The following is a 57,467-nucleotide window of genomic DNA, read 5'->3' on the forward strand; positions in this document are numbered from 1 at the left end:
TCTGTCAGCGCATGCCGAGAAGTTTCCAGCTCAACTCTCCGGGGGCCAGCAACAGCGTGTCGCCATCGCTCGGGCGCTGTGCATGGATCCTATCGCTATGCTGTTTGACGAACCGACGTCAGCGCTCGACCCAGAAATGATCAACGAAGTACTGGACGTCATGGTTGAACTGGCCAATGAAGGGATGACCATGATGGTGGTTACCCACGAAATGGGCTTTGCGCGTAAAGTGGCTAACCGGGTGATCTTCATGGATGAAGGGAAGATTGTTGAAGACTCACCGAAAGAAGAGTTCTTCGCTAATCCAAAATCTGACCGTGCCAAAGACTTCCTCGCGAAAATCCTGCACTAATCTTGCTGGCGCGCACCTCCATGTGCGCGCCACCTCACGATTTATCTCTTCACTTCTCGAAACAGGCACAACCCAGCGTTAACCTTGTCACAAAGTCCCACTTACAAGGAGCAACAATGGCACTTCCTATCCTGTTTGATTGCGATCCAGGTCATGACGACGCTATCGCAATTGTTCTCGCCCTCGCTTCACCTGAACTGGATGTGAAAGCGATAACCTCCTCTGCCGGTAACCAGACCCCCGACAAAACGCTGCGTAACGTATTGCGTATGTTAACGTTGCTCAACCGCACGGATATCCCAGTGGCCGGTGGCGCAGTCAAACCGCTGATGCGCGACCTGATAATTGCCGATAACGTCCACGGTGAGAGCGGGCTTGATGGCCCGGCGCTGCCTGAACCTGCTTTTGCTCCACAGGACTGCACCGCCGTGGAATTGATGGCGAAAATCCTGCGTAACAGTCAGGAACCGGTGACGATTGTCTCCACCGGGCCGCAAACTAACGTGGCATTGCTACTGAATAGCCATCCTGGACTGCACACCAAAATTGCCCGTATCGTGATCATGGGTGGTGCAATGGGCCTCGGAAACTGGACGCCCGCCGCCGAGTTCAACATCTTCGTGGATCCAGAAGCCGCTGAGATCGTGTTCCAGTCGGGCATTCCGGTGGTGATGGCTGGACTGGATGTCACGCATAAAGCGCAAATACATCGTGAAGATACCGAACGGTTCCGCGCTATCGGCAATCCCATTTCGACAATCGTTGCTGAACTACTCGACTTCTTCTTTGAATATCACAAAGATGAAAAATGGGGATTCATTGGCGCGCCGCTGCACGATCCATGCACCATTGCCTGGCTGCTGAAACCTGAATTGTTTACCACCGTTGAACGCTGGGTTGGTGTGGAAACTCAGGGCAAATACACCCAAGGAATGACCGTGGTTGACTACTACTTCCTGAACGGCAATAAGCCAAACGCCGCCGTAATGGTGGACGTGGATCGCCAGGGGTTTGTCGATCTGCTGGCAGAACGGTTGAAGTTTTACGCCTAATGCGTAGGCCGGATAAGACGCAGCGCGTCGCATCCGGCAACATTATCACGGCTCAAACGGTCGACGCTGGAACTGATCGTGTCCGCATTTCGGGCATAGCGGCAGCACATCAGGAGTGTACACCGCTAAATGGAAATGGCACTTCTCGCAGACCAGATTGCCCAACCCGACCACCTCGCCACTGTGATAAACCCCGTGATGGCTGAGGTCCTGGAACACTTCGCGCCATTCGAGCTGCGTTTTATCGGTAATATCGGCCAGTTCCTGCCAGATACTCTCTTTGATAACCCGCATAAAGACGCTGTCGGTCTCCTCATCGAGGCTTTCTTCATAGCTCAGAGCAAACTCTTCCAGGTCGCGTCTGACGGCCCGGGCGAGCTCTTCCACCTCGGTGCGCGTTAACTCCCCGGTCTGCATAACGCGCTGACGCGCCTGTTCCACCAACGCATCAATATCGCGTTCGCCATTACGCAGGCGTTCACTCAGTGAAGCCACCAGTTCACGGTAATATTGAGCAACCTTGTTCATCGCTTCGCCTCCTGGGTCGTTAACTGTCTATAATAATAGACGTTATTTACGCTACGCTTTGCAAGACTGTCCACAGAGTGTGTAAATTCGTGCAAGAATTATCCTTACGGGAATTCAACGTTGAATGCGCGAAAGGCTGTTTTGGCGCGGGCGTTTGGGCTATGCTATGCGGATCTAAAACACCACATCTAGAGCTACGTTTGTAGCTGTATTGAAAACAGGACCACTGGCTGCCATGCAAGAGCAATACCGCCCGGAAGAGATAGAATCCAAAGTACAGCTTCACTGGGATGAGAAGCGCACATTTGAAGTTACCGAAGACGAGAGCAAAGAGAAGTATTACTGCCTGTCTATGCTTCCCTATCCTTCTGGTCGACTACACATGGGCCACGTACGTAACTACACCATCGGTGACGTGATCGCTCGCTATCAGCGTATGCTGGGCAAAAACGTACTTCAGCCAATTGGCTGGGATGCGTTCGGCCTGCCTGCCGAAGGCGCTGCGGTTAAAAACAACACCGCCCCGGCACCGTGGACGTATGACAACATTGCATACATGAAAAACCAGCTCAAAATGCTGGGTTTCGGTTACGACTGGAGCCGTGAGCTGGCGACCTGCACCCCGGAATACTACCGCTGGGAACAGAAGTTCTTCACCGAGCTGTACAAAAAAGGGTTGGTGTACAAGAAAACGTCTGCCGTTAACTGGTGCCCGAACGACCAGACCGTACTGGCGAACGAACAGGTTATCGACGGCTGCTGCTGGCGTTGCGATACCAAAGTTGAGCGTAAAGAGATCCCGCAGTGGTTCATCAAAATCACCGCTTACGCTGACGAACTGCTGCGCGACCTGGATAATCTGGATCACTGGCCTGACACCGTGAAAACGATGCAGCGCAACTGGATTGGCCGCTCTGAAGGCGTGGAAATCACCTTCGATGTGAACGATTACGACAACACGCTGACCGTCTACACCACACGCCCGGACACCTTTATGGGTGCGACCTACCTGGCCGTTGCTGCAGGTCATCCGCTGGCGCAGAAAGCCGCTGAAAATAACCCAGAACTGGCTGTCTTCATTGACGAATGCCGCAACACCAAGGTTGCTGAAGCCGAAATGGCGACCATGGAGAAGAAAGGCGTCGACACTGGTTTCAAAGCCGTTCACCCGCTGACTGGCGAAGAGATCCCGGTTTGGGCGGCAAACTTCGTGCTGATGGAATACGGTACAGGCGCAGTTATGGCCGTTCCGGGTCACGATCAGCGCGATTACGAATTTGCGACCAAATATGGCCTGACCATCAAGCCGGTAATTCTGACCGCTGAAGGCGCAGAGCCGGATCTGTCTGAACAAGCGCTGACCGAAAAAGGCGTGCTGTTTAACTCCGGTGAGTTTGACGGCCTCGACTTCGAAGCGGCCTTCAACGCTATTGCTGACAAGCTGGTAGCTAAAGGCGAGGGTGAGCGTAAAGTTAACTATCGTCTGCGTGACTGGGGTGTTTCCCGTCAGCGTTACTGGGGCGCGCCGATTCCGATGGTGACGCTGGAAGACGGTACCGTCCTGCCAACGCCAGAAGACCAACTGCCGGTTATTTTGCCGGAAGACGTAGTCATGGACGGCATTACCAGCCCAATCAAAGCCGATCCAGAGTGGGCGAAAACCACCGTTAACGGTATGCCTGCGCTGCGTGAAACTGACACCTTCGATACCTTTATGGAGTCGTCATGGTACTACGCGCGCTACACCTGCCCGCAGTATCAGGAAGGTATGCTGGATTCCGACGCGGCGAACTACTGGCTGCCAGTTGATATCTACATTGGCGGTATTGAACACGCCATCATGCACCTGCTCTACTTCCGCTTCTTCCACAAACTGATGCGCGACGCAGGCATGGTCAACTCTGATGAACCAGCTAAACAGCTGCTGTGTCAGGGGATGGTTCTGGCCGATGCGTTCTACTACGTTGGCACCAACGGCGAACGTAACTGGGTTTCTCCGGTTGATGCCATCGTTGAGCGTGACGAAAAAGGTCGTATCGTCAAGGCTAAGGACGCAGAAGGCCATGAACTGGTGTATACCGGCATGAGCAAGATGTCCAAGTCAAAAAATAACGGTATCGACCCGCAGGTCATGGTTGAACGCTACGGCGCCGACACCGTACGTCTGTTCATGATGTTCGCTTCTCCGGCTGATATGACGCTGGAATGGCAGGAGTCCGGCGTTGAAGGGGCGAACCGCTTCCTGAAACGTGTCTGGAAACTGGTTTACGAACATACGTCCCAGGGAGATGTTGCTGCCCTGAACGTTGATGTGTTGAGCGAAGATCAAAAAGCGCTGCGTCGCGACGTGCATAAAACCATTGCTAAAGTCACCGATGATATCGGTCGTCGTCAGACCTTTAACACCGCGATTGCGGCGATTATGGAGCTGATGAACAAGCTGGCGAAAGCACCGCAGGCAGACGAGCAGGACAGAGCCCTGATGCAGGAAGCGTTGCTGGCTGTTGTACGCATGCTTAACCCGTTCACCCCACACGTTTGCTTCACCCTGTGGCAGGCGCTGAAAGGCGAAGGCGATATCGACAACGCGCCGTGGCCGGTGGCGGACGAAGCAGCAATGGTTGAAGACTCAACGCTGGTTGTGGTTCAGGTAAACGGCAAAGTACGTGGCAAAATCACCGTTCCGGTAAACGCCACTGAAGAGCAGGTTCGTGAACGTGCTGGCCAGGAGCATCTGGTGGCAAAATATCTTGATGGCGTTACCGTACGTAAAGTGATTTATGTACCGGGTAAACTCCTCAATCTGGTCGTTGGCTAAGCGCGGGAGGAAGCGTGCGACTTCTGACAACATTGTTGTTATCGCTGGCGGTGCTTGTCACCGCCGGGTGTGGCTGGCATCTGCGTAGTACTACGCAGGTTCCACCCTCAATGAAAACCATGATCCTGAACTCTGGCGATCCGAACGGCCCGTTAAGCCGCGCGGTGCGTAATCAACTGCGTCTGAACGGCGTTACGCTGCTTGAAGACGGTACCATGCGTAAAGATGTGACGTCCTTACGTCTGGGTGCGGTCAGCCTTTCGCAAGATACGGCATCGGTATTCCAGAACGGTCAAACGGCTGAATACCAGATGGTGATGTCCGTGAGTGCTACTGTGCTGATTCCAGGTCATGATATTTACCCAATCAGCGCCAAAGTTTATCGTTCGTTCTTTGACAACCCACAGGCTGCGCTGGCGAAGGATAACGAGCAGGACATGATCATAAAAGAGATGTATGACAAAGCGGCTGAACAGTTGATTCGTAAGCTGCCAAGCGTACATCTGGCCGATACTCAGTCATCCAATGCTGATGCTGAGCCTGCGGTGAATAAAACCGCAGCGCCTGCGTCATCTCCGGCGCGTGTCTCCACCACGCTGGGTAACTGATGCTCAAGTTGTACCCTGAACAACTCCGCGCACAGCTCAATGAAGGGCTGCGCGCGGCGTATTTACTCTTGGGCAACGATCCCCTCTTATTGCAGGAAAGCCAGGATGCCATCCGTCAGGCTGCCGCAACGCAAGGATTCGAAGAACACCACGCCTTCACTCTGGACAACAGCACCGACTGGGGAGAGATTTTTTCACTCTGCCAGGCGATGAGCCTGTTTGCCAGCCGTCAAACCCTGCTTCTGCAGTTGCCTGAAAATGGCCCTAATGCCGCCATTAATGAACAGCTCGCGTCACTCGTCACTCTGTTACATGACGATCTGCTGCTGATAGTTCGCGGCAACAAACTCACCAGGGCACAGGAAAACGCCGCATGGTATACGGGGCTTGCAAATAACGCGGTTCAGGTAAGCTGCCAGACGCCGGAACAAGCACAGCTTCCTCGCTGGGTTGCCGCCAGGGCGAAACTTAACAACCTGCAACTGGATGACGCAGCCAATCAGCTTTTGTGCTATTGCTATGAAGGTAATTTGTTAGCACTGGCGCAAGCGCTGGAACGATTAGCGTTGCTTTGGCCTGACGGCAAGCTAACGCTGCCTCGCGTGGAGAAAGCGGTTAACGATGCCGCGCACTTTACCCCATTCCACTGGGTAGACGCGCTGCTAATGGGCAAAAGCAAACGCGCGCTGCACATTCTGCAGCAGCTACGCCTGGAAGGTAGCGAGCCGGTTATTTTGCTGCGTACGATCCAGCGTGAGTTACTGTTGCTGGTTAACTTAAAACGGCAGTCGACCCATACGCCTTTGCGCACGTTGTTTGATAAACACCGGGTGTGGCAAAATCGCCGGGGCATGATGGGAGATGCGCTAAACCGGCTGAACCCGGCGCAACTGCGTCAGGCTGTGACGCTTTTAACGCGTACGGAAATTACGCTTAAACAAGACTATGGTCAGTCAGTGTGGGCGGAACTTGAGGGGCTTTCCCTTTTGCTCTGTCATAAATCGCTGGCCGATGTTTTTATTGATGGTTGATATGAAATCATTGCAGGCTTTGTTCGGTGGCACCTTTGATCCGGTGCATTACGGTCATCTTAAACCGGTTGAAATTCTGGCGAATCTGATTGGCCTTTCCCGGGTCATCATCATGCCCAATAACGTGCCGCCACATCGTGCGCAGCCCGAAGCGTCCGGTGAACAACGTAAGCGTATGGTTGAACTGGCCATTGCTGATAAACCGCTGTTTTCCCTGGATGAACGCGAGCTGAAACGCGATACCGCCTCCTACACCGCGCAAACGCTAAAAGAGTGGCGCGAGGAGCAAGGCCCGAACGTGCCGTTAGCGTTTATCATTGGTCAGGATTCGCTGCTTACCTTCCCTTCCTGGCATGACTACCACACGATTCTGGGTAATACCCACCTCATCGTGTGCCGACGTCCGGGCTATCCACTCGAAATGGCGCAGGAAAAACACCAGCAATGGCTGGAGGATCATCTGACCCATTCAGCAGATGACCTGCACAACCTGCCTTGCGGGAAGATTTACCTGGCCGAAACGCCGTGGTTTAACATCTCCGCCACGCTCATCCGTGAGCGCCTGGAAAAGGGCGAGCCGTGCGACGACCTGATGCCAGACGCGGTGCTTGACTATATCAATCAACAGGGACTGTACCGCTAAGCGCCTTGCGTAAGGCCGTCAGCAGGCGGTTATTCTCTTCCTGGCTGCGAACGGCTACCCGATAATAGCGCGCATCCAGCCCCGGATAATTGGCGCAACTGCGAATCAAGACATGCTGTTTCAGCAACGCAAGTTGCAGATCAATATCCGCACGATCGCAGCGTAATAAACGATAATTTGCCCGGCCGGGATACGCCGTCAGGCCGGGCAGATCTTGCAGTTGTTGATCAAACCGCTCCCCCTCTTGTTCCAGCCATTTCCACGTCGCCCGCTGATACGCGCTATCGCGTAAGATAATCTCGCCTGCCAGGGCAGCAAACGCATTAATTGACCACGGCATTTGTTGGCTGCGCATCTGTGCAACCGCCTGTTCGTTACTGTTGACCAGATACCCCAGGCGCAGTCCCGGGATCGCATAAAACTTGGTGAGCGAACGCAGCACCCAAATATGCGGGTTCTCGTGCAGTAACGGGATAAACCCCGACTCCCCGGCAATAAAATCGATAAACGCTTCATCAAGGATCAGGGCGATCCCCAGCGACTCACAACGCGTGGCAATTTCACGCAGCAGGCGGGTTTCGGGCAACAACCCGGTGGGATTATTGGGCGTACAGAGAAACAGGCAGTCCAGCTCAGGCGTTAACGCATCGAGGATCGCATCGGTAAGCTGCCAGCCATCGTCTTCGCACAGCGCAAACTCATGGATCGTACAATCTCCCCATTGCAGCGCCCGACGATATTCCGCAAACCCGGGCGTCACGATCATCGCGTGGCGTGGCTTCAGGCCATGCACCAGGGTAAAAATGGATTCGGTTTCACCGTTCCCGGCCAGGATCCACGAGGACGGAATTTGATGATGCTCCGCCAGCGCGGCATGCAGTTGCGCGTAATCGACATCCGGGTAACGCTCCGTGCAGTCCAGATTGTCGATAATCGCCCGCTTTAAACTTACCGGCATACCCAGCGGGTTAATATTCGCGCTAAAATCCAGCAACTGTTCAGGCAAGATGCCCAACAATTCGGCGGCTTCTCGGGTGTTACCGCCATGTGCGCTCTTCAATAAAGACATCGTGCCGCTCCACGTAAAAAAGGGTATTTTAGTGAAAAATCACTGCGCAATCAGGGCAAACATCATATTTTGTGCGAATAGCCTCACGAGGAAAACATGAGACTCTGGTTAGTACGTCATGGCGAAACCGAAGCCAATGTCGCTGGTTTATATAGCGGCCACGCCCCCACACCGCTAACGGAACGGGGGATCGCTCAGGCGCAAACGCTGGGTACGCTGTTACGCAATGTCCCTGTCGACAACGTTCTGTGCAGCGAACTGGAACGCGCCCGCCATACAACGCAGTTGATTCTGGCAGAACGTGAAGTTCCTGTGCGCAACATGCCTGAGCTTAATGAGATGTTTTTTGGTGACTGGGAAATGCGTCACCATCGCGATCTGGCGCGCGAAGACGCCGAAAATTACGCCGTGTGGTGTAACGACTGGCAGAATGCGACGCCCACCAATGGCGAAGGTTTTCAGGCGTTTTCCCAGCGAGTGGAACGTTTCATTGCCCAGCTTGCTGATTATAAAGCGTGCCAAAATCTGCTGGTGGTGAGTCATCAAGGCGTGCTGAGCGTGTTGATCGCCCGTCTGCTGTCCATGCCCGCAGCGGCAATGTGGCATTTCCGCGTCGAACAAGGCTGCTGGAGCGCAATTGATTTTTGTGACGATTTTGCGGTTCTGAAAGTGCTTAACAGCCGGGCCGTATGGCGCGACGGGGAGTGAAAGCGCTGTTTTTTATGCCGAAGGGCCTCTCTCCCATTGACACCCCATGACAGGCTGTTATTCTCCGCAGCCTGACTTTTCCCGCCCTTCAGAGCTTTGCAGAAATTGTTTTACAAAAATGGCGATGCATTCTGTGGCGTGGGGTGGGATGATAGCGCACTTCACAAGCGCATTCGGAGACATTTGTCCCGATATCGCCTCTGGTTCAGGTATACTAACAGACGTTTTTAACTCTTTTCACCCAGGGGGAACACTTGCAGGGTAAAGCACTCCAGGATTTTGTAATCGACAAAATTGATGACCTGAAAGGTCAAGACATCATCGCCTTAGACGTTCAGGGCAAATCCAGCATCACTGATTGCATGATTATCTGCACCGGTACATCCAGCCGTCACGTTATGTCTATTGCAGACCACGTGGTCCAGGAGTCCCGCACTGCTGGCCTGCTGCCGCTCGGCGTGGAAGGCGAGAATGTCGCTGACTGGATCGTCGTTGACCTCGGCGATGTGATTGTCCACGTGATGCAGGAAGAGAGTCGTCGCCTGTATGAACTGGAAAAACTCTGGAGTTAATGCGTGAAGCTGCAACTTGTCGCTGTGGGTACGAAAATGCCTGACTGGGTACAAACCGGATTTACCGAGTATCTCCGTCGGTTTCCGAAAGATATGCCCTTTGAGCTGATCGAAATCCCGGCAGGAAAGCGCGGCAAGAACGCGGACATTAAACGCATTCTCGACAAAGAGGGTGAGCAGATGCTGGCTGCCGCAGGCAAAAACCGCATCGTCACCCTTGATATCCCGGGTAAACCCTGGGACACGCCGCAGCTGGCGACCGAACTGGAGCGCTGGAAACTGGACGGTCGTGACGTCAGCCTGTTAATTGGCGGGCCGGAAGGTCTCTCTCCTGCCTGTAAAGCGGCAGCGGAACAAAGCTGGTCACTCTCTGCATTAACCCTTCCACACCCTCTTGTTCGGGTTCTGGTTGCGGAGAGTCTTTACAGGGCGTGGAGCATTACCACCAACCATCCTTATCACCGTGAGTGATCATTGATTCTTGAGTAGATTAAGCAGCGGATGAAACTACAGAATTCTTTTCGCGACTATTCGGCTGAGTCCGCGCTGTTTGTGCGCCGGGCGCTGGTCGCTTTTTTGGGGATTTTGCTGCTAACCGGCGTGCTGATCGCCAACCTTTATAATCTGCAAATCGTTCGCTTCACTGATTATCAGACCCGTTCGAACGAAAACCGCATCAAACTGGTGCCTATCGCGCCGAGTCGCGGCATCATTTATGACCGCAACGGAATTCCTCTCGCCCTTAACCGCACCATTTATCAGATAGAAATGATGCCGGAAAAGGTAGACAACATTCAGGATACCCTCGACGCGCTGCGTAACGTCGTAGACCTGACGGACGACGATATTGCTGCCTTTAAAAAAGAGCGCGCCCGTTCACACCGTTTCACCTCAATTCCGGTAAAAACCAACCTGACTGAAGTTCAGGTCGCACGCTTTGCCGTGAATCAATATCGCTTTCCTGGGGTCGAAGTTAAAGGCTATAAACGCCGCTATTACCCATACGGCTCTGCGCTGACCCACGTAATTGGCTACGTATCGAAGATCAACGATAAAGACGTAGACCGCCTGGACAAAGACGGCAAACTGGCTAACTACGCGGCAACGCATGACATCGGCAAGCTGGGTATTGAACGTTATTATGAGGACGTGCTTCACGGCCAAACCGGGTATGAAGAAGTTGAAGTGAACAACCGCGGCCGCGTCATTCGCCAGCTGAAAGAAGTGGCGCCGCAGGCCGGGCACGATATCTATCTCACCCTTGATTTGAAACTCCAGCAGTATATTGAAACGCTGCTGGCGGGCAGTCGTGCCGCCGTGGTGGTTACCGACCCGCGTACCGGTGGCGTTCTGGCGCTGGTATCTATGCCGAGCTACGACCCGAATCTGTTCGTGGATGGTATCTCCAGTAAAGATTACTCCGGGTTGCTCAATGACCCGAACACCCCCTTGGTTAACCGCGCCACACAGGGTGTTTACCCCCCTGCTTCGACGGTTAAACCTTACGTTGCGGTTTCTGCGTTAAGCGCAGGCGTCATCACCCGCAATACCGGCCTGTTCGATCCGGGCTGGTGGCAGCTACCGGGCTCTGAAAAACGTTACCGCGACTGGAAAAAGTGGGGGCACGGCCATCTGAACATCACCCGCTCACTGGAAGAATCCGCGGATACGTTTTTCTATCAAATCGCCTATGATATGGGGATTGACCGGCTTTCAGAGTGGATGAGCAAATTTGGCTACGGCAAATATACGGGCATCGATCTTGCCGAAGAACGCTCTGGCAATATGCCAACCCGCGAGTGGAAGCAAAAACGGTTTAAAAAGCCATGGTATCAGGGTGATACCATTCCCGTCGGCATCGGCCAGGGTTACTGGACAGCAACCCCAATCCAGATGAGTAAAGCGCTGATGATCCTTATCAACGACGGTTTGATAAAAGTCCCGCATCTGTTGATGAGCACGGCAGAAAACGGCAAGCAGGTGCCGTGGGTACAGCCGCACGAACCACCCGTTGGCGATATTCATTCTGGTTACTGGGAAATCGCGAAAGACGGTATGTACGGTGTTGCGAACCGCCCTAACGGAACTGCACATAAGTATTTTGCTGGCGCGCCTTACAAAATTGCGGCGAAATCCGGTACCGCGCAGGTCTTTGGCCTGAAAGCTAATGAAACCTATAACGCACATAAGATCGCCGAGCGTTTACGTGACCACAAGCTGATGACGGCCTTCGCCCCCTATGATAAACCCCAGGTCGCTGTCGCCATGATCCTTGAAAACGGCGGTGCGGGTCCGGCGGTGGGTACCATTATGCGCCAGATTCTTGACCATATTATGTTGGGCGACAACAACACCAATCTGCCTGCGGAAAACCCAGCGGTTGCAGCAGCGGAGGACCAATAATCGTGACGGATAATCCGAACAAAAAAACATTCTGGGACAAAATCCACATCGATCCCACAATGTTGCTTATTTTGCTGGCTCTGCTGGTTTACAGCTCACTGGTCATCTGGAGCGCCAGCGGCCAGGATATTGGCATGATGGAGCGCAAAGTCGGCCAGATCGCAATGGGCCTGGTCATCATGGTAGTGATGGCGCAAATTCCCCCCCGGGTGTATGAGGGCTGGGCGCCCTATCTCTATATCTTTTGCATCATTCTGTTGGTAGCAGTAGACGCCTTCGGCGCCATTTCCAAAGGTGCGCAGCGCTGGCTGGATTTGGGTATCGTGCGTTTTCAGCCTTCTGAAATTGCCAAAATCGCCGTGCCGCTGATGGTTGCGCGCTTTATTAACCGTGACGTTTGCCCACCATCGCTAAAAAATACCGCCATTGCGCTGGTGCTGATTTTTATGCCCACGCTGCTGGTCGCCGCCCAACCTGACCTCGGCACCTCAATTCTGGTCGCCCTTTCCGGTCTGTTTGTCTTGTTCCTTTCTGGTTTGAGCTGGCGCTTAATCGGCGTTGCGGTGGTTCTGGTCGCGGCGTTTATCCCGATACTGTGGTTCTTCCTGATGCATGATTACCAGCGTCAGCGCGTCATGATGCTGCTCGACCCGGAAACCGATCCGCTGGGCGCGGGTTATCACATAATTCAGTCTAAAATTGCTATTGGCTCCGGCGGGTTACGCGGTAAAGGCTGGCTGCATGGTACACAGTCGCAGCTTGAGTTTTTACCCGAACGCCACACCGACTTTATCTTTGCAGTCTTAGCGGAAGAGCTGGGTCTGGTGGGGATCTTGATTCTGTTGACGCTCTACATTTTGCTGATTATGCGCGGATTATGGATCGCTGCCCGCGCGCAAACCACCTTTGGTCGCGTCATGGCGGGTGGCTTAATGTTGATATTATTCGTTTATGTCTTCGTAAATATTGGTATGGTGAGCGGTATTCTGCCCGTGGTTGGGGTTCCACTCCCACTGGTCAGTTACGGAGGCTCGGCACTTATCGTGCTGATGGCGGGGTTCGGGATTGTTATGTCGATCCACACCCATAGAAAAATGTTGTCGAAAAGCGTGTAAGGGGTACGCAATGCGTAAGCAGTGGCTTGGTATCTGCATCGCAGCAGGAATGCTCGCGGCGTGTTCGAGTGATGATGGTCAGCAACAGGTTGCTGTCGCACCGCAGCCTGCGGTGTGTAATGGTCCGATTGTTGAAATCAGCGGGGCCGATCCGCGCTTTGAACCTCTGAACCCAACGGCGAATCAGGACTACCAGCGTGATGGTAAAAGCTACAAAATCGTGCAGGATCCCTCCCGCTTTAGCCAGGCCGGACTTGCCGCTATCTATGATGCGGAACCAGGAAGTAACTTAACCGCGTCTGGCGAAGCGTTCGATCCGATGCAGCTGACCGCTGCGCATCCGACGCTGCCAGTCCCCAGCTATGCCAGAATTACCAATCTGGCAAACGGCAGGATGATCGTCGTGCGCATTAACGATCGCGGGCCTTATGGCAACGATCGCGTGATTTCACTTTCGCGCGCCGCAGCCGATCGTCTGAACACCTCCAACAACACTAAAGTGCGTATCGACCCAATCATCGTCGCCCAGGATGGTTCATTGTCCGGACCGGGTATGGCTTGTACCACGGTCGCGAAACAAACTTATGCCTTGCCTGCGCGTCCTGATTTAAGCGGTGGCGGCAATATGGGAAGCATGCCTTCGCCATCGGATGCAGGTCAGCCGCAAGGCGATATTCGTCCGATCAGCAATTCCACGCTGAAAAGCGATGATCCAACCGGTGCGCCAGTAAACAGCAGTGGATTCCTCGGTGCGCCAACCACGCTCGCATCAGGCGTGCTGGAAAGCAGCGAGCCGACTCCGGTGCCGCAATCGACAACCACCGCACCGGTCACGTCAACCGCGCCGGCAACAACACCAGCAGCCGTCACAGCCCCTGCGCCTGCGGCAACTGCCAACGGACGCTATGTGGTTCAGGTTGGCGCAGTCAGCGAGCAGTCGCGCGCGCAGCAGTATCAAAAGCGCTTAAGCCAGCAGTTTGGCGTTCCTGGCCGGGTGGTACAAAACGGCGCAGTCTGGCGTATCCAGATGGGGCCGTTTGCCAGCAAAGCTGAAGCCTCCACATTGCAGCAGCGTCTTCAATCCGAGGCGCAATTACAGTCCTTCATCACCGGCGTGTAATAACGTAAATCAGGTATCTGAACTGTCAGTTTCTGTAAATGACATTAACAAAGTCACGCGGAAAGTCAGATGCCTGCCAGTTATGCATTTGCTATAGTAGGGCACTTTTTTTAATTTCATCACGGACGTCGTAGTTCAGACCATGAAGACCACTTTTTCCGCTCGTTTCGTGCAGCGTATGGCGCTCACCGCGGCTCTCTGCGCAGCCTCTCTCTCTGCTGCCCATGCCGATGACCTGAATATTAAAACCATGATCCCGGGTGTTCCGCAGATCGATGCGGAGTCGTATATCCTGATTGATTACAATTCAGGTAAAGTTCTGGCAGAACAGAACGCAGACACTCGCCGCGACCCCGCCAGTCTGACCAAAATGATGACCAGCTACGTCATCGGTCAGGCGATGAAAGCCGGGAAATTCAAAGAAACCGATCTGGTCACCGTCGGCAATGACGCATGGGCTACGGGCAACCCGGTCTTCAAAGGTTCATCGCTGATGTTCCTCAAGCCAGGCATGCAGGTTCCTGTTTCTCAGCTGATCCGTGGTATTAACCTGCAATCCGGAAACGACGCGTGCGTGGCGATGGCAGACTTCGCAGCCGGTAGCCAGGATGCTTTCGTCGGCCTGATGAACAGCTATGTGAATGCGCTGGGCCTGAAAAACACCCACTTCCAGACCGTTCATGGTCTCGATGCTGACGGTCAGTACAGCTCGGCTCGCGACATGGCGATGATTGGTCAGGCTCTGATTCGCGACGTGCCTAACGAATACTCTATCTATAAAGAAAAAGAGTTCACCTTTAACGGTATTCGTCAGTTAAACCGCAACGGCCTGCTGTGGGATAACAGCCTGAATGTCGACGGTATCAAAACCGGTCACACCGATAAGGCTGGCTATAACCTCGTTGCATCCGCAACCGAAGGCCAGATGCGTCTGATCTCCGCCGTTATGGGTGGTCGCACCTATAAAGGCCGAGAAACCGAAAGTAAAAAACTGCTGACCTGGGGCTTCCGTTTCTTCGAAACCGTGAACCCGTTGAAAGTGGGTAAAGAATTTGCCTCAGAACCTGCCTGGTTTGGTAACACCGATCGTGCGTCGTTAGGCGTTGATAAAGACGTCTACCTGACCATTCCGCGCGGCCGCATGAAAGACCTGAAAGCCAGCTATGTGTTGAACACCACTGAACTGCACGCCCCGCTGCAGAAAAACCAGGTTGTCGGCACTATCAACTTCCAGTTAGATGGCAAAACCATTGAACAGCGTCCGCTGGTGGTGCTGCAGGAAATCCCTGAAGGCAACTTCTTTGGGAAAATCATTGATTACATTAAATTAATGTTCCATCACTGGTTTGGCTAAAAATCGAACACTTGAAAGTGTGATTTACGTCCCCATATACTAGGTATCCAGATAACTCCCACGCGCAGTGGGAGTTATTATTTTTTGATGTAACGCCGGAGCTGACATGAAAACCAAACTTAACGAACTGCTTGAATTCCCTACTCCATTTACTTACAAAGTAATGGGGCAGGCGTTGCCTGAGCTGGTTGATCAGGTGGTTGAAGTGGTACAGCGCCATGCGCCAGGTGATTACTCTCCGACGGTAAAACCGAGCAGCAAAGGCAACTACCACTCGGTCTCAATCACCATCACTGCTACACACATTGAGCAGGTTGAAACGCTGTACGAAGAATTAGGCAATATCGATATCGTACGCATGGTGCTGTAAAAACCTGTCGGTTACCCGCTGCATCCCCGCTCGGGTAACCCCTCCCCCCTGTGATATACTTTTCCCCTCTTTAACATTCTCTACGGAGATGCCGTTTTGTATCAGGATAAAATTCTGGTCCGCCAGCTCGGTCTTCAACCTTACGAGCCAGTCTCTCTGGCCATGCATGAATTTACCGATACCCGTGATGAAAACAGTCATGATGAAATCTGGCTGGTAGAGCATTATCCTGTCTTCACCCAGGGTCAGGCAGGTAAAGCTGAGCACGTATTGATGCCGGGAGATATTCCGGTGATCCAGAGCGATCGTGGCGGTCAGGTGACCTACCACGGGCCAGGCCAACAGGTCATGTATGTGCTGTTGAACCTGAAGCGTCGTAAACTTGGCGTTCGCGAACTGGTCACGCTGCTGGAGCAAACCGTCGTGAATACCCTTGCCGAAATCGGCATTGACGCCCACCCGCGAGCCGATGCGCCTGGAGTATACGTGGGTGAGAAGAAAATCTGCTCTTTGGGATTACGCATCCGTAAAGGATGTTCATTTCACGGCTTAGCGCTCAACGTGGATATGGACTTGTCGCCTTTCCTGCGTATCAATCCTTGTGGTTATGCCGGGATGGAGATGGCGAAAGTATCGCAGTGGGATAGCACAGCCACGACCGAAAGCATTCGCCCCCGCCTGCTGGCCAACATCCTCGCGCTGTTGGGTAACCCCCCGCACGAGTACATTACGGACTGAAAATACGGTCATACTTTGCCACGGCATATGTTGTGGCAAATGGCACAAAACAACAACTATTTTACATTTTGCCAGCCTGTCAGGCTGCTTTCTGGCCCGTTTCAATGATATACTGCGTATCACTAATTCAAAAATAGTTGATAAATGCAACATTCCCTTGAATTGAAACGCTTTCCTTCGTAATTCGCAACTGGAACACGCAAGCTATGAGTAAACCCATTGTGATGGAACGCGGTGTTAAATACCGCGATGCCGATAAGATGGCTCTTATCCCGGTAAAAAATGTGGCAACAGAGCGTGAAGCCCTGCTGCGTAAACCGGAATGGATGAAAATAAAACTGCCAGCGGACTCCACTCGCATCCAGGGCATCAAAGCGGCAATGCGCAAAAATGGCCTGCACTCTGTCTGCGAAGAAGCTTCCTGCCCTAACCTGGCTGAATGTTTCAATCACGGAACAGCAACCTTTATGATCCTCGGCGCAATCTGTACTCGCCGTTGCCCATTCTGTGACGTTGCCCATGGCCGTCCGGTTGCTCCTGACGCCAACGAGCCGTTAAAACTGGCTCAGACGATTGCGGACATGGCGCTGCGCTATGTCGTGATTACCTCCGTTGACCGCGACGATCTGCGTGACGGCGGCGCTCAGCACTTTGCTGACTGCATCACCGCGATTCGTGAGAAAAGCCCGTCGATTAAAATCGAAACGCTGGTGCCTGACTTCCGTGGCCGTATGGATCGCGCGCTGGATATCCTCACAGCCACGCCGCCGGACGTGTTTAACCACAACCTCGAAAACGTACCGCGTATTTATCGTAATGTACGCCCTGGGGCTGACTACAACTGGTCGCTGAAGCTTCTGGAACGCTTCAAGGAAGCGCACCCGGAGATTCCGACAAAATCAGGTCTGATGGTGGGTCTGGGTGAAACTAATGCTGAAATCATTGAGGTCATGCGCGACCTGCGCAGCCATGGCGTGACCATGCTGACGCTGGGGCAGTATTTACAGCCAAGCCGCCATCACCTCCCGGTTCAACGCTATGTAAGCCCGGATGAGTTCGATGAGATGAAAGCAGAAGCCATGGCTATGGGCTTTACCCACGCTGCTTGCGGTCCATTCGTGCGCTCTTCATACCATGCTGACATGCAGGCCAAAGGGCTGGAAGTGAAGTAATCGTGTAATACTCACTTACATATCAGCAATAAAAAACCGGCAAATCGCCGGTTTTTTTTCATGCAGAGTTTGCAGTATTACTCTTTATGAGAAAGCTTCTCAGCCTGAACGCTACCATCAGCCTCTTTCTTGGCATCGGCATTATCGTCGTTCATTGCTTTCTTGAAGCCCTTGATTGCCGTCCCCAGGTCTCCACCCAGAGTACGTAACTTCTTGGTACCAAACAGCAGAACAACCAGTGCGGCAACCACCAGCAGTTTGGTAATACTAATCTCACCCATAGATACCTTCTTGACTTAAACCAGGCTACATAAAGCGCCATATTAACCTGAGAATATTAACGGCCTTTCGACGCGCGCACACAATAGCAATCTGTAACAAGGTGAATCAAGCCTTGTTTAAAAAAACGTCATAATAATTGCGGTGGCGCAAAGCGTCGGTTACTTAACACCGGAAGTTGTGCCCTGACCTGCCTCACCCGCTCGGCGGAAACCTCGGCCATAATGAGCGCGGGCGTTTCAGCCGCCGCCGCAATAGTCACGCCAAAGGGATCGATGACCCGGCTTTGGCCGATATTCTTGTTGCCGCATTCTCCAGCCGCAACCAGATAACACGTGGCATCCAGCGCTCTTGCCGCCAAAAGCGTGGCCCAATGATGCTCTTTTAACGATCCCCGCACCCAAGCCGCAGGTAAAACGAGAATCTCAGCCCCCTGCAACGCGTGCGCCAGCGCCAGCTCAGGGAAGCGCAGGTCATAGCAGGTCATTAGCCCTATTTTTAATCCGCCTACGTCCAGCAGCGGCGCTACGGTGTCCCCTGCATCGACATTACGTGACTCCTGAATCGAAAAGGCGTCATAGAGATGTAATTTAGCGTAATGGGCCACTACCCGACCAGCCCGTAGCGCCACCAGCATGTTAAATGCCCGACCTGGCACAGAGGGAACATGAATCGTCAGGATTGTCGTCATCTCATTTTGTGCGCTTTCTCGCAACAAATGCGTCAGAAACCCGCCTTCCAAAAGCTGAGCTGATTTCACTGACAGGTCAGGGTCTAAATCGTCACGCGCCAGCAATGCCTCCGGTAATACCAGTAGCGACGCCCCATCTCCTGCAGCCTGAGACATCAGTAAGGCGCAGGTTTCTGCATTTTTTTCCCATGAAGGTCCCACGGCAAATTGCCCTGCTGCAACGAACATATTCCCTCCAGAAAACTTTGTTAGGCTCGCCAACAACAATTATTCAGCGTTACACTCACCCTCTATACAATCAAATAGCAGGATTACGCAGTGTTACAACTCCTTTTAGCAGTTTTTATCGGTGGTGGCACAGGTAGCGTAGCAAGATGGATGTTGAGTATGCGGTTTAACCCGCTGCATCAGGCCATTCCATTCGGTACGCTGGCTGCAAACTTACTTGGCGCATTTATCATAGGTATGGGTTTGGCATGGTTTAATCGCATGACAAATATTGACCCAATGTGGAAGGTGCTGATTACTACTGGCTTTTGCGGGGGACTGACAACGTTTTCCACTTTCTCTGCTGAGGTAGTGTTTTTACTGCAGGAAGGACGCTTTGGTTGGGCTATGGTGAATGTACTGGTTAATCTGTTGGGATCATTCGCGATGACCGCCCTGGCATTCTGGTTGGTATCTGCCTCTCCCGCACATTGAAGCGAAAAAAACCCGCAATTAAGCGGGTTTTGAATGCTTGCTGTCGTATGCTTACAGAGCGATTACGTTTGCAGCAGAAGGGCCTTTGGCACCGTTAGTGATTTCGAACTCTACACGCTGACCTTCAGCCAGAGTTTTAAAACCATTGGTCTGGATTGCAGAGAAGTGTACGAACACATCTTTGCTGCCATCTTCCGGAGTAATGAAACCGAATCCTTTGGACTCATTAAACCACTTAACGTTACCTTTAATCTTAGACATCAAAATTACCTTTACATGAAAAATAGACACAAATGCTGTGTCGGGTATCAGTACAACAATTGTGGTGCACTTTGTCCAGTCGAACTTTATCAAAAAGTGATAAATGTCGCGTTATTTTTCAGTTAAACTTCCTATCACTATGTTTTTAAAAGGCTTTCCAATAAACCACCTGACAATACAGGTAGTCCATCAAAACTGGAACCGCATCCACGCAAAGTAGACGTTGCCGTTGTTATACGTTCCAGGAATGTAGGTCATCTGAAACGTTGCCGGACCATAACCAATTGATGCCAGCGGTAACAGCACCGGTACCGGAATGTAGTTCCAGTTATCACGCGCGGTGAAACCGGCGGTAAAGCCGAGACCTGTATGGAAGTTTTCATCAGCCAGCGGTCGCCAGGTTTTTTCCCAGCCATAGCCGCCAATGGGTTCCCATTTATTGTAGGAATCCTTAAACGCCATGATATAAAGTCCGTGCCAGTTACCTTTATCATCCCAACGGGATTGACCAAATCCTGCACCCCACGGCCGTTCATTGTAGCGATCCGTTTTTTCTTTATCGTAGGCAAAACGCGCATGCCAGGTAATAGCAGGTACATACAGATCATAATGTTCCGGCTGCTGCCAGGTTTCACTGACATTATCTTTAAAAGTAGCAAACCAGCCTTTATCTTCAGCAGCAGCCTGGGAAGTGAAAGCTAACTGAATAAAAATAAATGAAAAAATGAGAAAATATCGTTTAGCGAAAATCACAACTTAATTACCATCCTGGGATTTATTATTAATTTTAGCAAACCCAACCTTAATGTCAGCTTAACAAAAATGCGCAAATAAAAAATCAGAATATTCCTCAGCCTATAACCTACCCCTTTATTTACTGAGCCATTTCATAGGAACTATTTTCTCTTTATTGCCAATAAATTGTGCTTTCCTGCGGCGAGAGTTAAATAACATCACAATAAATTAACAATAAAGCATCAATGTCACCACAAAACACACACACCAACGCTGCGCTTCACAGTTTTTTATTGTGATATTCTTTTTTTAATCGCGATGCTGAAAAAACGGCTTAGCCATCGCTTGAATCCGTATTTTTATTGATTTCAATCAGCAAGAGTTATCGGTTTATTAGGCACATTCTGTCACCACTTTTTACTTTTTTTAGTTTTTTAACTTTCTGGGCAGCAATGCGACAGGGGAAACAATGTTGACATTTATTGAACTCCTTATTGGGGTTGTGGTTATTGTGGGTGTAGCGCGCTACATCATTAAAGGTTATTCCGCGACAGGCGTACTGTTTGTCGGCGGTCTGGTTTTGCTGATTATCAGTGCGTTGATGGGCCATAAAGTTTTGCCGTCTAGCGCAGCAACAACGGGCTATACGGCAACAGACATTGTTGAATATATTAAAATTTTGCTGATGAGCCGTGGCGGCGATCTCGGCATGATGATTATGATGCTGTGTGGTTTTGCCGCCTACATGACGCATATTGGCGCGAATGATATGGTGGTTAAGCTGGCCTCTAAGCCGCTGCAGTATATCAATTCACCTTATCTGCTTATGATTGCCGCCTATTTTGTCGCCTGCCTGATGTCCCTGGCGGTCTCTTCAGCAACCGGTCTGGGCGTATTGCTGATGGCGACATTGTTCCCGGTCATGGTTAACGTTGGGATTAGCCGTGGCGCCGCAGCAGCCATTTGCGCCTCCCCAGCCGCTATTATTCTTTCGCCAACATCCGGTGATGTAGTGCTGGCTGCAAAAGCCGCGGAAATGCCGCTGATCGATTTCGCGTTTAAAACCACGCTGCCAATTTCCATTGCCGCCATCATTGCTATGGCGATTGCCCACTTTTTCTGGCAGCGTTACCTGGATAAAAAAGAGAACATTTCTCATGAAATGTTAGATGTGGCTGAAATTACCACTACCGCCCCGTCGTTTTACGCCATCTTGCCATTTACCCCGATCGTTGGCGTCCTGATTTTCGATGGAAAATGGGGCCCACAGCTGCATATCATTACGATTCTGGTGCTGTGCATGCTCATCGCTGCTGTACTGGAGTTCGTACGAGGATTCAACACCCAGAAGGTTTTCTCGGGTCTGGAAGTCGCCTACCGTGGTATGGCGGATGCCTTTGCTAATGTGGTGATGCTGTTAGTCGCGGCGGGCGTTTTTGCCCAGGGTCTGAGCACAATCGGCTTTATTCAGAGTCTGATTTCTATCGCCACCTCGTTTGGCTCCGCGAGCATTATTCTGATGCTGGTACTGGTGATCCTGACTATGCTGGCGGCAATGACCACGGGGTCCGGTAACGCACCGTTCTATGCCTTCGTTGAGATGATCCCGAAACTGGCGCACTCTTCTGGCATTAACCCGGCTTACCTTGCTATCCCGATGCTGCAGGCATCAAACCTTGGACGCACAATCTCTCCGGTCTCCGGTGTGGTTGTCGCTGTAGCAGGGATGGCAAAGATCTCTCCGTTCGAAGTAGTGAAACGTACTTCGGTTCCGGTACTGGTTGGACTGCTGGTTGTGATTATCGCAACTGAAGTGATGGTGCCGGCGACGTCCGCCCTGATTGGCGGTTAACGATAACTGTCAGCATCTGACCTTGATACGCAAAATCATTTAAGCTGCATCAAGGCGGCAAGTGAAGACATCCCCAGTACCATAGATAATTATGTGACTGGGGTTTCTTCACGCAGCCCACAAAGAGGCAGCTTCAAGGATGACGTGAATTAGCCGCCGTGATAAATACGCTGCGGCCTCCCCACCTTACCGTGAATAATCTCCGCAATAATCAAATGACGGCTGGCACAGTACTCCAGGTAGCGCCTGGAGGTGGTACGGCTGATAGTGAGCGCCTGGGCGATCGTTTCCGCAGTATGATGTACCGTCGGATCGGCAAATAATTTCAACACCGCATTCAGCGTTAACGCATCAATTCCGGTCGGCAAATCGCCTTTCGGTTCGCCGCGCGCATAAGCATTAAACATTTCATCAATCTGCTTTTGACTGGCGCTGTCATTACCGGCCAACATGCGTCTGCGCTGTTGATAACGCGTCAGCGTCTGTCCCAGGCGCTCGTAGGCAATGGGTTTGACCAGATAATCAAACGCGCCGCTGCGCACGGCCTCGGAGACCGTTTCCATGTCGCTGGCCGCCGTGGTAAACACCACGCCGCCCGGATAACGCGTCTGGGTTAGCTCATGCAACAACGTAATTCCCTTGCCGTCCGGCAAGTAGTTATCGAGCAGAATCAAACCGGGCTTAAAACGCTCAATCATCATCCTCGCTTGCGCAAGATTACCCGCCAGCCAAATCTGGCTGAAGCCGGGTATATGGCGGATATATTCAGCATGCATTTCCGCCAGTAGCGTTTCATCCTCAACGATCAATAGCGTTAATGGTTCCGTCATTATTTTTTTTCACTTTCGGAAGAAATAAAGAAAATAAGGTGCCGCAGGGGGAGTTATCTTCGAGTGTAATCACCCCGTTACAGCGCCTCACATAACTTGCAATCAGATACAAACCGATGCCATGTTCACCTGGTTCATCGGTACGGGTGCTCACACCCTGTTCAAATATTTTTTCACGCAATGCTTCCGGTACACCGCATCCCTGATCGGCAACTTCGATGATCACGTCATCCCCTTCATCGCTCAAATAGAGTTCGACGATCTTGTTGCCTTGCTGGGTGCGCAAGCTCGCTTCAAATGCATTATCAAGCAGATTGCCAACAATTGCTGCAAACTCTGTGCTATCCAGCCCCTCGGGGAGTTGATGCAGTTGACTGCCAGGAACGATAGTCATAGTGAGGCCCAGTTCACGCGCACGCTGCACCTTGCCAAACAACAGACCGGCTACCTGACGATCGGCAAACGCGCCGCGCAGGCTGTCAATCAGTTGCTGTTGCGCCTGCGATTCCCCCTGCACCATTGCCAGCACCCGGTCATACTCTTTCATTTGCAGCAGGCCATTAATGGTCGACATCCAGTTAAGGTGTTCATGACGCAGCGTTCTCAGGCTCTCTACATACTGTTTGATCTGCGTTAATTGCGCATTAAGAGTAGCAATTTCATCTTTACTACGAAAACTGATGATTGCCCCAAGCAGTTCATCGCCGGAGCGAATCGCCTCACGGTTAGCGATAACGCTCAGGCCATTAAAGTTCACCATCGCGTCCTGTCGTTTTTCCGCAATCTGCTGGGTGAAAAAGTCAGTCGGCTGAACCACCTCACTAACCGGTTTTCCAAGCCACTTTCGTCCAGGCGAAGACAGCCCCAGCATTTTCCTCGCGCTGCGGTTTATTGCGGTGATATACCCATCAGGGTCCACGGCGATCAAACCTTCATATACCGAGCTGAATAGCGCTTCCTGCTGACGCACTACCCGCGCAATTTGCTTAGGCTCCATCCCCAACATCTGTCTGCGAATATGGGCGGCAAATAACCAGGAGAGCAGCATAAGTACCAGCAACAGCAGGATAAACACCCCTGCCATTGGGAGTAAAAAGTCCGATCGCCAGCTATCGATTTTACTGATCAGATAGCCAATTGAGACCACGCCAATGATTTTGCCATCGTCATCAAAGATGGGCGTTTTGGCGCGCATCGCCATCCCAATCGACCCTTTGCCGGTAATAAAGTAACTTTCCCCTCTTTCCAGCGCGCCGGGTTTGGTGAACTGCATCGGGTAGCCAATTTTTTCCGGATTTGGGTGGTAAAGGCGGACAGAGTTGGTATCCCCGATCACCACATAGTCGAAGTCAGTCCCGCTCTGCAGTTTGTCGGCAATGGTCGCCAGACGCTTGTAATCACGATGCTTCACCGCCGCGATGATACTGTCGTTAGAGGCGATGATTTTGGCCTGGTTCATCGCCATATCGCGGACATGCGTTGCCAGATAATCTTCAAAACTGGCGGTAAAGTATTGTGCTAACGCGGCGATAATAAAAACAGAAACGACCAAAATAAGCAGAAAGATACGCAATGGAAACGCCAGACTGCGAAAAAAAGGAAACCGTGTTTTATTTTTCTGCTCTGCCATATTTCTTCCTCAGCGACGATACCCGAAACTTATTTCTCATTGTAGTTGTAATAAAAATGTTTTATTTGCAAGTCGCGGTATAAAACAGGATCGTTGCAGATTCCCCACCTTAAATCAATTAAACAAATTAAAACCACACGCTATTTCGGAGTTAAATTAATTAAAAAACTTAAAACCATAAAACACATTAAAACCTTCTAACTTATTGTGAAATAAATCAAAAATTACCTCCAAAATACTCCTTACGATGTATGCAGCAGGGAAAAAAAGAAATACTCCGTAATAAAAAAACATTCCCTTCAATTGCAAACAAGAAGTTATCAGGTTGCTAAACAGAGCAACAAAAACAGAAACCCAGTAACAAATATAGCATCGGGGCTCTATTCACTATGTTCGGTAATAATATATTCACGCAAGTTAAACGCTCAGAAAATAAAAAGATGGCGGCTATCGCGCAATTTCTGAAAGAAAATGATTTGAGCGTTGATACAACTGTCGAAGTATTTATCACCGTCACCCGTGATGACCGCCTGATTGCCTGCGGCGGCATTGCCGGCAATATCATAAAGTGCGTCGCCATCTGCGAATCCGTAAGGGGTGAAGGCTTAGCGCTGACGCTGGCGACCGAGTTAATCAACCTCGCCTATGAGCGCCACTGTACTCACCTCTTCATCTATACCAAAACCGAGTACGAGTCGCTGTTTAAGCAGTGCGGTTTTTCTACGCTGACCAGCGTTCCCGGCATTATGGTGCTGATGGAAAACAGCACTACACGTCTGAAACGCTACGCTGAATCACTGGCGAAACAGCGCCATGAAGGGAAAAAAATTGGCTGTATCGTCATGAACGCCAACCCCTTCACCAACGGACATCGTTTTCTGATCCAACAAGCAGCCGCGCAATGTGACTGGCTGCATCTGTTTTTGGTGAAAGAAGATACCTCGCGTTTTCCGTATGAAGACCGACTGGATCTGGTGCTTAAAGGGACAAAAGACATTCCACGTTTAACCGTTCATCGCGGTTCGGAATACATCATTTCCCGCGCCACATTCCCGTGCTACTTCATCAAAGAGCAGAGCGTTATTAACCACTGCTATACCGAAATAGACCTGAAAATCTTCCGCCAGTATCTGGCCCCGGCTCTCGGCGTCACGCACCGCTTCGTCGGTACCGAGCCGTATTGCACCGTCACCTCCCAGTACAACAACGATATGCGCTACTGGCTGGAGACCCCAACGCTTCCCGCCCCACCGATTGAACTGGTGGAAATTGAGCGGCTGTGCTTCCAGGAGATGCCGATTTCTGCCTCCTGGGTGCGCAAGCTGCTGGTTAAAAAAGATCTCACGGCTATCGCATCCCTGGTCCCTGACGCCACGCTGCACTATCTGCAAAGCATGGTTGAGCGGGCCTCATCGGGTGCGGCAGTCCGCCAAAATACCCCCGCATTAGCAACAGGTGAAAAATGAAAATAAACCAGGCAGCCGTCGCAGGCACACTCGAGTCCGGTGATGTGATGATTCGCATCGCCCCACTCGATTCGCAGGATATTGACCTGCAGGTTAACAGTAGCGTCGAAAAGCAGTTCGGTGATGCCATCCGCGCCACCATTCTGGACGTTCTGTCCCGCTACAACGTACGCGGCGTGCAATTAAATGTTGATGATAAAGGCGCACTGGACTGCATTTTACGTGCGCGACTGGAAGCACTACTGGCCCGCGCTGGCGGTATTCCTGCACTGCCATGGGAGGATTGCCAGTGATTAGTGAATCTTTGCAGCAACGTAAAACCCGTACCCGCCGCAGCATGCTGTTCGTACCGGGCGCCAATGCCGCCATGGTCAGCAACTCGTTCATCTATCCGGCAGATGCGCTGATGTTCGACCTGGAAGACTCCGTCGCGCTGCGCGAGAAAGATACTGCTCGCCGTATGGTGTACCACGCGCTGCAGCATCCGCTGTATCACGACGTTGAAACTATCGTGCGCGTAAACGCCCTCGACTCCGAATGGGGCATTAACGATCTCGAAGCCGTGGTACGCGGCGGCGCTGACATCGTGCGTTTACCGAAGACCGATACCGCGCAGGACGTCATCGACATCGAAAGCGAAATCCTGCGTATCGAGAAAGCCTGTGGCCGTGAGCCCGGCAGTACCGGTCTGTTAGCCGCCATCGAATCACCGTTAGGCATTACCCGCGCGGTAGAAATTGCCCACGCCTCCGAGCGCCTGATCGGTATTGCACTGGGTGCGGAAGATTATGTGCGTAACCTGCGTACTGAGCGCTCTGCGGAAGGGACTGAACTGCTGTTTGCCCGCTGCTCTATTTTGCAGGCGGCACGCTCTGCCGGCATTCAGGCGTTCGACACCGTTTATTCCGATGCCAACAACGAAGCGGGTTTCCTGCATGAAGCCGCACACATCAAGCAACTGGGTTTTGACGGTAAGTCGCTCATCAACCCGCGCCAGATCGAGCTCCTGCACAACCTGTACGCGCCGACACGCAAAGAGCTGGCTCACGCGCGCCTGGTCGTGGAAGCCGCTGAAGCCGCCGCTCGCGAAGGCCGTGGCGTAGTTTCCCTGAACGGCAAAATGGTCGACAGCCCGGTTATCGAGCGCGCCCTTCTGGTTATCTCCCGTGCAGAACTTTCCGGCATTCGCGAAGAATAAGGCAAAAAAATGACGCAGAAAATCGAACAGTCTCAACGCCAGGATCGCGTGGCGACCTGGAGCCGTCATGCAGAAAGTGAGCTTTCCGCTTATCAGAGCACCGCAAAAGTAGAATTACAGGCGCAAAAACCGCGCGACAAGAAGCTGTGCGCTAACCTGGAAGACGCCATTCGTCGTTCAGGTTTACAGGATGGCATGACCATCTCTTTCCACCACGCTTTTCGCGGTGGCGATCTGACGATTAACCTGGTGATGGACGCCATCGCCAGAATGGGCTTTAAAAATCTGACGCTGGCCTCCAGCTCCCTGAGCGACTGCCATGCTCCGCTGGTTGAGCACATCCGTCAGGGCGTGGTCAGCCGTATTTACACCTCCGGGCTGCGTGGCCCGCTGGCGGAAGAGATCTCCCGTGGCCTGCTGGCCGAGCCTGTGCAGGTCCACTCCCATGGCGGCCGTGTACACCTGGTGCAAAGTGGCGAACTCAGCATTGATGTGGCATTCCTCGGCGTACCGTCCTGCGACCAGTTTGGTAACGCTAACGGCTATACCGGTAAAGCGTGCTGTGGGTCACTGGGCTATGCCCGCGTCGATGCCGAAAATGCAAAACAGGTTGTCCTGCTGACTGAACAGCTGCTGACCTATCCGCATAACCCGGCCAGCATTACGCAGGATCAAGTGGATCTGATTGTACAGATCGATCAGGTCGGCGATGCGGACAAAATCGGTGCTGATGCGACACGCATGACCACCAACCCGCGAGAACTGTTAATCGCCCGTAGCGCGGCAGACGTCATTGCTAACTCCGGTTACTTCAATGAAGGCTTCTCACTGCAGACAGGAACCGGCGGCGCTTCTCTGGCCGTTACTCGTTTCCTGGAAGACAAGATGCGCAGCCGCGATATCCGTGCTGACTTCGCGCTGGGCGGCATCACCGCTACCATCGTTGACCTGCACGAAAAAGGCCTGATTCGCAAACTGCTGGACGTACAGAGCTTTGACCGTAACGCGGCTGAGTCGCTGGCCCGCAATCCAAACCACATTGAGATCAGTGCCAACCAGTATGCCAACTGGGGCTCAAAAGGCGCCTCCGTCGATCGTCTGGACGTCGTGGTGCTGAGTGCGCTGGAAGTTGATACCAGCTTCAACGTTAACGTACTGACCGGTTCTGACGGCGTACTGCGCGGCGCATCCGGCGGTCACTGCGATACTGCGGTTGCCGCTGCGCTTTCCATCATTGTCGCTCCGCTGGTTCGCGGACGCATCCCGACGCTGGTTGATAACGTCCTGACCTGCGTAACCCCAGGCTCCAGCGTAGACATCCTGGTCACTGACCACGGTATCGCCGTTAACCCTGCGCGTCCGGAACTGGCTGAACGTCTGAAAGAAGCCGGTATGAAAGTGGTGTCCATTGAATGGCTGCGCGAACGTGCACAGCAGCTCACCGGTCAGCCACGCGCTATCGAATTCACCGACCGCGTGATTGCCGTTGTGCGTTACCGCGATGGCTCGGTGATTGACGTTGTGCATCAGGTGAAGGAATAAGCCATGCGCCTGCTCCCTGAACACGCCACCCAACACGCGGTTTCGATTCCCGAGCTGCTCGCCAGCCGGGATGAGAGACAAGCAAGGCAACATGCCTGGCTGACGCGTCATCACGCGCCACTGGTCTCATTTACCGTGGTCGTACCGGGTCCGATTAAAGACAGCGCATTAACCCGTCGCATCTTTAATCACGGCGTAACCGCCCTGCTCGCGCTGGCGGAAAAATCCACCTGGATTATCAGGGAGCAAACGGCGCTGGTTTCTGCCAGCGGTCCGGAAGGTCTTTTGTCTATTGAGGCCCCAGCCCACGATCTCAAGCTCGCCACGATTGAACTTGAGCATTCACATCCGCTGGGACGGTTATGGGACATCGATGTCCTGACCCCTGATGGGGAAATTCTGTCCCGACGTCATTTCGCACTCCCTGCCCGCCGCTGTCTGCTGTGCGAGCAAAGCGCTGCCGAATGCGCGCGGGGTAAAACCCACGCGCTTTCCGACTTACTCTCTCAGATGGAGGCACTGCTGCATGATGCCGATTCCCGCAACATCAACCAATAACGCAGTCCTTCCTCTGGATCTGCCTGACGCTTACGCAACGCTTGCGTGGCGGGCCATGTTGACTGAAGTCAACCTGTCGCCCAAACCGGGTCTGGTGGATCGTATTAACAACGGCGCACATAAAGATATGGCGCTGGAAGATTTTCATCGCAGCGCTGAAGCAATTCAGGCCTGGCTGCCGCGTTTTATTGAATATGGGGCGTTTAGCGCACAGCTGTCGCCCGAAGATGTGTTGAAAGGACTGCGCCCACTGGGTATGGCCTGCGAAGCCGATATGTTTCGCGCCACCGAGGGGGTAAACACCCATAAAGGGAGCATCTTTTCACTGGGGCTGCTGTGTGCCGCCATTGGCCGCCTGCACCAGCTCCAACTGACTGTTACCGCTGAAACCCTTTGCTCAACGGCAGCAACATTTTGCCGTGGCCTGACCGAGCGCGAACTGCGCCAGAACAATCAACAACTCACGGCTGGCCAACGTCTTTATCAGCAACTGGGATTAACCGGCGCACGGGGCGAAGCCGAAGCGGGATACCCGCTAGTCATCCAGCATGCCCTGCCGCACTACCGCGCACTGCTGACTCAGGGCCGCGATCCTGAACTGGCGCTACTCGACACGTTATTGCTGCTGATGTCTATCAATGGCGACACCAACGTGGCTTCACGTGGCGGCGCAGAAGGTCTGCGCTGGCTACAGCAGCAGGCCACAACTCTATTGCAGCAAGGGGGGATTCGCACCCCTGCCGATCTCGAATACCTGCGCCAGTTCGACCAACAGTGCATTGAACGCAACCTCAGCCCAGGAGGCTGCGCCGATCTGCTGATCGTCACCTGGTTCTTAGCTCAGATTTCACAAGTTCATCATTATCACAATTAAAGATCCTTTCCGGAGAATCACACACATGTCTTTAGCAAAAGATAAAATATGGAAATTACTGGCCCCATTGGTCGTAATGGGCGTCATGTTTCTTATCCCTGTCCCTGATGGAATGCCCCCGCAAGCCTGGCACTATTTTGCCGTTTTCGTGGCAATGATTGTCGGGATGATCCTGGAGCCAATCCCGGCAACAGCGATAAGCTTTATCGCCGTAACGATCTGCGTCATCGGCAGCAACTATCTGCTGTTTGATGCTTCAGAGCTGGCCGACCCGGCGTTTAAAGCGGGTAAGCAAGCGCTGAAATGGGGTCTGGCAGGCTTCTCCAGCACTACCGTGTGGTTGGTGTTTGGCGCGTTTATCTTCGCGCTGGGCTATGAAGTCACCGGTCTGGGTCGTCGTATCGCGCTGTTCCTGGTAAAATTCATGGGTAAGCGCACCCTGACGCTGGGCTACGCGATTGTCATCATCGACATTCTGCTGGCGCCGTTTACACCGTCCAACACCGCGCGTACCGGTGGTACCGTATTCCCGGTTATCAAAAACCTGCCGCCGCTGTTTAAATCATTCCCGAACGATCCGTCCGCGCGCCGTATCGGCGGATATCTGATGTGGATGATGGTAATCAGTACCAGCCTGAGCTCCTCTATGTTCGTTACCGGCGCTGCACCTAACGTGCTGGGTCTGGAATTCGTCAATAAAATTGCCGGTATTCAAATCAGCTGGTTGCAATGGTTCCTCAGCTTCCTGCCGGTTGGTATTATTTTGCTGATCGTTGCTCCGTGGCTGTCCTATGTTCTTTACAAGCCAGAAGTTACTCACAGTGCTGAAGTTGCCGCGTGGGCTGGTGATGAACTGAAAACCATGGGTAAACTGACGCGTAAAGAGCTGACCCTGATCGGTCTGGTTCTGCTCAGCCTGGGTCTGTGGGTCTTTGGCGGTAAACTGATTGATGCGACCGCTGTGGGTCTGCTGGCAGTCTCGCTGATGCTGGCGCTGCACGTTGTCCCGTGGAAAGACATCACCCGTTATAACAGCGCATGGAACACCCTGGTTAACCTCGCCACGCTGGTCGTTATGGCGAATGGTTTAACCCGTTCAGGCTTCATCGACTGGTTCGCCAACACGATGAGCTCGCACCTGGAAGGCTTCTCGCCTAACGCGACCGTGATCGTTCTGGTGCTGGTGTTCTATTTTGCTCACTACCTGTTTGCCAGCCTTTCCGCACACACCGCCACCATGCTGCCGGTTATTCTGGCCGTCGGCAAAGGCATCCCGGGCGTTCCGATGGAACACCTGTGTATCCTGCTGGTACTGTCCATCGGTATCATGGGCTGTCTGACTCCGTATGCAACTGGCCCTGGCGTTATTATTTACGGCTGCGGTTATGTGAAGTCCAAAGACTACTGGCGTCTGGGTGCTATCTTCGGCGTTATCTACATCTCTATGCTTTTGCTGGTCGGCTGGCCGATTCTGGCAATGTGGAGCTAATCATTCGGGTTCCCGCCTGATGAAAATGATGCCAGTCAGCTAAACCTGACTGGCATTTTTTATGATTAAATAGATGATATTCAGAATTGATATAAGTATCCGAAATCATCATGACATCAAGATGGCGTTATTCTTCGCTGCTGGCAGCACTTCTGCTCCCAGTTTCTGTAGCTCAGGCCGACGAACTTCAGGCAAAACAGTACGCTGATTTTGACAGCTACGTGCTGGCCCTCTCCTGGCAAACCGGATTTTGTCAGAGCCAACACGAGAGAAATCGTCAAGAGCCCGACGAATGTCGTCTGCAAAAAGAGAGCGCGGACAAAGCAGATTTCCTGACCGTTCACGGTTTATGGCCCAGCCTGCCAAAATCCATCGCCGCCCGTGGAGTAGACAACCGCCGCTGGATGCGCTTTGGCTGCGCGACTCGCCCTATTCCCAACCTGCCTGAAGCGCGCGCCAGCCGTAAATGCGCGGCTCCCGAAACGGGCCTGTCACTGGAAAGCGCGGCAAAACTCAGTGCCGTAATGCCCGGTGCCGGCGGGAGATCCTGTCTGGAACGTTACGAATATGCCAAACATGGCGCCTGTTTCGGTTTTGATCCCGACGCATACTTCGGCACGATGGTACGGATGAATAATGAGGTTAAGAACAGCGAGGCTGGCAAATTCCTCGCGGAAAACTACGGCAAAACCGTCAGCCGCAGCGCATTTGACGCCGCCGTCGCTAAAAGCTGGGGCAGAGAGAACGTCAAAGCCGTGAAGCTAAGCTGCCACGGCAATCCGGCCTATCTCACAGAAATCCAGTTGACCCTGAAAGCCGACACCATTAACCAGACGTTATCCGCACAGTCATTCTTACCGCAACCGCATCCGGGTAACTGCGGTAAACAGTTTATTATCGACAAAGTGGGATACTGAAAATAACGACCGGCGCGGCAAGCTGGCGTCGGTCCATATGGTTAGCGTTTTGAACGGGCATCCGGGCGAACTAAATCAAAGCGGTGTGTTTCACTGATCGAATAATACGCCGTTGGCCCGCCCGCACGCAGTACCGGTTTTGCTTTCGCCGTCTGGTAGATGCCGCCTTCCAGTAGCGTTTCATCAATATGAATGCCCACCACTTCTCCCAGCACCAGCCAGGTTTCAACAGGCGAACCATCAGCGGTGGTCAGTTGCAGACTTTGCGATAAGCGACACTCAAAATTGACTGGGCTTTGCGCCACCCGCGGCACGCTGACTATCCGACTATCTGCTTTGCTAAGCCCGGCGGCAAAAAACTCATCCTCGCCGTGAGGCAAGCTGGCTGACGTTTCGTTCATCGCGCTGGCCAGCTCAAGAGTCGTCAGATTCCAGACAAACTCACCGGTGTCGATAATATTCTGCACGCTATCTTTCCAGCCGCTGCTGGCGAAACCGATAATCGGCGGATGATAATTAAAGCAGTTAAAGAAACTGTACGGTGCAAGGTTATGCCGACCGTCGCTGTCGCGGGAGGCAATCCAGCCAATAGGGCGCGGTCCAATGATGGCATTCAGCGGGTCATGCGGTAAGCCGTGTCCTTGTGATGGTTGATAGAAATACATAGCGTTCTCTGTTGAAGTTAACATCAGCGCAGCACAAATTATGCTTCGCTCATCTCCCTGGAAAAAGAAGATCAGCGTAGAACAATCCGCTAAAGATTACGATTGAATAAAGTTGAGCAGATCGCCGTTGATCTGTTGTTTATGGGTAGTGCAAATGCCATGCGAACCGCCAACATACACCTTCAACTGCGCGTCCGGCAGTATTTCCGCCGCAACCTTTCCGCAGGTTTCAAACGGGACAATCTGATCGTCATCACCATGGATCACCAGCGTCGGAATAGTCATCTTTTTGAGATCCTCACGCAGGTCAGTTTCTGAAAACGCGTGAATACAGTCGTACAACGCTTTGATGGAACCTTGTAAGCCTTGTTCAACAAAGCTTTCACGAACGGCTTTCGACGCATTTACGCCCGGGCGGTTGTAGCCATAAAATGCAGCGGTCAGTTCATAGAAGAAGGCAGCGCGATCGTTTATCACTCCCTCACGGATGCCATCAAACACCTCTTTCGGCACACCATTTGGGTTAAAGTCGGTCTTGATCATTATGGGCGTCACCGCGCCGATTAACACCGCTTTGGCTACCCGCTGCGTTCCATGGCGTCCAATGTACCTCGCCACTTCCCCGCCCCCGGTAGAGTGTCCGACATGTACGGCATCTTTAAGATTGAGATGCGCGGTAAGTTCAGCCAGATCGTCAGCATACTGATCCATATTGTGACCATCCCAGGGTTGGGCTGATCTCCCATGCCCACGCCTGTCATGGGCGATCACCCGAAATCCTTTCGACCCGAGGAACAGCATCTGATCCTCAAACGCATCTGCCGTTAGCGGCCAGCCATGGCTAAAGACGATAGGCTGCCCACTTCCCCAATCTTTAAAATGCAAATAGCTGCCGTCTTTCAAGGTAAGTTTGTCGTACTGGCTCATGAGATCTCCTGTCGCGGAACACTGAGTTGTTTGACGCGCCCGCAGCGAGCGCTTAAAAAGCATAATGCAAATTGGAGAACGATCGCGTTTTTCGGCTAAAATCACACCATACGCAACAATATTGATGATTTGCCTGAATGTGAACTAAATCACTTCAAACCAGGGGTAAGTCTCAGTATCATCATAAAAGCTTAACCCTTGCCGCCTGACGGTGAGGGTTTTCTTTTGGGATTATTTACCTGCGCACCCGCAGTATCGACGACATGGAGTAACAAATGTCCAGACCAACTATCATCATTAACGACCTCGATGCGGAACGCATTGACCGCCTGTTGGAGCAACCTGCGTTTGCTGGTTTACCGATTGCCGACGCCCTGAACGCCGAGCTGGATCGTGCCCAAATGTGTTCACCAGAAACCATGCCGCACGATGTCGTGACCATGAACAGCCGCGTGAAATTCCGCAATCTGAGTGATGGCGAAGTCCGTGTGCGTACCCTGGTGTATCCGGCCAATATGACTGACAGCAGCACACAGCTTTCGGTAATGGCACCTGTTGGCGCGGCACTTCTGGGCCTGCGCGTTGGCGACACCATTCACTGGGAGCTACCAGGCGGGACCTCAACACACCTCGAAGTCATTGAGCTTGAGTACCAACCTGAAGCTGCAGGCGACTACCTGCGCTAACTCTGTCTTATCAAAGCCACTCGCTTTATCTTACAGGGGATGCATCCGCATCCTCTTTCCGGTTAGCCCCAACTCCTGACCCTCACCTTATCTCCTGTTCGCAAAACATAAATCTGTGTCGTGACTGACAGAATCATTTTTAATACTATGCTGATATGTGTTCATGTAATGACAAGGAGAATGTTTATGTACAACACAATCATAATGCCTGTTGATGTATTCGAAATGGAACTGAGCGACAAGGCTATACGCCATGCAGAATTTCTGGCACAGGAAAACGGGGTTATCCATCTGCTGCATGTGCTGCCAGGCTCAGCAAGCTTAAGCCTGCACCGCTTTGCAGCCGATGTCCGTCGTTTTGAAGAGCATCTACAACACGAAGCGGAAACTCGTCTGCAAACGATGGTCGGTCACTTCAGCATCGATCCTTCCCGTATTAAACAACACGTCCGCTTTGGCAGCGTACGTGACGTCGTCAACGAGTTGGGTGAAGAGTTGAATGCGGATGTGGTCGTCATTGGATCGCGCAACCCATCAATCAGCACTCATCTGCTCGGCTCAAACGCTTCCAGCGTTGTTCGCCACGCTACTCTGCCAGTGCTGGTTGTACGTTAATAGTCTCTAATTTGCTAAAGAAAACCCCTGCCAGGTTAACGCCTGACAGGGGTGACAATGAAAACGTAATGCAGGTTGATATAATAAAGAAAACGCCTCATCTTTCTTTGATGAAACTAATGGTCAGACTCATTAAATAAATGTGTTACGCGGTTTATTGTTTCAAGAATTGACAATCTGAAAGCGTGGAAATAAAAAACCGCCAGCGGATGGCTGACGGTTTTGGCATTGCAGGTGTATCTTACTTTTTTTATGCTACTGTCGTGCGAATCAGATAATCAAACGAACTCAATGAGGCCTTCGCGCCTTCACCGGTCGCGATGATGATCTGCTTATACGGTACGGTGGTGCAGTCACCAGCGGCGAAAACCCCCTTCACGCTGGTTTCGCACTTGGCATCGATGATGATTTCACCCATGCGATTACGCTCGACGGCACCTTCCAGCCAGTTGGTGTTTGGCAGCAGACCTATCTGTACAAAGATACCCGCCAGTTCCACACTGTGAACGTCGCCACTCACGCGGTCACGATACTCCAGGCCGGTGACTTTGCTGCCATCGCCTTTCACTTCTGTCGTTTGCGCATTCAGAATAATATCGACGTTTTTCAGACTGCGAAGCTTATTCTGCAGCACCTGGTCAGCCTTCATTTCAGGTGCGAACTCCAGCAGCGTCACATGTTCAACAATGCCTGCCAGGTCAATAGCAGCTTCAACACCGGAGTTGCCGCCACCAATCACCGCAACGCGCTTGCCTTTGAACAGCGGGCCATCGCAGTGCGGGCAGTAGGTTACGCCTTTGGTGCGATACTGATCTTCACCCGGAACGTTCATGTTGCGCCATTTCGCACCGGTGGCAATGATAATGCTGCGTGCTTTCAGCACCGCGCCGGATGCCGTTTCAATCTGATGTAAACCGCCTTCCTGCGCCGCCGGAACCAGTTTACTTGCGCTCTGGCTGTCGATCACATCAACATCATAGTCATCAACGTGTGCTTTCAGCGCGCCCGCCAGTTTCTGGCCTTCGGTTTTCGGTACCGAGATGTAGTTTTCAATATCAACGGTATCAAGAACCTGACCGCCAAAACGTTCGCCCATCAGACCGGTGCGAATACCTTTACGTGCAGAGTACACTGCCGCTGCCGCCCCCGCAGGACCGGAACCGACAATCAGCACGTCATAAGCATCACGTTTGTTCAGCTCTTGTGCCGCACGTTTTTCTGCGCCGCTATCTACTTTCGCCACGATCTCAGTCAGCGTCATACGCCCCTGACCGAACTCTTTGCCGTTCATATACACCGCCGGAACGCCCATCACGTTGCGATCGGTAATTTCGTTCTGGAATGTACCGCCGTCAATCGCCGTATGCTTGATGCGTGGATTCAGTACCGACATCAGGTTCAGCGCCTGTACCACGTCCGGACAGTTATGACAGGAAAGCGAATAATAGGTTTCAAACTCAAAATCACCGTCGAGATCGCGGATCTGCTCCAGCAACGCCTGCGCCTCTTTTGACGGATGACCACCGGTCCACAGCAGCGCCAGCACCAGGGAGGTAAACTCATGGCCCAGCGGAGAACCGGCAAAGCGCGGCCCCTGGTGAGAACCTGGATTGGTGATCAGGAACGATGGCTTGCGTACCGCCAGAGTATTGTCTTCTTTAAAGGTGACTTTTTCTGACAGTTCAGCAATTTCAGTCAGCAGTTCCTTGATTTCTGCCGATTTAGCGCTGTCATCCAGCGTAGCAATCAGCTCAACAGGTTTGGTCAGTTTCTCAAGATAAGCCTTGAGCTGGGTTTTCATATTTGTGTCGAGCATTCTTCTTCCCTCTCTGAAAACATCATCATGCAAGCCGACTTTGCGGGACTGCATTAATGCAACTTGCGTCATGGTGCTGGAATGAAACAGGCGCAAACTGCGCCTGTGGAATGGCCGGATGCACTGCGTTTATCCGGCCTACAAATTATGCGACTTAAATCTTACCGACCAGATCTAAGGATGGAGCCAGGGTCGCTTCGCCTTCTTTCCATTTCGCCGGGCAAACTTCACCTGGGTGAGAGGCAACGTACTGTGCGGCTTTAATTTTACGCAGCAGGTCAGACGCATCACGGCCGATACCTTCAGCGGTAACTTCGATTGCCTGGATGATACCCTGCGGGTCTACAACGAAGGTTGCGCGGTCAGCCAGACCTTCATCTTCACGCATGTTGTCGAAGTTACGGGTCAGGGCGCCAGTCGGGTCGCCGATCATCGCGTATTTGATTTTCGCGATGGTGTCAGAGCTGCTGTGCCATGCTTTGTGGGTGAAGTGGGTGTCAGTAGATACGGAATAGACATCTACGCCCAGTTTCTGCAGTTCTTCGTAGTGGTCAGCCACATCACCCAGCTCGGTCGGGCAAACGAAAGTAAAGTCAGCCGGGTAGAAGAAGAAGACGCTCCAGCGACCTTCGGTATCTTTCTCGGTTACTTCGATGAACTCACCGTTTTTGAACGCCTGGTTTTTGAAAGGTTTAATTTTAGTATTAATCAAAGACATCTGTACTTCCTCCGTGTTTTCGTTGAGAGATAAGTTAACGAAAATCTCTTCGCAGGGCTAATGCGTTTCCTTTATCAAATCAATAAGCGTTAACTAACAACCCACTCAAACTCATGTTGTGAACCTAAAGATAAAAGTAAAAAAGGCCCCCTTTGCAGGGAGCCTCATTACCCGAGCTACCCGCAGGTAACGTCAGTGCCAGCAGGGCTGGCTATGTGTTGCGCTCTACATTACCTTAACAAAGGTCGTAACAGCGATTGGGATTACATCACCCCACTCAAGAAAGGGCAATCGACAGACGGTCGATCTTACCTATGGCTGCGATAGGTTTTGCAACTTAGCCCCCTTTCCTTCTGATTTTATAAGGAAAATCAATGTTTAAACGTACCTTACTCTTAACCCTGCTTCCTGCCGTGGTGCACGCCGAAGAACTTCCTGCCCCCGTTAAAGCTATTGAGAAACAGGGCATTACTATTCTCAAACCCTTCGACGCGCCGGGTGGAATGAAGGGCTACCTGGGAAAATACCAGGATATGGGCGTTACTATCTATGTTACGCCTGACGGCAAACACGCCATTTCCGGTTATATGTATAACGAAAAAGGTGAAAACCTCAGTAATACGCTGATAGAAAAAGAGATCTACGCCCCTGCCGGGCGCGAAATGTGGCAGCGAATGGAAAAAACATCCTGGATTCTGGACGGGAAAAAAGAGGCTCCAGTCATTGTCTATGTGTTTGCCGATCCCTTCTGTCCCTATTGCAAACAGTTCTGGCAGAAGGCTCGCCCGTGGGTAGACTCAGGTAAAGTTCAGTTGCGCACAATACTGGTTGGCGTAATTAAACCCGAAAGCCCGGCTACCGCCGCTGCGATTCTGGCCGCAAAAGATCCGGCCAAGACCTGGCATGACTATGAGGCATCTGGTGGGAATATGAAGCTAGAAATCCCGACCTCCATTTCACCGGAGCAGATGAAGGTATTGAATATCAATCAAAAGTTGATGGATGATTTAGGCGCCAACGTCACGCCGGCTATCTATTACATGAGTAAAGACGATACGTTACAACAGGAAGTCGGCTTGCCGGATAAGGAGAAATTAAACATTATCATGGGTAATAAATAAAAGTAACAAAATGAGTGGTTGTTATCATTTTCATGTCAATCACTCATTTAAATTAACTTTTTTGGTCAAAATTATGCAATATGTGCTATTTTAGTTTAAATTAATAATTCATTAAGCACACAAACATAAATCACAAGAATAATCACACCTTAAAATATTTCAAAATTAAATCTTTCAAAACATGACCATCACAGGAAGGTATGCATGGCTAACCTCTATGACCTCAAAAAGTTCGATCTCAATCTGTTGGTTATCTTTGAGTGTATTTATCAACATTTGAGTATCACTAAAGCTGCTGAAACTTTGTATATTACCCCCTCTGCCGTTAGCCAGTCACTGCAACGGCTACGCACACAATTTAATGACCCGCTGTTTATCCGCTCCGGAAAAGGCCTAACGCCAACGATTATGGGGATTAACCTTCATCATCATCTTGAGAAAAACCTCAACAGTCTGGAGCAGACAATAAATATCATGAATAACTCCAGTCTGAAGAAAAAATTCATTATTTACTGTCCACAACTGCCAACCATTATCAACATCGAGGAAGTTATTCATTTTCTCAGAGAAGACTCACATGTCGAAATTGAGCACCATAACATACTCATCACTGCTGAAAGTACGGAAAATCTGTTGGCTTACAGAAAAGCAGATTTAGTCATTGCTACCGCCCCAGTGAGTAATCGCTCGATAATATGCTCACCATTTAAAACTGCTGAAACAATATTAGTTTGCAACAAAAACCATCCAAGAATTAATGGAGAAAGCACGCTTGAAACAATATTAAAAGAACAGTTCACGCAACTTATCTCTGAAGATCCTGGCGTTAAAGAATACTGGCAAAAAACCAGCGCCTTGCTGGCTAATCGAGATATTGGTTTCCGCAGCGACTCATTAATAACGATCATTAATATTATTTCAAACACAGATATCATAGGTCTGTTACCAAGAGATGTTTACGAGCAATATACCGGCTCATTTAATTTAAAAGAGATCCGTATCGATATCCCCTTACCCAAAATAAATTTATTTTTGATGTATAACAGAGCATCACTCAACAATACTGGCTTCGTTAATTTAATTAATAAAATAAATGATAAAAATGACCAAAGGATTAACAAATAGAGCTTTACCTATTCATTTTATATTTTTATGAATGAAGGTAATTCAAAACAACCATGAATGTATTAAAACGTTGCACCTGAAAAAAATTAGCATATCTTATTGTCAGCATTTGTTATTGTTTTGAATAATAATTCTGATATGAGCTTAATATGTCTATTTATAAAATCCCGCTTGGTCAAAACGTGCTGGACGCCGCTCTGGAGCGCATAACCTGGGCGCTGGAAACTCTGCCTCGGGTTTGTGTCTCTTTCTCCGGCGGGAAAGATTCAGGACTGATGTTACATCTGACAGCTATGCTTGCACGCCAACTGCATAAAAAAATTGATGTACTATTTATCGACTGGGAAGCCCAGTTTTCCTGCACTATTGATTATATTGAGGCGCTTCGTGCACGTTATTCCGATGTCATCGAGCGCTTTTATTGGGTGGCTTTACCGCTCACCACCCAGAATTCCCTCTCTCAATTCCAGCCAGAATGGCAGTGTTGGGAACCAGGTACTCCGTGGGTTCGCCAGCCTCCCACGGATGCCATAACCGATCCAGAGTATTTCTCCTTCTATCAACCCGGCATGACCTTTGAACAATTTGTTCGCGAGTTCGCTGACTGGTATTCAGAGAAACGTCCAGCCGGCATGATGGTCGGGATCCGCGCCGATGAGTCATATAACCGTTTTGTCGCCATTGCCAATTCGCAAAAGCAGCGCTTTGCCGATGATAAACCCTGGACCACCAGCGCCCCCGGCGGGCATACCTGGTATATTTACCCGATTTATGACTGGAAAACTGCCGATATCTGGACCTGGTTCGCAAAAACCAGAATGTCGTGCAATCCCTTATACAATCTCATGTATCAGGCCGGTGTCCCAACACGTTACATGCGTATTTGTGAACCCTTTGGCCCGGAACAGCGTCAGGGATTATGGCTATATCACGTCATTGAACCCGAGCGCTGGGCAGCCATGTGCGCCCGTGTCAGCGGTGTAAAAAGTGGCGGAATTTATGCCGGTCAGGACAACCATTTTTACGGGCACCGCAAAATATTAAAACCCGAACATTTAAACTGGCAGGAATACGCCATGCTGCTACTCAATAGCATGCCGGAAACGACCGCTGAGCATTATCGCAATAAAATCGCCATCTATTTGCAGTGGTATAAGAAAAAGGGCATGGACAATATCCCGCAAACTCAGGAAAAAGATATTGGCTCAGCGGATATTCCGTCGTGGCGGCGTATCTGTAAAGTCCTGCTGAATAACGACTACTGGTGCCGGGCGCTGTCATTCAGCCCCACAAAACCCAAAAACTACCAACGTTATAATGAACGCATGAAAATAAAACGCCAGCAATGGGGAATCTTATGCAACACCGACTAACTCAAGAACTCACTGGTTTTCTTTCTGGGCTGTCAGAAGAAGAACGAATTGAAGCAATCAACCAATTCAGAATGGCTATCCACAGCGTCAGCCCTTTTCGCGAAGAGCCAGTAGACTGTGTACTATGGATTAAAAACGAGCATATCTCACCCAATGACTATAACCCTAATAACGTTGCGCCTCCGGAGAAAAAGCTGCTGCAGAAATCCCTCGAAGCAGACGGATTCACGCAGCCCATCGTGGTAGTTCACTCCACGGCGGAAGAATACGAAATTGTCGATGGTTTCCACCGTCATGAGCTAGGTAAAAGCAAACCGTCGCTGAAATCACGCCTGCATGGCTACCTGCCGGTCACCTGTTTACAGCGTGAACGCCATGAACGCATGGCAGCGACAATTCGTCATAACCGTGCCCGCGGGCGGCATAAAATTCATGCCATGTCGGAAATCGTTCGTGAATTATCACTACTGGGATGGAGCGCAGAGAAAATCAGTAAAGAGTTAGGTATGGACGACGATGAGGTTTTACGTCTGAAACAAATTAACGGTCTGCAAGAGTTATTTGCCGACCGTCGCTTCTCCAAAGCCTGGACAGTAAAATAACTACAGCGCAACCAGACGTTCGGCTGCCGCCAGCAGCGTCGATTCTTGCTTGGCAAAACATAGGCGAATCAGCTTATGCGGGAAAGGATCGGCGCAGAAAACCGACAACGGGATCGCGGCAACGCCCACTTCTTTGGTCAGCCACTGGCAAAACTCAACGTCGTTAAGTGTGGAGACGGCACTGTAATCGACCAGCAGAAAATAGGTGCCTTCACACGGCAAAATTTCCAGTCGGCTGTCACGCAGCGCGTTCACCAACACATCGCGTTTTTTCTGATAAAAGGCTGGCAACTCACGATAGTGTGTTGGATCCTCCCGCAGCATATCCGCCAGCGCCAACTGAGCCGGCGTATTAACTGAGAACGTCAGATACTGGTGTACCTTGCGTAATTCAGCGCTAATGGCGGCAGGCGCAACGCAGTAGCCGACTTTCCAGCCGGTCATATGGTAGGTCTTCCCAAACGATGAAACGGCAACGGCGCGTTCGCACAGGTGTGAATGCGCCAGCACGCTGGCATGTCCTTGTCCGGCGAAGCAAATGTGCTCATAAACTTCGTCGCTGATGACAAAGATCTCGCGTTCTTTAATTGCCTGCCACAGAGCATCAAAATCGGCGTGATGCCATACGGTGGCGGAAGGGTTGTGCGGCGTGTTAAGGATCACCAGTCGGGTACGTTCGCTGAGTACAGCGCTAAATTCCTGCCAGTCGACGCGAAAAGACGGCGGTTGCAGCGCGATACGTTTAACTACGCCGCCGGATAATTCGACCGCGGGCGCATAGCTGTCGTAGCTCGGGTCAAAACAAATCACCTCATCGCCAGGACGCACCAGCGCCGTAATTGCGGCGAACAGCGCTTCTGTGGCCCCCGCCGTCACGGTCACTTCACTATTCGCGTCAGGTTTATACCCGTACAACTGCGCGGTTTTATCCGCAATGGCTTCGCGCAACGGCTGTACGCCCGTCATCGGCGCATACTGGTTTGCGCCATGCGCGACGTGATACGCCAGACGTTCCTGCAAAAAAAGTGGGCCGTCAAAATCAGGAAATCCCTGCGAGAGGTTAATGGCCTGATGCTGCTGCGCCAGCGCGCTCATTTGCGTAAAGATAGTGGTGCCAAGATTAGGCAGTTTGCTTTGCGGAATCAGCGGGTTATTACTCATTATTGTTATCCCAGCGGGTGATGTTGTGGTTGAAGCCACTATAGCACGATGCTAGTATTTGGCAATCAAGACGTTCAGACGTCTATATAAAAATAACCTGTATTGACAGGACAGCCAAAAGGACAACACAACATGAGTAATACCGAGATTCGCGTCGTCACCGGCCCGGCCAACTATTTTTCCCATCCCGGCAGCCTGTCAAGACTCAACGATTTTTTCACCGCAGAGCAACTCTCACGCGCCGTCTGGGTTTACGGTGAACGCGCCATCGACGCGGCCCGCCCTTATCTGCCTGAGGCATTTCATCTTGCCAATGCCAGGCACCTGCTGTTTACGGGACACTGCAGCGAAACCGATGTTACTCAACTGGCAAAAGAGTCAGGAGAGAATCGCAGCGTGGTGATTGGTGTGGGCGGCGGGACATTGCTCGACACGGCCAAAGCGCTGGCTCGTCGTCTGGGTCTGCCTTTTGTCGGTATTCCTACTATCGCAGCGACCTGCGCCGCATGGACACCGCTCTCCGTCTGGTACAACGATGCAGGCCAAGCGCTGCATTTCGAAATTTTCGCTGACGCCAATTTCCTCGTGCTGGTCGAGCCAGAGATCGTTCTCAATGCGCCTGAAGAATACTTACTGGCGGGGATCGGCGACACGCTGGCGAAATGGTACGAGGCCGTTGTGCTCGCGCCTGAGCCGGAAAACCTACCTCTGACCGTACGTCTGGGTATCCATGCTGCGCAGACGATCCGCGACGTCCTGTTGGAAAGCAGCGAGCAGGCGCTGGTCGATAAGCAACAAGGCACGTTAAGCCGCACATTTTGCGATGTGGTGGATGCAATTATTGCCGGAGGCGGCATGGTCGGCGGTCTGGGTGAGCGCTACACCCGCGTGGCGGCGGCGCATTCGGTACATAATGGCCTGACCGTGCTCCCGCAAACGGAGAAGTTTTTGCATGGCACCAAAGTGGCGTACGGCATACTGGTGCAGAGCGCGCTGCTGGGACAAGATGATGTGCTGGCGCAGTTAATTACCGCCTATCAGCGCTTCAACCTGCCAACCCGGTTGGCTCAACTGGACGTGGACATCAACAACCGCGCCGAAATCGACAACGTGATTGCGCACACCCTGCGCCCGGTGGAGTCCATTCATGCGCTGCCGGTAACGTTAACGCCACAGACGCTGCGCGCAGCCTTTGAAAAGGTAGAATCGTTTACGGTGTGATTATGGTGTGGGATGCCTGATGGCGGCAACGCAGCGCCCCCCTGGAGCTTACAAAGGTAAGTGACCAGGGTGAACACGCCTGCAGCTTGAATGATGAAGAGCATTAACAGCAGCGCGCGCCGCCTTTCCCCCCGTAGCGCGCATCCTGGCGTTCGCGGAAAAATTCTTCGTAGGTCATTGGTGTCAGGTCCGGATGCGTGACGCGCATATGCTCAACATAGTTGTCGTAATCCGGCACACCTATCATTAATCGGGCGGTTTGACCTAAATACTTCCCGGCTTTAGAGAGCGTTTCAAACATAGTGGTTCCCTGTCGAACAAACGCCCTCCCCATTCAGGAGAGGGCTCGTTGGTTAAGAGAATATTAGTGCGCGCCTTTCGCCTGCGCCACGATCTCTTCGACATTCTCAGGCATCGGTTCGTATGGCGTTTCTTTCGACGTAGGTTTGTCCTCTTTCAGTGCTGCCAGTGCAGTTTTGATGGAGAACAGACCCAGCACCACAACGACTACCATGAAGAAGATAGTGAGACCCGCATCCAGGCGGTTGTTAAACACCAACTGCGTCAGCTGCGACTGAGTGTACTGCGCCGGAATATTACCGCTGTCGATCATCGCCTGGAACTTGTTAGCGATGGCGAGGAAGCCAATTTTCGCATCCGGGCTAAACGCTTTCTGCCAGCCGGCGGTCAGGGTACAAATCAGCAGCCAGGCCGTTGGCACCAGCGCCACCCACGCGTAGCGCTGACGTTTCATCTTGAACAGCACCACCGCGCAAAGCATCAACGCCATACCGGCCAGCATCTGGTTGGCGATACCAAACAGTGGCCACAGGGTATTAATACCACCCAATGGATCCACCACGCCCTGGTGCAAGAAGTAACCCCAGGCCAGCACGCACAGCGCCGTTGCCAGCAGGTTCGCAGGCAGCGAATCGGTACGTTTCAGACCCGGTGACACCACGCCCAGCAGATCCTGCAGCATAAAGCGTGCGGCACGCGTACCGGCGTCTACCGCCGTCAGAATAAACAGGGCTTCAAACAGAATGGCGAAGTGATACCAGAACGCCACATCCATCATGCCGCCCAGCGCACCATGCAGAATATACGCCATGCCCACCGCCAGCGTCGGCGCACCGCCTGCGCGGGAGATAATGGATTGTTCGCCGACATCGTTCGCAATCTGATGCAGCGTATCAGGCGTGATAACAAAGCCCCAACTGCTCACAACCTGTGCCGCTGACGCAACCACATCGGTGGTTCCGGCAGGTGCCAGTACAGCCATCGGGCTGTTCATCGCAAAGTAGACGCCCGGGTCGATAACGCAGGCCGCCACCAGCGCCATAATGGCGACAAAGGATTCCATCAGCATCCCGCCGTAGCCAATAAAACAGGCCTGACCTTCATTCGCCAGCATCTTCGGCGTGGTGCCGGAGGCAATCAGCGCGTGGAAACCAGAGACCGCACCGCAGGCGATGGTAATAAACAGGAACGGGAACAGGTTACCGCTCCAGACCGGGCCTGTACCGTCAACAAACTTGGTCAGCGCAGGCATGGTCAGCGTCGGACGCATGATCAGAATCCCTACCGCCAGACCAACAATGGTACCGATTTTCAGGAAGGTAGAGAGATAATCACGCGGTGCCAGCAGCAGCCACACCGGCAACACAGCGGCGACAAAGCCGTATCCCACCAGCATCCAGGTCAACTGTACGCCGGTAAAGTCAAAGTACGGTGCCCAGGTCGGACTTTCAGCCACCCAGCCGCCGGAAATAATAGCAAACACCAGGAATACCAGACCGATGACCGACACTTCACCAATGCGGCCCGGGCGCAGATAACGCAGGTAAATCCCCATGAAGATCGCCAGCGGGATAGTAAAGGCGACGGTGTAGGTTCCCCACGGGCTGTGGGTCAGCGCTTTCACGACGATCATCGCCAGTACCGCGAGGATAATCACCATGATCATAAAACAGGCCACCAGCGCAATGACGCCCGCCGTTGGGCCCATCTCTTCTTTCACCAGTTCGCCAAGGGAACGCCCATCGCGACGGGTAGAAACAAACAGCACCATAAAGTCCTGCACCGCCCCCGCCAGTACTACCCCGGCAAGCAGCCAGATCATACCCGGCAGATAGCCCATTTGCGCCGCCAGCACCGGTCCAACTAATGGACCCGCTCCAGCAATCGCCGCGAAATGGTGGCCAAACAGCACTTTTTTATCGGTAGGAACATAGTCCAGACCATCGTTATGACGCACAGCTGGCGTCATACGCGTCGGGTCCAGCGCCAGTACATTTTTCGCGATGTACAGGCCGTAGAAACGGTAAGCGATAAGGTAGACACAGACCGACGCCACGACTATCCACAACGCGTTGATCTGTTCGCCACGATTTAATGCGATATAGCCGAGGGCAAATGCTCCCATAACGGAGAGCACTGTCCAGACGAGGTACTTCCCTGATTTATTCATACTTGGTTTTCCGTTGTCCTGGTCAGAGAGATGTTACATTTTGTTTCTATAACATCTTTTCTGAATTTAACAACCTGACAACCATGTAAACCCGAAGTATCACTGAGTATTTACATTGCATTGTTAACTGGATCACTTCATTTAGCCGTTAACCCTGCAATTTCATTTTACTTTGTCGGGCGACTCACCCCATCACCGCAGTGCCTAAACGACAGGTGCAACAGCGTCGTCCCTGCTCATCAAAGATGACGATTTCCCAGCTTTGACTCTGACGCCCGAGGTGCAGCGGCTGGCAAACGCCGCGCACTTTCCCCTGCGCAACCGCCCTATGGTGCGTGGCGTTCAGTTCCGTACCCACCACACACTGTCCGTCGCGAGTCATCAGATAACCCGCCATCGAACCCAATGTTTCCGCCAGGGCCGCCGACGCGCCGCCGTGCAGCAGACCAAACGGCTGATGCGTCCGGCTATCCACCGGCATTTCGGCTTCCAGCACATCATCCCCCAGTCGGGTATAGACCATGCCTAAATGCGCCACCATCGTGTTCTGACTGGTGGCATTCAGTTCATCCAGCGTTAAATGACGTTTCCAGATCATCGTCATGCCCCCAGCGTGGAGCCGCCGTCCACCACGATATCCTGAAGCGTGATGTGGCTCGCCAGATCGGAGGCGAGGAATAAAATCGTGTTAGCGATTTCCTGTGGACGAGCGATTTTTCCCAGTGGAATGCCGAGCTTAAACTGCTCGCCAAACCCACGAATGCGCTGTTGCTCCGCGTCATCGCTGACCCACAACGTACGCTGCATGTCGGTGTCGGTCGAGCCTGGCGAAACCACATTGCAACGCACACCGCTGCCTGCCAGTTCAAGTCCGACGGTCAGTGCCAGGTTTTTCAGCGCGGCTTTTGACGCACCGTATGCGCTCATACCGATACGCGGCGTGTGCGCCGCATCCGACGCGATGGTCACGATTGCCCCGCCCTGCTGGCGACGAAACTGCGCCATCGTCTGCTGAAACAGATTGAACGCCCCACCAACGTTAACCGCAAACGTCTGCTGCCACTCCTCAATGCTCAGCGCATCGGTGGCCCCCATACGCAAAATACCCGCCGCATTGACCAACACATCCAACCGCTCGCGCGTTTGCAGGACGCGCTGACACACCTCAGCCACCTGTTCAGCATTCGCCACATCCAGCACTTCGGTGGCAAACGGGTAGTTATCCTGAGAAAATTCACGATCGAATCCTGTCACCTCAGCACCCGCTTTCACAAACGCCAGCGCCGTGGTGTAGCCAATTCCTTTTCCCGCGCCGGTTACCCAGACGGTTTTTCCTGCGAAGTCAAATCCAGACATTACTTCACCTCGCGAGAGAGCAGCGTCCACCAGGCGTCAATAGTCGGGTTTTTCGCCAGCATCACGAAGTCAATATCGCCATGAACCTTACGCCAGCGCGCCGCCAGCGCCATCATGCGCACGGAATCCAGTCCGTAGTCGATCAGGTTTTCGTCATCCATCGGCTCTTCGGACTCATCGAGCAGCGGCAGAATAATGCTGCGTAACGCATCTTTGCTGGCCGGTACCGGCGTCGGTAATAATTCCTGAGTCATCACCACACGCCCGGAGCGTCCCGCCACGTATTTCAGCGACATCAGATGTTCGTCACGGCTAAAGTCTGCCAACGCATCGGCAACCATAAACGGCTTGATGTCGCGCATAAAGGCGTCTGTTGCGGTGGTCATACAGCCAATATGCGCATACACGCCGGTAATGATCAGTTGATTACGTCCGGTTTCCTTAAGCATCTGTTCCAGCGGGGAGCGATGAAATGCGCTGTAACGCCATTTCACCAGAATGGTATCCGCTTCATCCGGCGCCAGCGCCTCAACGATTTTCTGCTGTTCCGGCGAACGCGTCAGTCCCGGTCCCCACATATCATTGAGCAGAGCGCGGTCTTCATCACTCTGTTCTTTCGGCTGAGCGGTGTAATACACCGGAATGTTATGCTCTTTGCAGTACTGACGCAGTGCGGCGATGTTAGCGACGACCTGCTCCATCATCGGGCAGTTATCGCCCCAAAAGCCGATAAAATAGTCCTGCATGTCGTGGATCAGCAGTGCGGCGCGTTCGGGGTCAAACGCCCAGTCCACTTTGTTCACCGGAACATCAAGCGCCGTGGGTAGCGCATAAGCCTGCAGTTTAGGAATTGCCATCTCTTATTCTCCTTCAGGCCAGTGAACGTGATGCCAGCCACTGACGTAATTGTTTTTTATCTACTTTCCCAACCGGAGTCAGCGGTAACGACTCAACGCACTCCACGCGGTCAGGTAATTTAAATTCCGCTACGCCCTGTTCGCGTAGAAAACGACGCACCTGCACCGCTCGCAGCGGCTCTTTTACCACCAACCAGGCACAGCTTTTCTCGCCCATCAGTTCGTCATCCATACTGACCAGCGCGGCATGGATCACCATCGGGTGGCGCAGCAGCAGGTTTTCAATCTCTTCTGCAGCGATCTTCTCTCCACCGCGGTTGATCTGATCCTTCTCACGTCCCTGGACGGTGATGTAGCCATCTCGATCGATGGCGATCAGATCGCCAGAGCAGTAAAAACCGTTGGCGTCAAAGGCGCTGGCATTGTGCTCAGGACTGTTGAAGTAGCCGCGGAAGGTGTATGGGCCACGCGTCATCAGGCGCCCGGTTTCTCCCTCGGCTAAAGGGTTGCCGTCAGCGTCTGCTACCCAGACTTCATCATCGGGACACATCGGGCGGCCCTGGGTATTGATGATGCGTTCAGGACTGTCGTCCAGACGGGTGTAGTTCACCAGCCCTTCCGCCATGCCGAAGACCTGCTGCAGCTGGCAGCCAATCTCCGCCGGAATACGCGCCGCAAGCGAGGCGGAAAGCCGTGCCCCACCGACCTGTAGCAGCGTCAGCGAAGCCAATTGCGCATTGCTCCCCCACTCCGCAATTGCTTGCAGCCACAGGCTCACCGCTGGCGGCACCAGCGCCGTGACGTTAACCTGATGCTGTTCAATCAGAGGGAAGCACAGGGTGGCGCTCGGGTCAGCCGCCAGCACGACGGTGCCGCCAGCCAGGAATACCCCCAACGCGCCAGGCGAACTCATCGCGTAGTTATGCGCCGCCGGGATCGCGCATAAATAACGCGTTTCCCCGGTGAAGCGGCAAATCTCATTGCTGCGACGCACGCTGTAGTAGTAATCGTTATGGGTACGAGGAATCAGCTTTGGCGTCCCGGTAGTCCCGCCAGAAAGCTGGAAATAGGCCACCTCATCAGCAGGCGATGGCGTGGCGGAAAAATCAGTCGCAGGCTGGCTTATCGCCGTTTGCAGATTGTGTTCGCCTTCATCATTGCGCAGTTGCACCACGCGCACTGAATTGTGTTCAGCCACAAAAGCGTTAAGAAAATCGTCTCCGCTAAACAGCGCATGCTGACGATCGGCAATCAGCAGCGCCGGTTCAATCTGTTTGGAATAGGCGTTAAGTTCATTACGCTGATGGCTGAATAATGCCAGCACCGGAGCTACACCCAGCTTGAGCAGCGCAAAGAAAGTGATATACAACTCAGCCACGTTGCCCAGTTGCACCAGCGCGGTTTCGCCGGGTTTGATCCCCTGACGGCGCAGACTGCAGGCGAGATTGTCAGTGGCCTGATTCAGTTGACGATAGCTCAGATGGCGTTCGCCATCGATCACCGCCGTATGGTCGCTGTCGGCGTGACGGGTCAGAATGTCGGTCAGCGGCAAATCCTGCCAGTAACCTTTTTCACGATAGCGGCGGGCAAACTCCTCCGGCCAACGGGTGAAAGGAATACTCATTATCGCTCCTTAGCGGCCTGGTCAATAAGGCTCTTAATGCAGTCCAAAAACATTCAACATCGTGGAGAGTTTGGCTCCCGTTTCACGCCATTCAGCAACCGGGGACGAAGCCGGAACAATCCCGGCACCGGCAAAGAAACGTACCTGATTACGCAGCAGCTTCGCACAACGGATCGTCACCACCCATTCGCCGTTGCCTTGGGCATCACACCAGCCGACAATGCCACCGAATAGTTCGCGATCGAACGGCTCCAGCTCGGCGATCAGTTTGCGCGCAACCTGATGCGGGAAGCCGCTCAGCGCAGGCGTCGGATGCAGCAGGCACGCGAGCGTCAGGGCGTTTTCTTGCGCGTTGGCTTTACCCTCAAACGGCGTGCCGAGGTGCCAGAGCGTAGGCGTGGTGACCAGTTGCGGAGAAGAAGGGAGTTGCAGTTCACGGCTGCGATCGCGCAGGACATTTTTCATGGCCTGCGTCACCAGTTCGTGCTCATGGCGATCCTTTTCGGACGCCAGCAGGCGGATGCCCGCCTCCCGGTCCAGCACATCGTCAGGTTGACGACGTGCCGAGCCTGCCAGCGGTAATGAGCTGAAACGATCGCCTTCTTTGCGTAACAGCAGTTCCGGACTGGCGCCAATCAATACGCCACCGTCTTCAAGGGGAACGTGAAAGTTGTAGCTCGCCGGATTTTGCGCCACCAGGCGCTCCAGCAGCGCCCCGCTGTCAATATTGGCATCAGCGGTGATATCGATCAGGCGTGACAACACCACTTTGTCGACTTCCGGGGTTGCCGTCAGCGCAGCCGCGCGAGCGACCATATCTTCAAAGAAGTTCTGTTCCGGGATCGATTTACGTTCAACAACGTTCAGCGACTGATGCGCGTTAAAGTAACGAGATGATTGCTGCTTCGCCGTTCGGGAGAACGTCTGCCACGACTGGGGAATAAACAGCGATGACGGCTGGCGGGTGTCAAAAGGAATCGCCCCGACCATGATGGGGTTAGCGATACCCTGCGCTTTGGCATCAGCAAACAGCGCATGCATTTTTTGTTGGAAAGGGCTGTCTGGCGAATCGCCATCAATTGCCGGTTCCGCATAGCGGGCGAAGCATCCTGACGTCGTAAAACTACGGTACGGCGACATAAAGAAAAAACTGTCGGGAGCGAGCGTCGGCATAGTCTGCGTTTTTTCCTCGGCCAGTGACGTTTCCATATCATCCTCCAAAAATGATAAAAGCTCTAATAATGATTATCATTTATATTTTCGGTCGCTAACCTAAAAGCAAAGCGGCGGTATGTCAACTCTTGTGGCAGCACAATGTGCGACTTTGGCTTGCATCCTTGTCCACTAACAATGAAAATGAGAAGCATTACTTATACTGATAACAGGATGCTGATTCGTGAGTCTCCCCTCTTTTTGCCGCACCGTGCTCTTACTGGCAGGTTTGTCTATTTCAGGAATTTCTTCAGGTTATGCCGCCGACTGGCCGCGTCAGGTTACCGACAGTCGTGGTACGCATACGCTGGAACATAAGCCGCAGCGAATTGTCTCCACCAGCGTCACCCTCACCGGCTCGCTGCTGGCAATTGATGCCCCGGTCATCGCCAGCGGCGCTACTACGCCGAACAATCGCATCGGCGATGCACAGGGCTTTTTACGCCAGTGGAGCGAAGTGGCAAAAGCGCGCAAACTGAGCCGCCTGTATATCGGCGAACCGAGCGCTGAGGCCGTGGCAGCGCAAATGCCGGATCTGATTCTGATCAGCGCCACCGGGGGAGATTCAGCCCTCGCGCTATACGATCAGCTGTCCACCATTGCGCCAACGCTAATCATTAATTACGACGACAAAAGCTGGCAGTCTCTGCTGACGCAGTTAGGTGAAATTACCGGTCAGGAGCAACAGGCTGCTGCGCGTATTGCCGAGTTTGATAAGCAACTGCAGGCGGTCAAGCAGCGTATTACCCTGCCGCCGCAACCGGTCAGCGCGCTGGTATACACCGCTGCAGCGCACAGCGCCAACCTGTGGACGCCTGAGTCGGCGCAGGGCAAGCTGATGGAGCAGTTAGGTTTCACCCTGGCACCGCTGCCTGCCGGATTGCACACCAGCCAGAGTCAGGGCAAACGCCACGATATCATCCAGCTTGGCGGTGAGAACCTGGCGGCTGGTCTGAACGGCGAAGCGCTGTTCCTGTTCGCTGGCGACAACAAAGATGCCGACGCCATTTATGCTAATCCGCTGCTGGCGCATCTGCCTGCCGTGCAGAATAAACGTGTTTACGCCCTGGGTACGGAAACCTTCCGTCTCGACTACTACAGCGCGACCCTGCTGCTGCAACGTCTGTCAGCTCTCTTTTAATCGCCAGCGCCGGATACGGCTAACGCCTTATCCGGCCTACAAACCGTAGAGGACAACGCTATCCGGCATTCACAGGCATTTGTCGGAATCGGCGCACTTCTCCCAGCAACAGCAGCAGTAGCAGACCGACAATCACCAGCCCAAACCCACTTACGCTTGCCGAAGCAACCGGTGTCATCATCGCCCCCAATCCCCCTAACAGCGCCGCGCCGATCGCATCTCCTGTAACGTTCTGCGCAGTCCACAAACCGTTAATTCGCCCGAGCATCGCTTCTGGCGTCTGCGTCTGTAACAGGGTGTATTGCAACAAAGAGCTGACCGCACTCAGCCAACCGAACAGCGCCAGGCAGACAACGCCAAGCTCCCAGACCGGCATCAACCCAAACAGACCAATAGCCAGGAACGAAGCCACGGTCGATACCAGCATGATCAGTCCCGGACGCACGCTTTGCGCCAGTTGCCCGCTGGTCAACGCGCCCACCGCCGCGCCAAGAGGAATGGCCGCATACAGCAGACCTATTTGCGCACTCGACATTTGCCAGTTAATCGCCAACGCGGGATACAACACGCGCACGGCGCTCGCCATAGTCAACAGACCGCCAAGCAGCGCAATGCCGCCAATCAGCGGGCTGGCAAGCAGAAAGCGAAATGCTGCCAGCAGCGATTTTAGCGGATGCTCGCGCGGCTGCGGCGGAGGTGGCAGCGCGGGAAGGCTCAGCAACGGCAACAAGGTAATGAAAGTGCCCGCCGCCGCCAGACCGTAGTTCCACGCCACGCCACCGGTCGCAAGCAATACCCCGCCAAGCATCGGCGAAATAACCGAACCCAGACGTACCGTCAACATGGTAATCGCCCCGGCCTGCATCAAATTCTCCCGACCAACCAGCGCCGGTGTTGCCGCCAGCAACGCGGTCACGCCCAGCGAGGCAAAGAAACCGTCCCATAAGCCAAGCAAATAAATCGCCAGTAACGACGGTTCGGGCAGCAGCGCATTCAGACACAGACCAATAAAGCCGATTCCGCAGGTTCCACGAGCCAACAGGATCACTTTTTTACGCTCATAGCGGTCGGCCAGCACCCCGCCCACCATCAGACCAATAAACATTGCGCTGCCGGTCAACGTCACTGACAAACCTACCTGCCAGGTCGACTGGGTCATCATCTGGATCTGTACCGGAACCGCCACGCCGAGTAGCCCCAGAGAGACAATGGAAATAAAACGGGCGAGGAAGACGGCGCGAAATGCAGGGTGGGTCTTTAACAGGCTGAGATTGAGCAGCCAGGATTGTCGATTCATTACAGAGCCTTACCAGGTACTTTTTCAATATCCATTCGATGGCTGCACATGCTAACATATCCAAATAAGATCGATAACGATAATTACTATCATTATCAGGGAAGTTGATATGTCATGCTCTGTTTCCGCGACACGTGCCTTCGCCGTGCCCGGACTATTGTTATTACTTGTTCTCACCACGGTATTAAGTCTGGTTATTGGCGCCAAGTCGCTACCTGCCTCCGTGGTGCTGGATGCACTTACCGGCAGTTGTCAAAGCGCTGATTGCACCATCGTGCTGGACGCGCGACTGCCGCGCACGCTGGCGGGGCTGCTCGCCGGTGGGGCGCTGGGTCTGGCTGGTGCATTAATGCAAACGCTCACGCGTAACCCTCTCGCCGATCCCGGCATTCTGGGCGTTAACTCCGGTGCCAGCTTCGCTATTGTGCTGGGAGCCGCGCTGTTCGGCTTTTCCTCTGCGCAAGAACAACTGTTGATGGCCTTTTCCGGGGCGCTGGCCGCGTCGCTTATAGTGGCATTTACCGGCAGCCAGGGCGGCGGGCAGTTAAGCCCGGTGCGTCTGACGCTGGCGGGCGTTGCGCTGGGCGCGGTGCTGGAAGGATTATCCACCGGAATCGCCCTGCTCAACCCGGATGTCTACGATCAGTTGCGTTTCTGGCAGGCCGGTTCATTGGATATCCGCAGCCTGCAAACGCTGAAGGTCGTCCTGGTGCCGGTACTGATTGCCGCGGCTATCGCGTTGTTCCTTAGCCGTGCTCTGAATAGCCTGAGCCTCGGGAGCGACACCGCCACCGCGCTTGGCAGCAAAGTCGCTCGCACGCAGTTTATTGGCCTGTTGGTGATTACCGTACTGTGCGGCAGTGCGACCGCGATTGTTGGCCCTATCGCCTTTATCGGCCTGATGATGCCGCATATGGCGCGCTGGCTGGTGGGGGCAGATCACCGTTGGTCGCTGCCCGTTACTCTGCTGGCAACCCCCTCTCTGTTGTTAATTGCCGATATCATCGGTCGCCTGATTGTCCCCGGCGAACTGCGCGTTTCAGTGGTCAGCGCATTTATCGGCGCGCCGGTGCTTATCTTTCTGGTACGCCGGAAACCGCGCGGGGGTGGCGCATGATGCACCTCTCCCGCCGCCTGATAGTCAGCAGCCTGCTGCTGGTTGTAGGTTGTCTCGCCGTTGGCTTGTGGAGCCTGCGTAGCGGCGTCGTGACGCTGGAAACCCAGCAAATTATTGCCGCTCTGCTTGGCGATGCGCCGCGCAGTATTACGCTGGTGGTGACCGAATGGCGTTTGCCACGCGTGCTGATGGCGCTATTGATTGGCGCGGCGCTCGGCGTGAGCGGTGCAATATTCCAGTCGCTGATGCGCAACCCGCTGGGCAGCCCGGATGTGATGGGTTTCAATACCGGTGCCTGGAGCGGTGTGCTGGTGGCAATGGTGCTGTTCGGACAGCATCTCACCGCTATCGCGCTTGCGGCCATGGTTGGCGGGGTCCTGACGTCTCTGGTGGTCTGGGCGCTCGCCTGGCGCAATGGTATCGACACCTTTCGGCTGATTATTATTGGGATCGGTATACGCGCCATGCTGGTTGCGTTCAACACCTGGCTACTGCTGAAGGCATCATTAGAAACCGCGCTGACCGCCGGACTGTGGAACGCCGGATCGCTCAATGGCCTGACCTGGGCCAAAACCTGGCCTTCTGCCCCACTGATTATCCTTATGCTGGTGTGCGCCACGCTGCTGGTGCGCCGGATGCGTTTACTGGAAATGGGTGATGACAGCGCCTGTGCGCTTGGCGTCAGCGTAGAGCGCTCACGTCTGATGATGATGCTGGTTGCGGTTGTACTGACCGCTGCCGCCACCGCGCTGGCTGGCCCTATCTCGTTTATTGCCCTTGTCGCCCCACATATCGCGCGGCGGATTAGCGGCACATCGCGCTGGGGATTAACCCTGTCGGCGCTGTGTGGCGCGTTGCTGCTGTTGATGGCGGATTTATGCGCCCAACAGCTGTTTATGCCTTATCAGCTTCCGGTGGGCGTTGTCACCGTAAGCCTCGGCGGTATTTATCTTATCGTCTTGTTAATTCAGGAGTCCCGCAAAAAATGATCGAATCAGTAGCCCGTTTGCGTGGCGACCAGTTAACGCTGGGTTATGGCAAATTTACCGTAGCGGAAAACCTCAATGTGTCGATTCCAGACGGTCACTTCACCGCAATTATCGGGCCAAACGGCTGCGGAAAATCAACGCTACTGCGCACGCTTAGTCGTCTGATGACGCCCGCGCACGGTAAGGTCTGGCTCGACGGCGAGCATATCCAGCACTATGCCAGCAAAGAGGTTGCTCGCAGAATAGGTTTGTTGGCGCAGAACGCCACCACGCCGGGTGATATTACGGTACAGGAGCTGGTTGCCCGTGGGCGCTACCCGCACCAGCCATTGTTTACTCGCTGGCGAAATGAGGATGAAATCGCGGTCTCAAACGCAATGCAGGCGACGGGAATCACTCATCTTGCGTCACAAAGTGTGGATACCCTTTCCGGTGGACAACGCCAGCGCGCATGGATTGCGATGGTGCTGGCGCAGGAAACGTCGATTATGCTGCTCGATGAACCTACCACCTGGCTGGATATCAGCCATCAGATCGATCTGCTGGAGCTGCTGAGTGAGCTAAACCGGGAGAAAGGGTATACGCTGGCCGCCGTTCTGCACGATCTTAATCAGGCGTGTCGCTATGCGACGCATCTGATTGCGCTGCGTGACGGAAAAATTGTTGCCGAGGGTGCGCCGAAAGAGATCGTCACCGC

The 57,467-nt window shown here is 52.9% G+C and carries 58 protein-coding genes (2 of these 58 running past the window's edge); 37 read left to right on the forward strand and 21 right to left on the reverse strand.

Annotation, left to right across the window (positions count from 1 at the left end):
- Together gltL and rihA are read left to right on the forward strand one after the other, a co-directional pair.
- On the forward strand, positions 1–352 hold the 3' end of the coding sequence (gltL, locus tag HV311_RS17585; RefSeq protein ID WP_003022754.1) for a glutamate/aspartate ABC transporter ATP-binding protein GltL. It extends 374 nt beyond the left edge of the window; 352 of the gene's 726 nt are visible here — the last part of the coding sequence; its start codon lies off the left edge, out of view; the stop codon is at positions 350–352.
- Between the two features lie 116 nt (positions 353–468).
- Positions 469–1,404 (forward strand): pyrimidine-specific ribonucleoside hydrolase RihA, encoded by a 936-nt coding sequence (rihA, locus tag HV311_RS17590; protein WP_191220246.1) that lies wholly within the window; start codon positions 469–471, stop codon positions 1,402–1,404.
- A 45-nt stretch (positions 1,405–1,449) separates the two neighbouring features.
- Here rihA and HV311_RS17595 read toward each other — a convergent pair whose 3' ends face one another.
- Complete coding sequence (locus HV311_RS17595) at positions 1,450–1,932, reverse strand: zinc ribbon-containing protein (protein WP_191220247.1); 483 nt, start codon at positions 1,930–1,932, stop codon at positions 1,450–1,452.
- 235 nt (positions 1,933–2,167) lie between these two features.
- Between HV311_RS17595 and leuS the strand changes: the two genes are divergently transcribed.
- From leuS to nadD, 4 genes are read left to right on the forward strand one after another with little or no spacing between them, the layout of a single operon-like run.
- A complete protein-coding gene (gene leuS, locus HV311_RS17600; RefSeq protein ID WP_191220248.1) occupies positions 2,168–4,750 on the forward strand; it encodes a leucine--tRNA ligase in 2,583 nt (860 codons plus the stop codon).
- 14 nt (positions 4,751–4,764) lie between these two features.
- Positions 4,765–5,358, forward strand: coding sequence for an LPS assembly lipoprotein LptE (gene lptE / locus HV311_RS17605; protein ID WP_016152238.1), 594 nt, complete (start codon positions 4,765–4,767; stop codon positions 5,356–5,358).
- The gene (holA, locus tag HV311_RS17610) at positions 5,358–6,389 is read left to right on the forward strand and encodes a DNA polymerase III subunit delta (protein ID WP_047415141.1); all 1,032 of its coding nucleotides are present in this window, start codon (positions 5,358–5,360) and stop codon (positions 6,387–6,389) included. The genes lptE and holA overlap by 1 nt, the downstream gene beginning before the upstream one ends.
- A 1-nt stretch (position 6,390) precedes the next feature.
- Positions 6,391–7,032, forward strand: a complete 642-nt coding sequence (gene nadD, locus HV311_RS17615; protein WP_087121840.1) for a nicotinate-nucleotide adenylyltransferase — start codon at positions 6,391–6,393, stop codon at positions 7,030–7,032.
- Here nadD and cobD read toward each other — a convergent pair.
- Positions 7,007–8,101 carry a threonine-phosphate decarboxylase CobD gene (gene cobD, locus HV311_RS17620; RefSeq protein WP_191220249.1) on the reverse strand — a complete coding sequence of 365 codons (1,095 nt, stop codon included), beginning with the start codon at positions 8,099–8,101 and terminating at the stop codon, positions 7,007–7,009. The two genes, nadD and cobD, sit on opposite strands and share 26 nt — an antisense overlap.
- Positions 8,102–8,197: 96 nt before the next feature.
- Between cobD and HV311_RS17625 the strand changes: the two genes are divergently transcribed.
- The 10 genes from HV311_RS17625 to lipA all read left to right on the forward strand — a co-directional run bounded on the left by HV311_RS17625 (position 8,198) and on the right by lipA (position 17,653).
- Entirely contained in the window at positions 8,198–8,809 is a 612-nt protein-coding gene (locus tag HV311_RS17625; RefSeq protein ID WP_046274589.1) for an adenosylcobalamin/alpha-ribazole phosphatase, read from the forward strand.
- A 254-nt stretch (positions 8,810–9,063) separates the two neighbouring features.
- Positions 9,064–9,381 (forward strand): ribosome silencing factor, encoded by a 318-nt coding sequence (gene rsfS, locus HV311_RS17630; protein ID WP_003022728.1) that lies wholly within the window; start codon positions 9,064–9,066, stop codon positions 9,379–9,381.
- A gap of 3 nt (positions 9,382–9,384) precedes the next feature.
- Positions 9,385–9,852, forward strand: coding sequence for a 23S rRNA (pseudouridine(1915)-N(3))-methyltransferase RlmH (gene rlmH / locus HV311_RS17635; protein ID WP_003022725.1), 468 nt, complete (start codon positions 9,385–9,387; stop codon positions 9,850–9,852).
- A 30-nt stretch (positions 9,853–9,882) separates the two neighbouring features.
- On the forward strand, positions 9,883–11,784 hold the full coding sequence (gene mrdA / locus HV311_RS17640; protein WP_016152233.1) for a peptidoglycan DD-transpeptidase MrdA: 1,902 nt from the start codon (positions 9,883–9,885) through the stop codon (positions 11,782–11,784).
- 2 nt (positions 11,785–11,786) lie between these two features.
- Complete coding sequence (mrdB, locus tag HV311_RS17645) at positions 11,787–12,899, forward strand: peptidoglycan glycosyltransferase MrdB (protein WP_006685529.1); 1,113 nt, start codon at positions 11,787–11,789, stop codon at positions 12,897–12,899.
- 10 nt (positions 12,900–12,909) lie between these two features.
- Positions 12,910–14,019, forward strand: a complete 1,110-nt coding sequence (rlpA, locus tag HV311_RS17650) for an endolytic peptidoglycan transglycosylase RlpA (protein WP_016152232.1) — start codon at positions 12,910–12,912, stop codon at positions 14,017–14,019.
- A gap of 142 nt (positions 14,020–14,161) precedes the next feature.
- Complete coding sequence (gene dacA / locus HV311_RS17655) at positions 14,162–15,373, forward strand: D-alanyl-D-alanine carboxypeptidase DacA (protein WP_003022711.1); 1,212 nt, start codon at positions 14,162–14,164, stop codon at positions 15,371–15,373.
- 106 nt (positions 15,374–15,479) lie between these two features.
- Complete coding sequence (gene ybeD / locus HV311_RS17660) at positions 15,480–15,743, forward strand: DUF493 family protein YbeD (protein ID WP_003022706.1); 264 nt, start codon at positions 15,480–15,482, stop codon at positions 15,741–15,743.
- A gap of 96 nt (positions 15,744–15,839) precedes the next feature.
- Positions 15,840–16,481: a lipoyl(octanoyl) transferase LipB gene (gene lipB, locus HV311_RS17665; protein WP_191220250.1), complete on the forward strand. Its 642-nt coding sequence runs from the start codon at positions 15,840–15,842 to the stop codon at positions 16,479–16,481.
- A gap of 206 nt (positions 16,482–16,687) precedes the next feature.
- The gene (gene lipA, locus HV311_RS17670; RefSeq protein ID WP_003022702.1) at positions 16,688–17,653 is read left to right on the forward strand and encodes a lipoyl synthase; all 966 of its coding nucleotides are present in this window, start codon (positions 16,688–16,690) and stop codon (positions 17,651–17,653) included.
- A 77-nt stretch (positions 17,654–17,730) separates the two neighbouring features.
- Here lipA and tatE read toward each other — a convergent pair whose 3' ends face one another.
- Entirely contained in the window at positions 17,731–17,934 is a 204-nt protein-coding gene (gene tatE, locus HV311_RS17675) for a twin-arginine translocase subunit TatE (protein WP_016152230.1), read from the reverse strand.
- 128 nt (positions 17,935–18,062) lie between these two features.
- Positions 18,063–18,851, reverse strand: a complete 789-nt coding sequence (locus HV311_RS17680) for a deaminated glutathione amidase (RefSeq protein WP_191220251.1) — start codon at positions 18,849–18,851, stop codon at positions 18,063–18,065.
- 90 nt (positions 18,852–18,941) lie between these two features.
- On the opposite strand from HV311_RS17680, the gene crcB reads away from it, so the two are divergent.
- Complete coding sequence (gene crcB, locus HV311_RS17685; RefSeq protein ID WP_003831281.1) at positions 18,942–19,325, forward strand: fluoride efflux transporter CrcB; 384 nt, start codon at positions 18,942–18,944, stop codon at positions 19,323–19,325.
- A gap of 51 nt (positions 19,326–19,376) precedes the next feature.
- Here crcB and cspE read toward each other — a convergent pair whose 3' ends face one another.
- Positions 19,377–19,586 (reverse strand): transcription antiterminator/RNA stability regulator CspE, encoded by a 210-nt coding sequence (gene cspE / locus HV311_RS17690; RefSeq protein ID WP_000034825.1) that lies wholly within the window; start codon positions 19,584–19,586, stop codon positions 19,377–19,379.
- A gap of 189 nt (positions 19,587–19,775) precedes the next feature.
- Entirely contained in the window at positions 19,776–20,339 is a 564-nt protein-coding gene (gene pagP / locus HV311_RS17695; RefSeq protein WP_016155963.1) for a lipid IV(A) palmitoyltransferase PagP, read from the reverse strand.
- A gap of 451 nt (positions 20,340–20,790) precedes the next feature.
- On the opposite strand from pagP, the gene dcuC reads away from it, so the two are divergent.
- On the forward strand, positions 20,791–22,173 hold the full coding sequence (dcuC, locus tag HV311_RS17700) for an anaerobic C4-dicarboxylate transporter DcuC (RefSeq protein WP_016152227.1): 1,383 nt from the start codon (positions 20,791–20,793) through the stop codon (positions 22,171–22,173).
- Between the two features lie 149 nt (positions 22,174–22,322).
- Here dcuC and dpiA read toward each other — a convergent pair whose 3' ends face one another.
- Together dpiA and dpiB are read right to left on the reverse strand one after the other, a co-directional pair.
- Positions 22,323–23,003, reverse strand: a complete 681-nt coding sequence (dpiA, locus tag HV311_RS17705) for a two-component response regulator DpiA (protein ID WP_016152226.1) — start codon at positions 23,001–23,003, stop codon at positions 22,323–22,325.
- Entirely contained in the window at positions 22,972–24,633 is a 1,662-nt protein-coding gene (gene dpiB / locus HV311_RS17710) for a sensor histidine kinase DpiB (protein ID WP_046274583.1), read from the reverse strand. Before dpiB ends, dpiA begins: the two co-directional genes overlap by 32 nt.
- Before the next feature lie 389 nt (positions 24,634–25,022).
- Here dpiB and citC point away from each other — a divergent pair, with 389 nt between their 5' ends.
- The 8 genes from citC to rna all read left to right on the forward strand — a co-directional run bounded on the left by citC (position 25,023) and on the right by rna (position 32,677).
- Complete coding sequence (gene citC, locus HV311_RS17715; RefSeq protein ID WP_016152224.1) at positions 25,023–26,099, forward strand: [citrate (pro-3S)-lyase] ligase; 1,077 nt, start codon at positions 25,023–25,025, stop codon at positions 26,097–26,099.
- The gene (gene citD / locus HV311_RS17720) at positions 26,096–26,392 is read left to right on the forward strand and encodes a citrate lyase acyl carrier protein (RefSeq protein WP_003831276.1); all 297 of its coding nucleotides are present in this window, start codon (positions 26,096–26,098) and stop codon (positions 26,390–26,392) included. Before citC ends, citD begins: the two co-directional genes overlap by 4 nt.
- Complete coding sequence (locus HV311_RS17725; protein WP_019076252.1) at positions 26,389–27,297, forward strand: aldolase/citrate lyase family protein; 909 nt, start codon at positions 26,389–26,391, stop codon at positions 27,295–27,297. Before citD ends, HV311_RS17725 begins: the two co-directional genes overlap by 4 nt.
- Positions 27,298–27,306: 9 nt before the next feature.
- The gene (gene citF / locus HV311_RS17730) at positions 27,307–28,839 is read left to right on the forward strand and encodes a citrate lyase subunit alpha (protein WP_016152222.1); all 1,533 of its coding nucleotides are present in this window, start codon (positions 27,307–27,309) and stop codon (positions 28,837–28,839) included.
- Positions 28,840–28,842: 3 nt separating this feature from the next.
- Positions 28,843–29,397 carry a citrate lyase holo-[acyl-carrier protein] synthase gene (citX, locus tag HV311_RS17735; RefSeq protein ID WP_153646825.1) on the forward strand — a complete coding sequence of 185 codons (555 nt, stop codon included), beginning with the start codon at positions 28,843–28,845 and terminating at the stop codon, positions 29,395–29,397.
- A complete protein-coding gene (gene citG / locus HV311_RS17740) occupies positions 29,366–30,271 on the forward strand; it encodes a triphosphoribosyl-dephospho-CoA synthase CitG (protein ID WP_016152220.1) in 906 nt (301 codons plus the stop codon). Before citX ends, citG begins: the two co-directional genes overlap by 32 nt.
- 25 nt (positions 30,272–30,296) lie before the next feature.
- Positions 30,297–31,760, forward strand: coding sequence for a citrate/succinate antiporter CitT (gene citT / locus HV311_RS17745; protein ID WP_016152219.1), 1,464 nt, complete (start codon positions 30,297–30,299; stop codon positions 31,758–31,760).
- Between the two features lie 110 nt (positions 31,761–31,870).
- On the forward strand, positions 31,871–32,677 hold the full coding sequence (rna, locus tag HV311_RS17750; protein ID WP_053388578.1) for a ribonuclease I: 807 nt from the start codon (positions 31,871–31,873) through the stop codon (positions 32,675–32,677).
- 41 nt (positions 32,678–32,718) lie between these two features.
- On the opposite strand, the gene HV311_RS17755 is transcribed toward rna, so the two are convergent.
- Together HV311_RS17755 and HV311_RS17760 are read right to left on the reverse strand one after the other, a co-directional pair.
- The gene (locus HV311_RS17755) at positions 32,719–33,342 is read right to left on the reverse strand and encodes a flavin reductase family protein (protein WP_016155958.1); all 624 of its coding nucleotides are present in this window, start codon (positions 33,340–33,342) and stop codon (positions 32,719–32,721) included.
- Positions 33,343–33,438: 96 nt separating this feature from the next.
- On the reverse strand, positions 33,439–34,269 hold the full coding sequence (locus tag HV311_RS17760) for an alpha/beta fold hydrolase (protein ID WP_016152216.1): 831 nt from the start codon (positions 34,267–34,269) through the stop codon (positions 33,439–33,441).
- A 275-nt stretch (positions 34,270–34,544) separates the two neighbouring features.
- On the opposite strand from HV311_RS17760, the gene rnk reads away from it, so the two are divergent.
- Together rnk and uspG are read left to right on the forward strand one after the other, a co-directional pair.
- Entirely contained in the window at positions 34,545–34,955 is a 411-nt protein-coding gene (gene rnk, locus HV311_RS17765) for a nucleoside diphosphate kinase regulator (protein ID WP_005120853.1), read from the forward strand.
- A gap of 186 nt (positions 34,956–35,141) precedes the next feature.
- Positions 35,142–35,570: a universal stress protein UspG gene (uspG, locus tag HV311_RS17770; RefSeq protein WP_016152215.1), complete on the forward strand. Its 429-nt coding sequence runs from the start codon at positions 35,142–35,144 to the stop codon at positions 35,568–35,570.
- A 250-nt stretch (positions 35,571–35,820) separates the two neighbouring features.
- Here the strand turns inward: uspG and ahpF are convergent, their stop codons facing one another.
- Together ahpF and ahpC are read right to left on the reverse strand one after the other, a co-directional pair.
- Positions 35,821–37,386: an alkyl hydroperoxide reductase subunit F gene (ahpF, locus tag HV311_RS17775; protein WP_016152210.1), complete on the reverse strand. Its 1,566-nt coding sequence runs from the start codon at positions 37,384–37,386 to the stop codon at positions 35,821–35,823.
- A 154-nt stretch (positions 37,387–37,540) separates the two neighbouring features.
- The gene (gene ahpC / locus HV311_RS17780; RefSeq protein WP_004859485.1) at positions 37,541–38,104 is read right to left on the reverse strand and encodes an alkyl hydroperoxide reductase subunit C; all 564 of its coding nucleotides are present in this window, start codon (positions 38,102–38,104) and stop codon (positions 37,541–37,543) included.
- A 374-nt stretch (positions 38,105–38,478) separates the two neighbouring features.
- On the opposite strand from ahpC, the gene dsbG reads away from it, so the two are divergent.
- The 4 genes from dsbG to HV311_RS17800 all read left to right on the forward strand — a co-directional run bounded on the left by dsbG (position 38,479) and on the right by HV311_RS17800 (position 42,325).
- Positions 38,479–39,225 (forward strand): thiol:disulfide interchange protein DsbG, encoded by a 747-nt coding sequence (gene dsbG / locus HV311_RS17785; RefSeq protein WP_016155953.1) that lies wholly within the window; start codon positions 38,479–38,481, stop codon positions 39,223–39,225.
- Between the two features lie 204 nt (positions 39,226–39,429).
- Positions 39,430–40,350: a DNA-binding transcriptional repressor CitR gene (gene citR, locus HV311_RS17790; protein WP_181598468.1), complete on the forward strand. Its 921-nt coding sequence runs from the start codon at positions 39,430–39,432 to the stop codon at positions 40,348–40,350.
- A 149-nt stretch (positions 40,351–40,499) separates the two neighbouring features.
- The gene (locus HV311_RS17795) at positions 40,500–41,723 is read left to right on the forward strand and encodes a phosphoadenosine phosphosulfate reductase (RefSeq protein WP_191220252.1); all 1,224 of its coding nucleotides are present in this window, start codon (positions 40,500–40,502) and stop codon (positions 41,721–41,723) included.
- Positions 41,708–42,325 (forward strand): IbrB-like domain-containing protein, encoded by a 618-nt coding sequence (locus HV311_RS17800; RefSeq protein ID WP_046275109.1) that lies wholly within the window; start codon positions 41,708–41,710, stop codon positions 42,323–42,325. The genes HV311_RS17795 and HV311_RS17800 overlap by 16 nt, the downstream gene beginning before the upstream one ends.
- Here HV311_RS17800 and HV311_RS17805 read toward each other — a convergent pair whose 3' ends face one another.
- On the reverse strand, positions 42,326–43,486 hold the full coding sequence (locus HV311_RS17805) for a pyridoxal phosphate-dependent aminotransferase (RefSeq protein WP_191220253.1): 1,161 nt from the start codon (positions 43,484–43,486) through the stop codon (positions 42,326–42,328). It lies immediately after the preceding gene.
- A 132-nt stretch (positions 43,487–43,618) separates the two neighbouring features.
- Here HV311_RS17805 and HV311_RS17810 point away from each other — a divergent pair, with 132 nt between their 5' ends.
- Positions 43,619–44,707 (forward strand): oxidoreductase, encoded by a 1,089-nt coding sequence (locus HV311_RS17810; RefSeq protein ID WP_191220254.1) that lies wholly within the window; start codon positions 43,619–43,621, stop codon positions 44,705–44,707.
- A 103-nt stretch (positions 44,708–44,810) separates the two neighbouring features.
- Here the strand turns inward: HV311_RS17810 and HV311_RS17815 are convergent, their stop codons facing one another.
- The 7 genes from HV311_RS17815 to entC all read right to left on the reverse strand — a co-directional run bounded on the left by HV311_RS17815 (position 44,811) and on the right by entC (position 52,223).
- Positions 44,811–45,008 carry a YbdD/YjiX family protein gene (locus tag HV311_RS17815; RefSeq protein ID WP_019076244.1) on the reverse strand — a complete coding sequence of 66 codons (198 nt, stop codon included), beginning with the start codon at positions 45,006–45,008 and terminating at the stop codon, positions 44,811–44,813.
- Between the two features lie 63 nt (positions 45,009–45,071).
- The gene (cstA, locus tag HV311_RS17820) at positions 45,072–47,177 is read right to left on the reverse strand and encodes a pyruvate/proton symporter CstA (protein ID WP_016152202.1); all 2,106 of its coding nucleotides are present in this window, start codon (positions 47,175–47,177) and stop codon (positions 45,072–45,074) included.
- Between the two features lie 184 nt (positions 47,178–47,361).
- Positions 47,362–47,775, reverse strand: a complete 414-nt coding sequence (gene entH / locus HV311_RS17825; protein ID WP_029139447.1) for a proofreading thioesterase EntH — start codon at positions 47,773–47,775, stop codon at positions 47,362–47,364.
- A gap of 2 nt (positions 47,776–47,777) precedes the next feature.
- The gene (entA, locus tag HV311_RS17830) at positions 47,778–48,533 is read right to left on the reverse strand and encodes a 2,3-dihydro-2,3-dihydroxybenzoate dehydrogenase EntA (RefSeq protein WP_191220255.1); all 756 of its coding nucleotides are present in this window, start codon (positions 48,531–48,533) and stop codon (positions 47,778–47,780) included.
- On the reverse strand, positions 48,533–49,390 hold the full coding sequence (locus tag HV311_RS17835) for an isochorismatase (protein WP_016152199.1): 858 nt from the start codon (positions 49,388–49,390) through the stop codon (positions 48,533–48,535). Before HV311_RS17835 ends, entA begins: the two co-directional genes overlap by 1 nt.
- Before the next feature lie 13 nt (positions 49,391–49,403).
- A complete protein-coding gene (gene entE / locus HV311_RS17840; protein ID WP_191220256.1) occupies positions 49,404–51,014 on the reverse strand; it encodes a (2,3-dihydroxybenzoyl)adenylate synthase EntE in 1,611 nt (536 codons plus the stop codon).
- A gap of 33 nt (positions 51,015–51,047) precedes the next feature.
- Positions 51,048–52,223, reverse strand: coding sequence for an isochorismate synthase EntC (gene entC, locus HV311_RS17845; protein WP_016152197.1), 1,176 nt, complete (start codon positions 52,221–52,223; stop codon positions 51,048–51,050).
- A 187-nt stretch (positions 52,224–52,410) separates the two neighbouring features.
- On the opposite strand from entC, the gene fepB reads away from it, so the two are divergent.
- A complete protein-coding gene (gene fepB / locus HV311_RS17850) occupies positions 52,411–53,367 on the forward strand; it encodes a Fe2+-enterobactin ABC transporter substrate-binding protein (RefSeq protein WP_016152196.1) in 957 nt (318 codons plus the stop codon).
- A 58-nt stretch (positions 53,368–53,425) separates the two neighbouring features.
- On the opposite strand, the gene entS is transcribed toward fepB, so the two are convergent.
- Positions 53,426–54,664 (reverse strand): enterobactin transporter EntS, encoded by a 1,239-nt coding sequence (gene entS, locus HV311_RS17855; RefSeq protein ID WP_191220257.1) that lies wholly within the window; start codon positions 54,662–54,664, stop codon positions 53,426–53,428.
- A gap of 109 nt (positions 54,665–54,773) precedes the next feature.
- Here entS and fepD point away from each other — a divergent pair, with 109 nt between their 5' ends.
- The 3 genes in view from fepD to fepC are tightly spaced (each overlapping or abutting the next) and all read left to right on the forward strand, a layout consistent with a single transcriptional unit that may run on beyond the window.
- Positions 54,774–55,781: a Fe(3+)-siderophore ABC transporter permease gene (gene fepD / locus HV311_RS17860; RefSeq protein WP_191220258.1), complete on the forward strand. Its 1,008-nt coding sequence runs from the start codon at positions 54,774–54,776 to the stop codon at positions 55,779–55,781.
- Positions 55,778–56,770, forward strand: a complete 993-nt coding sequence (fepG, locus tag HV311_RS17865) for an iron-enterobactin ABC transporter permease (protein WP_016152193.1) — start codon at positions 55,778–55,780, stop codon at positions 56,768–56,770. The genes fepD and fepG overlap by 4 nt, the downstream gene beginning before the upstream one ends.
- Positions 56,767–57,467, forward strand: partial view of an iron-enterobactin ABC transporter ATP-binding protein gene (gene fepC / locus HV311_RS17870; protein WP_191220259.1) — the 5' portion only. It continues 121 nt past the right edge of the window; the window shows 701 of its 822 coding nt (coding positions 1–701); it begins with the start codon at positions 56,767–56,769; its stop codon lies off the right edge, out of view. The genes fepG and fepC overlap by 4 nt, the downstream gene beginning before the upstream one ends.

This window comes from Citrobacter sp. RHBSTW-00881, assembly GCF_013728515.1.
Taxonomy (GTDB): domain Bacteria; phylum Pseudomonadota; class Gammaproteobacteria; order Enterobacterales; family Enterobacteriaceae; genus Citrobacter; species Citrobacter braakii.

Coding starts and splice junctions, on each gene's coding strand:
- fepG (WP_016152193.1), top strand. CDS start 55,778: ATGATGCACCTCTCCCGCCGCCTGATAGTCAGCAGCCTGCTGCTGGTT.
- rna (WP_053388578.1), top strand. CDS start 31,871: ATGACATCAAGATGGCGTTATTCTTCGCTGCTGGCAGCACTTCTGCTC.
- citT (WP_016152219.1), top strand. CDS start 30,297: ATGTCTTTAGCAAAAGATAAAATATGGAAATTACTGGCCCCATTGGTC.
- citC (WP_016152224.1), top strand. CDS start 25,023: ATGTTCGGTAATAATATATTCACGCAAGTTAAACGCTCAGAAAATAAA.
- rnk (WP_005120853.1), top strand. CDS start 34,545: ATGTCCAGACCAACTATCATCATTAACGACCTCGATGCGGAACGCATT.
- rlpA (WP_016152232.1), top strand. CDS start 12,910: ATGCGTAAGCAGTGGCTTGGTATCTGCATCGCAGCAGGAATGCTCGCG.
- leuS (WP_191220248.1), top strand. CDS start 2,168: ATGCAAGAGCAATACCGCCCGGAAGAGATAGAATCCAAAGTACAGCTT.
- rihA (WP_191220246.1), top strand. CDS start 469: ATGGCACTTCCTATCCTGTTTGATTGCGATCCAGGTCATGACGACGCT.
- entC (WP_016152197.1), bottom strand. CDS start 52,223: ATGGAAACGTCACTGGCCGAGGAAAAAACGCAGACTATGCCGACGCTC.
- holA (WP_047415141.1), top strand. CDS start 5,358: ATGCTCAAGTTGTACCCTGAACAACTCCGCGCACAGCTCAATGAAGGG.
- HV311_RS17595 (WP_191220247.1), bottom strand. CDS start 1,932: ATGAACAAGGTTGCTCAATATTACCGTGAACTGGTGGCTTCACTGAGT.
- ahpC (WP_004859485.1), bottom strand. CDS start 38,104: ATGTCTTTGATTAATACTAAAATTAAACCTTTCAAAAACCAGGCGTTC.
- nadD (WP_087121840.1), top strand. CDS start 6,391: ATGAAATCATTGCAGGCTTTGTTCGGTGGCACCTTTGATCCGGTGCAT.
- HV311_RS17760 (WP_016152216.1), bottom strand. CDS start 34,269: ATGAGCCAGTACGACAAACTTACCTTGAAAGACGGCAGCTATTTGCAT.
- cstA (WP_016152202.1), bottom strand. CDS start 47,177: ATGAATAAATCAGGGAAGTACCTCGTCTGGACAGTGCTCTCCGTTATG.
- ahpF (WP_016152210.1), bottom strand. CDS start 37,386: ATGCTCGACACAAATATGAAAACCCAGCTCAAGGCTTATCTTGAGAAA.
- citF (WP_016152222.1), top strand. CDS start 27,307: ATGACGCAGAAAATCGAACAGTCTCAACGCCAGGATCGCGTGGCGACC.
- dsbG (WP_016155953.1), top strand. CDS start 38,479: ATGTTTAAACGTACCTTACTCTTAACCCTGCTTCCTGCCGTGGTGCAC.
- tatE (WP_016152230.1), bottom strand. CDS start 17,934: ATGGGTGAGATTAGTATTACCAAACTGCTGGTGGTTGCCGCACTGGTT.
- entE (WP_191220256.1), bottom strand. CDS start 51,014: ATGAGTATTCCTTTCACCCGTTGGCCGGAGGAGTTTGCCCGCCGCTAT.
- HV311_RS17815 (WP_019076244.1), bottom strand. CDS start 45,008: ATGTTTGAAACGCTCTCTAAAGCCGGGAAGTATTTAGGTCAAACCGCC.
- HV311_RS17810 (WP_191220254.1), top strand. CDS start 43,619: ATGAGTAATACCGAGATTCGCGTCGTCACCGGCCCGGCCAACTATTTT.
- mrdA (WP_016152233.1), top strand. CDS start 9,883: ATGAAACTACAGAATTCTTTTCGCGACTATTCGGCTGAGTCCGCGCTG.
- fepD (WP_191220258.1), top strand. CDS start 54,774: ATGTCATGCTCTGTTTCCGCGACACGTGCCTTCGCCGTGCCCGGACTA.
- dcuC (WP_016152227.1), top strand. CDS start 20,791: ATGTTGACATTTATTGAACTCCTTATTGGGGTTGTGGTTATTGTGGGT.
- dpiB (WP_046274583.1), bottom strand. CDS start 24,633: ATGGCAGAGCAGAAAAATAAAACACGGTTTCCTTTTTTTCGCAGTCTG.
- HV311_RS17800 (WP_046275109.1), top strand. CDS start 41,708: ATGCAACACCGACTAACTCAAGAACTCACTGGTTTTCTTTCTGGGCTG.
- HV311_RS17795 (WP_191220252.1), top strand. CDS start 40,500: ATGTCTATTTATAAAATCCCGCTTGGTCAAAACGTGCTGGACGCCGCT.
- ybeD (WP_003022706.1), top strand. CDS start 15,480: ATGAAAACCAAACTTAACGAACTGCTTGAATTCCCTACTCCATTTACT.
- HV311_RS17805 (WP_191220253.1), bottom strand. CDS start 43,486: ATGAGTAATAACCCGCTGATTCCGCAAAGCAAACTGCCTAATCTTGGC.
- dacA (WP_003022711.1), top strand. CDS start 14,162: ATGAAGACCACTTTTTCCGCTCGTTTCGTGCAGCGTATGGCGCTCACC.
- citG (WP_016152220.1), top strand. CDS start 29,366: ATGATGCCGATTCCCGCAACATCAACCAATAACGCAGTCCTTCCTCTG.
- entH (WP_029139447.1), bottom strand. CDS start 47,775: ATGATCTGGAAACGTCATTTAACGCTGGATGAACTGAATGCCACCAGT.
- citD (WP_003831276.1), top strand. CDS start 26,096: ATGAAAATAAACCAGGCAGCCGTCGCAGGCACACTCGAGTCCGGTGAT.
- HV311_RS17755 (WP_016155958.1), bottom strand. CDS start 33,342: ATGTATTTCTATCAACCATCACAAGGACACGGCTTACCGCATGACCCG.
- HV311_RS17625 (WP_046274589.1), top strand. CDS start 8,198: ATGAGACTCTGGTTAGTACGTCATGGCGAAACCGAAGCCAATGTCGCT.
- citX (WP_153646825.1), top strand. CDS start 28,843: ATGCGCCTGCTCCCTGAACACGCCACCCAACACGCGGTTTCGATTCCC.
- lipA (WP_003022702.1), top strand. CDS start 16,688: ATGAGTAAACCCATTGTGATGGAACGCGGTGTTAAATACCGCGATGCC.
- HV311_RS17835 (WP_016152199.1), bottom strand. CDS start 49,390: ATGGCAATTCCTAAACTGCAGGCTTATGCGCTACCCACGGCGCTTGAT.
- cspE (WP_000034825.1), bottom strand. CDS start 19,586: ATGTCTAAGATTAAAGGTAACGTTAAGTGGTTTAATGAGTCCAAAGGA.
- cobD (WP_191220249.1), bottom strand. CDS start 8,101: ATGTCTTTATTGAAGAGCGCACATGGCGGTAACACCCGAGAAGCCGCC.
- entS (WP_191220257.1), bottom strand. CDS start 54,664: ATGAATCGACAATCCTGGCTGCTCAATCTCAGCCTGTTAAAGACCCAC.
- HV311_RS17680 (WP_191220251.1), bottom strand. CDS start 18,851: ATGTTCGTTGCAGCAGGGCAATTTGCCGTGGGACCTTCATGGGAAAAA.
- entA (WP_191220255.1), bottom strand. CDS start 48,533: ATGTCTGGATTTGACTTCGCAGGAAAAACCGTCTGGGTAACCGGCGCG.
- dpiA (WP_016152226.1), bottom strand. CDS start 23,003: ATGACGGAACCATTAACGCTATTGATCGTTGAGGATGAAACGCTACTG.
- uspG (WP_016152215.1), top strand. CDS start 35,142: ATGTACAACACAATCATAATGCCTGTTGATGTATTCGAAATGGAACTG.
- citR (WP_181598468.1), top strand. CDS start 39,430: ATGGCTAACCTCTATGACCTCAAAAAGTTCGATCTCAATCTGTTGGTT.